Source organism: Streptomyces sp. NPDC000880 (genome assembly GCF_053599675.1).
Window position 1 is genome coordinate 1 of sequence record NZ_JBSFMS010000054.1, and the last position, 45,461, is coordinate 45,461.

40 protein-coding genes, 1 tRNA gene and 2 pseudogenes are annotated in these 45,461 nt (G+C 68.9%); 24 read left to right on the forward strand and 19 right to left on the reverse strand.

Annotation, left to right across the window (positions count from 1 at the left end; translation table 11 throughout):
- Positions 1-45 precede the first annotated feature (45 nt).
- On the forward strand, positions 46-849 hold the full coding sequence (locus tag ACWDO5_RS19155; protein WP_450531507.1) for an aminoglycoside phosphotransferase: 804 nt from the start codon (positions 46-48) through the stop codon (positions 847-849).
- A gap of 373 nt (positions 850-1,222) precedes the next feature.
- On the opposite strand, the pseudogene ACWDO5_RS19160 reads toward ACWDO5_RS19155, so the two are convergent.
- Both ACWDO5_RS19160 and ssd read right to left on the reverse strand, forming a co-directional pair.
- Positions 1,223-1,846: pseudogene (locus ACWDO5_RS19160) on the reverse strand (ATPase, T2SS/T4P/T4SS family); the annotation flags it as partial.
- Positions 1,798-2,898: a septum site-determining protein Ssd gene (ssd, locus tag ACWDO5_RS19165; protein WP_450531508.1), complete on the reverse strand. Its 1,101-nt coding sequence runs from the start codon at positions 2,896-2,898 to the stop codon at positions 1,798-1,800. The gene ssd and the pseudogene ACWDO5_RS19160, both read right to left, overlap by 49 nt.
- A gap of 479 nt (positions 2,899-3,377) precedes the next feature.
- Between ssd and ACWDO5_RS19170 the strand changes: the two genes are divergently transcribed.
- Complete coding sequence (locus ACWDO5_RS19170) at positions 3,378-4,232, forward strand: HAD family hydrolase (protein WP_450531509.1); 855 nt, start codon at positions 3,378-3,380, stop codon at positions 4,230-4,232.
- A gap of 351 nt (positions 4,233-4,583) precedes the next feature.
- On the opposite strand, the gene ACWDO5_RS19175 is transcribed toward ACWDO5_RS19170, so the two are convergent.
- A complete protein-coding gene (locus tag ACWDO5_RS19175) occupies positions 4,584-5,414 on the reverse strand; it encodes an oxidoreductase (protein ID WP_450531510.1) in 831 nt (276 codons plus the stop codon).
- 102 nt (positions 5,415-5,516) lie between these two features.
- On the opposite strand from ACWDO5_RS19175, the gene ACWDO5_RS19180 reads away from it, so the two are divergent.
- Complete coding sequence (locus ACWDO5_RS19180; RefSeq protein ID WP_450531511.1) at positions 5,517-6,503, forward strand: ATP-binding protein; 987 nt, start codon at positions 5,517-5,519, stop codon at positions 6,501-6,503.
- 29 nt (positions 6,504-6,532) lie between these two features.
- Here ACWDO5_RS19180 and ACWDO5_RS19185 read toward each other — a convergent pair whose 3' ends face one another.
- Positions 6,533-7,789 carry a hypothetical protein gene (locus tag ACWDO5_RS19185; RefSeq protein ID WP_450531512.1) on the reverse strand — a complete coding sequence of 419 codons (1,257 nt, stop codon included), beginning with the start codon at positions 7,787-7,789 and terminating at the stop codon, positions 6,533-6,535.
- 285 nt (positions 7,790-8,074) lie between these two features.
- Here ACWDO5_RS19185 and ACWDO5_RS19190 point away from each other — a divergent pair, with 285 nt between their 5' ends.
- The 6 genes from ACWDO5_RS19190 to ACWDO5_RS19215 all read left to right on the forward strand — a co-directional run bounded on the left by ACWDO5_RS19190 (position 8,075) and on the right by ACWDO5_RS19215 (position 16,159).
- A complete protein-coding gene (locus ACWDO5_RS19190; protein ID WP_450531513.1) occupies positions 8,075-10,531 on the forward strand; it encodes a SulP family inorganic anion transporter in 2,457 nt (818 codons plus the stop codon).
- 204 nt (positions 10,532-10,735) lie between these two features.
- Positions 10,736-12,691, forward strand: a complete 1,956-nt coding sequence (acs, locus tag ACWDO5_RS19195) for an acetate--CoA ligase (protein ID WP_450531514.1) — start codon at positions 10,736-10,738, stop codon at positions 12,689-12,691.
- A 214-nt stretch (positions 12,692-12,905) separates the two neighbouring features.
- On the forward strand, positions 12,906-14,303 hold the full coding sequence (nhaA, locus tag ACWDO5_RS19200) for a Na+/H+ antiporter NhaA (protein WP_450531515.1): 1,398 nt from the start codon (positions 12,906-12,908) through the stop codon (positions 14,301-14,303).
- A 39-nt stretch (positions 14,304-14,342) separates the two neighbouring features.
- Complete coding sequence (locus ACWDO5_RS19205) at positions 14,343-14,792, forward strand: phage holin family protein (protein WP_450531516.1); 450 nt, start codon at positions 14,343-14,345, stop codon at positions 14,790-14,792.
- Positions 14,793-14,909: 117 nt separating this feature from the next.
- The gene (locus ACWDO5_RS19210) at positions 14,910-15,839 is read left to right on the forward strand and encodes an alpha/beta fold hydrolase (protein ID WP_450531517.1); all 930 of its coding nucleotides are present in this window, start codon (positions 14,910-14,912) and stop codon (positions 15,837-15,839) included.
- 131 nt (positions 15,840-15,970) lie between these two features.
- A complete protein-coding gene (locus ACWDO5_RS19215) occupies positions 15,971-16,159 on the forward strand; it encodes a hypothetical protein (protein ID WP_450531518.1) in 189 nt (62 codons plus the stop codon).
- 16 nt (positions 16,160-16,175) lie between these two features.
- Here the strand turns inward: ACWDO5_RS19215 and ACWDO5_RS19220 are convergent, their stop codons facing one another.
- The 3 genes from ACWDO5_RS19220 to nth form a co-directional block, all read right to left on the reverse strand.
- Positions 16,176-17,375 carry a MarP family serine protease gene (locus ACWDO5_RS19220; RefSeq protein ID WP_450531519.1) on the reverse strand — a complete coding sequence of 400 codons (1,200 nt, stop codon included), beginning with the start codon at positions 17,373-17,375 and terminating at the stop codon, positions 16,176-16,178.
- 117 nt (positions 17,376-17,492) lie between these two features.
- A complete protein-coding gene (locus tag ACWDO5_RS19225; RefSeq protein WP_450531520.1) occupies positions 17,493-18,188 on the reverse strand; it encodes an NUDIX hydrolase in 696 nt (231 codons plus the stop codon).
- Between the two features lie 69 nt (positions 18,189-18,257).
- A complete protein-coding gene (nth, locus tag ACWDO5_RS19230; RefSeq protein ID WP_450531521.1) occupies positions 18,258-19,100 on the reverse strand; it encodes an endonuclease III in 843 nt (280 codons plus the stop codon).
- Positions 19,101-19,371: 271 nt separating this feature from the next.
- On the opposite strand from nth, the gene ACWDO5_RS19235 reads away from it, so the two are divergent.
- Entirely contained in the window at positions 19,372-20,046 is a 675-nt protein-coding gene (locus ACWDO5_RS19235; RefSeq protein ID WP_450531522.1) for a Crp/Fnr family transcriptional regulator, read from the forward strand.
- A 325-nt stretch (positions 20,047-20,371) separates the two neighbouring features.
- On the opposite strand, the gene ACWDO5_RS19240 is transcribed toward ACWDO5_RS19235, so the two are convergent.
- From ACWDO5_RS19240 to ACWDO5_RS19265, 6 genes are all read right to left on the reverse strand, one after another.
- Positions 20,372-21,202 (reverse strand): MBL fold metallo-hydrolase, encoded by an 831-nt coding sequence (locus ACWDO5_RS19240; RefSeq protein WP_450531523.1) that lies wholly within the window; start codon positions 21,200-21,202, stop codon positions 20,372-20,374.
- A gap of 40 nt (positions 21,203-21,242) precedes the next feature.
- Positions 21,243-22,124, reverse strand: coding sequence for an NUDIX hydrolase (locus ACWDO5_RS19245; protein WP_450531524.1), 882 nt, complete (start codon positions 22,122-22,124; stop codon positions 21,243-21,245).
- A 66-nt stretch (positions 22,125-22,190) separates the two neighbouring features.
- Positions 22,191-23,429, reverse strand: coding sequence for a PQQ-dependent sugar dehydrogenase (locus ACWDO5_RS19250; RefSeq protein ID WP_450531542.1), 1,239 nt, complete (start codon positions 23,427-23,429; stop codon positions 22,191-22,193).
- Between the two features lie 3 nt (positions 23,430-23,432).
- Positions 23,433-23,936, reverse strand: a complete 504-nt coding sequence (locus ACWDO5_RS19255; protein WP_450531525.1) for a fibronectin type III domain-containing protein — start codon at positions 23,934-23,936, stop codon at positions 23,433-23,435.
- 335 nt (positions 23,937-24,271) lie between these two features.
- Positions 24,272-24,742: a RidA family protein gene (locus ACWDO5_RS19260; protein WP_450531526.1), complete on the reverse strand. Its 471-nt coding sequence runs from the start codon at positions 24,740-24,742 to the stop codon at positions 24,272-24,274.
- Positions 24,739-24,900, reverse strand: coding sequence for a DUF4177 domain-containing protein (locus tag ACWDO5_RS19265; protein WP_003975360.1), 162 nt, complete (start codon positions 24,898-24,900; stop codon positions 24,739-24,741). Before ACWDO5_RS19265 ends, ACWDO5_RS19260 begins: the two co-directional genes overlap by 4 nt.
- Before the next feature lie 96 nt (positions 24,901-24,996).
- Between ACWDO5_RS19265 and ACWDO5_RS19270 the strand changes: the two genes are divergently transcribed.
- Entirely contained in the window at positions 24,997-25,959 is a 963-nt protein-coding gene (locus tag ACWDO5_RS19270; RefSeq protein ID WP_450531527.1) for an ArsA family ATPase, read from the forward strand.
- On the forward strand, positions 25,956-27,227 hold the full coding sequence (locus ACWDO5_RS19275; protein ID WP_450531528.1) for an ArsA family ATPase: 1,272 nt from the start codon (positions 25,956-25,958) through the stop codon (positions 27,225-27,227). Before ACWDO5_RS19270 ends, ACWDO5_RS19275 begins: the two co-directional genes overlap by 4 nt.
- Positions 27,228-27,241: 14 nt before the next feature.
- Here ACWDO5_RS19275 and ACWDO5_RS19280 read toward each other — a convergent pair whose 3' ends face one another.
- Positions 27,242-27,586, reverse strand: a complete 345-nt coding sequence (locus ACWDO5_RS19280; RefSeq protein WP_177149633.1) for a WhiB family transcriptional regulator — start codon at positions 27,584-27,586, stop codon at positions 27,242-27,244.
- 394 nt (positions 27,587-27,980) lie between these two features.
- Between ACWDO5_RS19280 and ACWDO5_RS19285 the strand changes: the two genes are divergently transcribed.
- Positions 27,981-30,209 (forward strand): transglycosylase domain-containing protein, encoded by a 2,229-nt coding sequence (locus tag ACWDO5_RS19285; RefSeq protein WP_450531529.1) that lies wholly within the window; start codon positions 27,981-27,983, stop codon positions 30,207-30,209.
- A 75-nt stretch (positions 30,210-30,284) separates the two neighbouring features.
- Here ACWDO5_RS19285 and ACWDO5_RS19290 read toward each other — a convergent pair whose 3' ends face one another.
- The gene (locus ACWDO5_RS19290) at positions 30,285-30,749 is read right to left on the reverse strand and encodes a GatB/YqeY domain-containing protein (protein WP_450531530.1); all 465 of its coding nucleotides are present in this window, start codon (positions 30,747-30,749) and stop codon (positions 30,285-30,287) included.
- A gap of 179 nt (positions 30,750-30,928) precedes the next feature.
- Here ACWDO5_RS19290 and mptB point away from each other — a divergent pair, with 179 nt between their 5' ends.
- The 6 genes and pseudogenes from mptB to ACWDO5_RS19320 form a co-directional block, all read left to right on the forward strand.
- Positions 30,929-32,377 (forward strand): polyprenol phosphomannose-dependent alpha 1,6 mannosyltransferase MptB, encoded by a 1,449-nt coding sequence (mptB, locus tag ACWDO5_RS19295; RefSeq protein ID WP_450531531.1) that lies wholly within the window; start codon positions 30,929-30,931, stop codon positions 32,375-32,377.
- Positions 32,378-32,456: 79 nt separating this feature from the next.
- Positions 32,457-33,779 carry a glycosyltransferase 87 family protein gene (locus tag ACWDO5_RS19300; RefSeq protein ID WP_450531532.1) on the forward strand — a complete coding sequence of 441 codons (1,323 nt, stop codon included), beginning with the start codon at positions 32,457-32,459 and terminating at the stop codon, positions 33,777-33,779.
- A complete protein-coding gene (locus tag ACWDO5_RS19305) occupies positions 33,674-34,600 on the forward strand; it encodes a metallophosphoesterase (protein ID WP_450531533.1) in 927 nt (308 codons plus the stop codon). The genes ACWDO5_RS19300 and ACWDO5_RS19305 overlap by 106 nt, the downstream gene beginning before the upstream one ends.
- A gap of 123 nt (positions 34,601-34,723) precedes the next feature.
- Positions 34,724-34,797, forward strand: a tRNA-Pro gene (locus tag ACWDO5_RS19310).
- A gap of 625 nt (positions 34,798-35,422) precedes the next feature.
- Positions 35,423-36,991: a restriction endonuclease gene (locus ACWDO5_RS19315; protein WP_450531534.1), complete on the forward strand. Its 1,569-nt coding sequence runs from the start codon at positions 35,423-35,425 to the stop codon at positions 36,989-36,991.
- 201 nt (positions 36,992-37,192) lie between these two features.
- A pseudogene (locus ACWDO5_RS19320) lies at positions 37,193-37,337 on the forward strand (IS5/IS1182 family transposase); the annotation flags it as partial.
- A gap of 90 nt (positions 37,338-37,427) precedes the next feature.
- On the opposite strand, the gene ACWDO5_RS19325 reads toward ACWDO5_RS19320, so the two are convergent.
- On the reverse strand, positions 37,428-37,877 hold the full coding sequence (locus ACWDO5_RS19325; RefSeq protein WP_450531543.1) for a MarR family winged helix-turn-helix transcriptional regulator: 450 nt from the start codon (positions 37,875-37,877) through the stop codon (positions 37,428-37,430).
- Between the two features lie 111 nt (positions 37,878-37,988).
- Between ACWDO5_RS19325 and ACWDO5_RS19330 the strand changes: the two genes are divergently transcribed.
- The 3 genes from ACWDO5_RS19330 to ACWDO5_RS19340 all read left to right on the forward strand — a co-directional run bounded on the left by ACWDO5_RS19330 (position 37,989) and on the right by ACWDO5_RS19340 (position 39,896).
- Complete coding sequence (locus ACWDO5_RS19330; RefSeq protein WP_450531535.1) at positions 37,989-38,339, forward strand: DoxX family protein; 351 nt, start codon at positions 37,989-37,991, stop codon at positions 38,337-38,339.
- A gap of 543 nt (positions 38,340-38,882) precedes the next feature.
- Entirely contained in the window at positions 38,883-39,350 is a 468-nt protein-coding gene (locus ACWDO5_RS19335) for a hypothetical protein (protein WP_450531536.1), read from the forward strand.
- Positions 39,351-39,566: 216 nt separating this feature from the next.
- Positions 39,567-39,896, forward strand: coding sequence for a hypothetical protein (locus ACWDO5_RS19340; protein ID WP_450531537.1), 330 nt, complete (start codon positions 39,567-39,569; stop codon positions 39,894-39,896).
- Here the strand turns inward: ACWDO5_RS19340 and ACWDO5_RS19345 are convergent.
- Both ACWDO5_RS19345 and ACWDO5_RS19350 read right to left on the reverse strand, forming a co-directional pair.
- The gene (locus ACWDO5_RS19345; protein ID WP_450531544.1) at positions 39,866-41,446 is read right to left on the reverse strand and encodes an LLM class flavin-dependent oxidoreductase; all 1,581 of its coding nucleotides are present in this window, start codon (positions 41,444-41,446) and stop codon (positions 39,866-39,868) included. The two genes, ACWDO5_RS19340 and ACWDO5_RS19345, sit on opposite strands and share 31 nt — an antisense overlap.
- 273 nt (positions 41,447-41,719) lie before the next feature.
- Positions 41,720-42,355: an FMN-dependent NADH-azoreductase gene (locus tag ACWDO5_RS19350; RefSeq protein ID WP_450531538.1), complete on the reverse strand. Its 636-nt coding sequence runs from the start codon at positions 42,353-42,355 to the stop codon at positions 41,720-41,722.
- A gap of 123 nt (positions 42,356-42,478) precedes the next feature.
- Between ACWDO5_RS19350 and ACWDO5_RS19355 the strand changes: the two genes are divergently transcribed.
- On the forward strand, positions 42,479-43,096 hold the full coding sequence (locus ACWDO5_RS19355) for a TetR/AcrR family transcriptional regulator (protein ID WP_450531539.1): 618 nt from the start codon (positions 42,479-42,481) through the stop codon (positions 43,094-43,096).
- 451 nt (positions 43,097-43,547) lie between these two features.
- Here the strand turns inward: ACWDO5_RS19355 and ACWDO5_RS19360 are convergent, their stop codons facing one another.
- On the reverse strand, positions 43,548-44,147 hold the full coding sequence (locus tag ACWDO5_RS19360; RefSeq protein ID WP_450531540.1) for a TetR/AcrR family transcriptional regulator: 600 nt from the start codon (positions 44,145-44,147) through the stop codon (positions 43,548-43,550).
- Between the two features lie 453 nt (positions 44,148-44,600).
- On the opposite strand from ACWDO5_RS19360, the gene ACWDO5_RS19365 reads away from it, so the two are divergent.
- Complete coding sequence (locus tag ACWDO5_RS19365) at positions 44,601-45,251, forward strand: peroxiredoxin-like family protein (protein WP_450531541.1); 651 nt, start codon at positions 44,601-44,603, stop codon at positions 45,249-45,251.
- Positions 45,252-45,461 lie beyond the last annotated feature (210 nt).

The following is a 45,461-nucleotide window of genomic DNA, read 5'->3' on the forward strand; positions in this document are numbered from 1 at the left end:
CGCGTAGGGTCGGAGGCGGCCGCCATTCCACCCTAGGAACCCGACATGCCCGTTACCCGCATCCACTGGAGCGACCTCCCCGAAGCCGCGCGCGCAACCGTTGAGGCCCACACCGGCCACATCCTCAGCGCCGAGACGGCCACGGCTGGGGTGAACTCCGGGATCGCCGCCACCCTCCGCACAGCCGAAACCACTGTGTTCGTCAAGGGCGTGCCCGCCGACCACCCGCAGGTGCGCACCCAGCGCCGCGAAGCCGCGATCAACCCCCACCTGCCTGCCGCATCACCCCGGCTGCTGTGGCACGTCCAAGCCGGCGGCTGGGACCTGATCGGCTACCAGCGGCTTACCGGCCGTCACGCCGACTACGCCCCCGGCTCACCGGACCTGCCCCTCGTCGCGCACGCCGTGGCCGAAGTCCAGGCGACCCCATGCCCCGACATCGACCTCAAGCGCGCCGAACAGCGCTGGGCTACCTATGCGGGTCCCGCAGGGGTGGACCAGCTTGCCGGTGACACGCTCCTGCACACCGACCTCGCCCCGCACAACGTGCTGATCACCGGCCGTGCCCACGTCATCGATTGGGCGTGGCCCACCCGCGGCGCCGCATGGATCGATCCGGCAGTGCTGATCCTCCGGCTCATGGAAGCCGGGCACACTCCGGCCGACGCTGACACATGGGCCCGCGCATCCTTTCCCTCCTGGGCGTCCGCCTCGCACGCCTCAGTAACGGCCTTCTGTGAAGCTAACGCCGCTACATGGGACGAGATCGCCCGCAACGACCCGCAGGGCTGGAAGAAGGACATGGCCCGGCACGCCCACGACTGGGTGACCTGGCGCGGCTGCGCCTGAGTGCTGGAGGTGACTCATGGCCGAGTGGATTGACCCGCGGTACGCCGAGCTGGTCGCAGCGTGGAAGCGCGCGCAGACGCCCGTCTCACGCGATCCGCAACCCAGGCCCGTGAGGGGATTCATTCTCCCGCCCAAGGCCTGACGCAACCGGCCCCGGCCCGTCTGCGCGTCCCCCGTCGCGGACAGGCCGGGGCTCTTTCATGCCCAACTCGGCTACGCCGTGGAATCGAAGGCGTAGATCGACACAGACCCCATGATCCAGATGCGCCTACATAACCGCAGGTCAGAGGGGTAGTGCTGGCCAGCAGTAGCCACCATTCCGGCTACCGGGTGTGATCACAACGTAGAGGTGTCATAACCACCCATTGGGGTTCCCCGATCCCGTGCCGCCGCTGATGAGGAACGACAGCCGGGCGTCGATCAGAGCTCGAAGCACCCGGTCCCCGCCCGGCGGCACCGTCCCCGCAGCGACGAGCTCCCCCACCGAGAACGCCCTGGGCCGCACCACCCGCAGCGACAGACACGTCGAGCCGACCGCCACCGGCGGGATCACGGCATGCATCCGCGTCCCGTCCGGCAGCCGGGCGTCCACCCAGGGCCGGGCGTCGTCCAGCCGCCGCTCCGCCACCGCGGCGAGCCGCTGTGCCAGCCTGCGCACCGACGCCGCGTCCGCGAAGGTCACCCCGGTGAGCTCGAGACCGCGACCCCGGTCCACCCACACCCGGTCGGGCGCGGACACCAGGACGTCGGTCACGGACGGATCGGCCAGCAGCGGTTCCAGGGGGCCCGTCCCCACCAGCTCGCACCGCAACTTCTCGGTGCCGCCGAGCACTTCGGCGTCTGAGAGCAGCCGCCCTTGCGCTCGCAGCGCGGCCGCCACCCGGGCCGGCGTGGGCTCGGCCCCGCTCTCCGCGAGCCTCTGTCGTACGGCGTCCAGCAGGCCTGTGCTCATGAGACACCGCCCCCGGTCAGCGCCCGCTCCCAGAAGGCCGTGCAGAACCTGGCCAGCGGCCCGCGCGCACGGCCCGGCGGAGCGCCCCCCTCCTGCGCGGCCAACAGTCCGGCCTCCACAGGCAGTTCGCCCGCAAGGGGCAGTCCCAGGGCGTCCGCCACCCATTGCTCGTCCAGCCCTGCCGCGTACGGCCCGCGCACGACCACGCGCAAGTCCTGGAGCACCATGCCCACCGTCGACGCCACCCTGTTCGCCGCGGCGACCGCCCGTAGCTCGCCCGGCACCACCAGCAGCCCGAGATCGAGCTGGGCCAGCGCCTCCGCAACGCCCTCGTCGACCCGGCGCGGCAGATCCACGACCACCACCCCGCCGCGCCTGCGTGCCGCGGCCAGCACCGAACGCATCGCCTCCGGCGGGATCACCACCGAGTCCCCGCGGTCCCAGCTGAGCACCCGCAGCGCATGCAACTCGGGCAGCGACTCCTCCAGCGCCCCGCCGGCGACCCGCCCCTTGGAAGCGGCGAAATCCGGCCAACGTCTGCCTTCCACTTGCTCTCCGCCGAGCAGCACGTCCAGCCCGCCACCGAGCGGGTCCCCGTCGACCAGCATGGTGCGCCGACCGGCCCGGGCCGCAGAGACCGCCAGCGCGCAGGCCAGCGTCGATGCCCCGGCTCCACCCCTGCCGCCGATCACGCCGACGGTCAGCGCCTGCCGTCCGACGCCCTCGACCACGTCGGCGATCCGGTCGACGAGCCAGCCTTCCGCATCGGGCAGCCGCAGCACGCAGTCGGCTCCGATTTCCACCGCCCGCCGCCAGACATCCGGGTCGTCCTGGTCCCGCCCCACGAGCAGCACACCCCGTCTGCGCGTGGCTCCGCGGCAGCGCGCGGCCGCGTCGTCGCCGACGAGCACCAGCGGCGCGCCCTCCCAGCTTCCGCTTCGCTCCGGCACCGAGTGATGGACGTCCGGTTCGGCTCCCGCCGCGGCGCACAGCCGCAGCAGATCGTCGAGCAGTTCCATATCTTCGGTGACGATCAGAGGCCCGTCCCGCCGCCCTTCGACGACCGGCGGCCGCTGCGATGTGATGGATCCAGCCACGATCTCCACCCCCTACTTACTTCGATCTCGCTTCGTTCCGAGATCTGCGATTCCGGCAGCCCGCGAACTGCGCGGGTGGAATCACCGTGCAGCGCACCGGAAAATCGTGTGGATCTTGCTGAAAAACTGTGGACAACTAGCCACTTGTGAATATCCCGGTCGCTCATACCGGTGACTCCCAGGAGCATCCCTTCCACTACGCACAGTGACAGTGCAGAGTGATGGAAGGCCGACGCCGGCACGGCTCACACGAGAGGAGAACGATCGCAATGGATCGCAGCAGATGGACGAAAACGCGTCCGGACATGCGACGACCCCCGCCGGGGGGGAGAGCGGGGGTCGTCTCTCCGGCCGACTCGGGGGGGGAGGAGCCGGACCGGGTTAGCACGGTCGCGAACGATCCGTGACTTCCATGGTATACCCGAGAGCCTTCTCAGGCAAACCCACACGCCCGAGCGTACGCCGAATGGCGGGCACCTATGCTCAGGCTCGTGGAAAACCACTCCTTGCCGCGCACAGCCGCCTTCTTTGACCTGGACAAGACGGTCATTGCGAAGTCTTCGACGCTGACCTTCAGCAAGTCCTTCTACCAAGGCGGGCTGATCAACCGGCGCGCCGTACTGCGCACTGCCTATGCCCAGTTCGTTTTTCTCGCCGGGGGCGCCGACCACGACCAGATGGAGCGGATGCGCGAGTACCTCTCCGCGCTCTGCAAGGGCTGGAACGTCCAGCAGGTGAAGGAGATCGTCGCCGAGACTCTTCACGACCTGATCGACCCGATCATCTACGACGAGGCCGCGTCCCTCATCGAGGAGCACCACACCGCGGGCCGCGACGTCGTCATCGTCTCCACCTCCGGCGCGGAGGTGGTCGAGCCGATCGGCGAGCTCCTCGGCGCTGACCGGGTGGTGGCCACCCGCATGGTGGTCGGCGACGACGGCTGCTTCACGGGGGAGGTGGAGTACTACGCGTACGGACCGACCAAGGCGGAGGCGATCAAGGAGCTGGCCGCCTCCGAGGGGTATGACCTGGCGCGTTGCTACGCCTACAGCGACTCCGCCACTGACGTCCCGATGCTCGCGTCCGTCGGCCATCCGTACGCCGTGAATCCGGATCGTGCGCTGCGCCGGGAGGCGACGGCGCGGGATTGGCCGATTCTCGTCTTCAATCGGCCGGTCCGGCTCAAGCAGCGGCTGCCCGCTTTCTCCATGCCGCCGCGCCCGGCCCTTGTGGCCGCGGCCGCGGTGGGTGCGGCGGCCGCCACAGCCGGACTGGTCTGGTACACGAGCCGGCGGCGGAGCGCGGCCGCTCAAATCGCTGCGGCGACCGCGTGAACCAATTCGCGCGTATTTGAACCTAAAAGTAAAGAACTGCAGCTAGGGCTTCCGCTTGCCCTCCCGCAGGAGTAGAAATGACTCAACGGCCCGCGAGACCAAGGACATCCGAGAGGATCACCTTTAACGCATGAAGGCCCCACGGACCGAGCATGAAAACTGAGCACCCACGCGACGTCGACCCGTCGATTACGGGCCAGCCGCACCAGGTGACGGGCAGAAGTTCCCGACCTGATGGGCAACATTCGAGGACGCATGGTAACTCGGCGGACGTGCCAGCGGCGGTACCATTCCCGGTACCGCCGCAACCCTGTTCAGGGCCTTTTCCAGGGGCAGTTCAGACGGGGACGCTCAGGCGGCCCCGCGCTGCAGCGCCTCGCACACCGCCGTCGACTCCCTGACTCCGAGCTCCACCGCGCGCCCGCAGTGCGCGATCCAGGCGGCCATGCCCTCCGGCGTCCCCATCAGATACCCCTCGAAGGCCGCGACGTACGCGGCCCGGCCCTGCTCCGCGTGCCCGACCTCCGCCGGGCAGATCGACTTCGGGTCCAGCCCGCTGCCGATCAGCACGATGCGCTCGGCCGCACGGGCGACGAGACCGTTGCACGAGCCGAAGGGGCGCAGCGCCAGCAGCTCGCCGTGGACCACGGCAGCGGTCACCAGGGCCGGCGCGGAGCTGCCCGCGATGATCAGTCCGGCCAGACCGTCCAGCCGGCCGGTCACCTCGCCAGCGTCCGGCAGAGGCGCCTCGATCAGCGGCTCGTCGACCGCCTCACCCGCGAGACGCGGCCGGCCCACCGTGTCGTCGTCGCCTGCGCCGCTCGCCGCAGCCAGATGCAGCCGGGCCAGTACCCGTAGCGGCGACTGCCGCCAGATGGAAAGGAGTTGACCGGCCTCGGCGGTCAGCCGCAGCGCGGCCCCGACCGTGCGCGCCTCGGGTTCGACGCCAAAGTCGGTGCGCCTGCGGACCTCTTCCAGCGCCCAGTCCGCCCCGGACAGCGCGGCGGAACCTCGCGCTCCGCGCAGCGCCGCCTCCGAGGTGACCTCGTTGCTGCGACGCCGCATGACCCGATGGCCGTAGACGCGGTCGACTGCCTTGCGCACGGAGTCCACGGAGTCGGCGACGCCCGGGAGAGAGCCGAGTGTGGCGAGGGGGTCGACCGACGAGGCATTCGTACTCATAGGTGGCGAGGCTACGCGCCCCCGCCGCACGCCCCACCTTGGAGTGGTCTTCCTCACTCGACTCAGTCGCCCTACGCGATCGAGCCGCTACCCTTTGTGAACATGAAGATCGCTTTCGTAGGGAAGGGCGGCAGCGGGAAGACGACGTTGTCCTCGCTCTTCATCCGCCACCTGGCCGCCAATGAAGCACCCGTCGTCGCGGTGGACGCCGACATCAACCAGCATTTGGGGGCCGCGCTCGGTCTCGACGAGACAGAGGCCGCCGCGCTGCCCGCGATGGGCGCGCATCTGTCGCTGATCAAGGACTATCTGCGGGGAACGAACCCCCTGATCGCCTCCGCCGAAACGATGATCAAGACCACTCCCCCGGGGATGGGTTCGCGTCTGCTCCGTGTGTGCGAGGACAACCCGGTCTACGAGGCCTGCGCCCGGACCGTCCGGCTGGACGACGGGGACATCCGGCTGATGGCGACCGGCCCCTTCACCGAGTCGGATCTGGGGGTGTCCTGCTACCACTCCAAAGTCGGCGCGGTGGAGCTCTGCCTCAACCACCTGGTCGACGGCCCCGAGGAGTATGTGGTCGTCGATATGACAGCCGGGTCGGACTCCTTCGCGTCCGGGATGTTCACCCGCTTCGACATGACCTTCCTGGTGGCTGAGCCGACCCGCAAGGGCGTGTCCGTCTACCGCCAGTACAAGGAGTACGCCAGGGACTTCGGCGTCGCGCTGAAGGTCATCGGCAACAAGGTGCAGGGGCAGGACGACGTGGACTTCCTGCACGAGGAGGTGGGGGACGACCTGCTCGTCACCGTCAGGCACTCCGACTGGGTGCGGGGGATGGAGAAGGGCCGGCCGTCGCGCTTCGAGCTCCTGGAGGCGGAGAACCGGATGTCGCTGCAGGCCTTGCAGAACGCCGCGGAGGACTCGTACGCGCACCGCGACTGGGAGCGCTACACACGCCAGATGGTGCACTTCCACCTGAAGAACGCGGAGAGTTGGGGCAACGCGAAGACGGGCGCCGACCTTGCCGCGCAGGTCGACCCCGCCTTCGTGCTGGGCGAGCATTCGGCGGTTCCGCAGCCCGGCTGAGGAAGCGGCTCGGGGAGCGGTGTCGGTCGTCAGTCCCCGACCGCGGGTGAGACTGCCGGGTTGGCCGGCTGGGTGGCGAGGAACGTCGCCCAGCCGCCCTCCGGGGCCTCGCCGACTCCGAGCGTGCGCATCTTCTCCAGGACCTGTGAGTCCTGGGCGTCCAGCCAGTCGGCGAGCTGACGGAAGGACACGCACTTCACGTCGCGCTTCACGCAGACCGTGGCGATTGTCTCCTCGACGGCCCGCATGTATGTGCCGCCGTTCCAGGATTCGAAGTGGTTGCCGATGATCAGTGGGGCTCGGTTGCCCTCGTACGCGCGGTCGAACGCCTGCACCAGGCCGTCGCGCATCTGGTCGCCCCAGTACTCGTACTGGGAGGGGTCACCCTTGGACGTGCCCGACTGGTTGACCATGAAGTTGTAGTCCATGGACAGCGTCTCGAAGGCGCGGCCGGGCACCGGGACCATCTGCAGTGACAGGTCCCACATGCCCAGTTCCTTGTTGGGCCAGACCTGGTCGTTGATACCGCTGGTGTCGTAGCGGAAGCCCAGTTCGCTCGCGGCGCGCACAAAGTTCGGGCGGCCCTCCAGGCAGGGGGTGCGGGCGCCGATGAGTTCCTTCTCGTAGTCGAAAGGCAGCGGCTTCTCGGTCTCCAGGCCCGCGTTCGTCTTCCAATTCTTCACAAAGGACTTGGCCTGGCTGATCTCGCTCATCCACTCGGCGACGGACCAGTTGCCGACCCCGCCGTCGTTGCCGCAGAAGTGGCCGTTGAAGTGGGTGCCCACCTCGTTGCCCTCCTGCCAGGCGCCGCGCAGTTCACGCACGGTGTCCTTGATGCCCTGGGTGTCATTGAAGCCGATGTCGGAGCGCCCGGGAGAGTGCTGGGGCGGGTCGTAGAGGCTCGCCTTCTCCTCGGGGAGCAGATAGACCCCGCTGAGGAAGTAGGTCATCGTCGCGTCGTACTTCTTGGCGACCTTGCGGAAGTGGGAGAAGAGCTTCTGGCTGTCCTCACCGGCCCCGTCCCAGGAGAAGACCACGAACTGCGGCGGCGGCTGACCGAGCTTCAGGCGCTCCGGCTCGAGCAGCCCCGGTTGGACTCCGGTGAGCGCGGTGGATCCGTCGCCGATGAGACGTACCGCGCTCTCGGGAGCCGCGGCGCCCATGTTCGGCCCGGGGGCGCCCTTCCCTGCTGAGCCATGGTCGTCCGATCCGGAGCAGGCGGCGAGTCCCGCGATCAACGCCGTGGCGACTGCGCCGCGGGCGATCCTCCTCGTGGGGACCTTCATCAGCCACCCTCTTTCTATGCATATACGCCTGTACGACGCATTACCTACGGCGCCGTCAAGCTCGCATCGCGGTGGTGAGGGGGGAGGCGCGACGAGCCGCATTCAAATCATTAATCACCAGCACGGGTGAAAGAATGCACCATTTGCCCCGAAAATCCCGCCTCAGTCTTTACCCTGCATTACTATCCATTTACTGAGAGTTGAGAATCCCGCCGCTGCACGCCGTGACCCACGGCCGCGTCCCCCCCATTCCGCGACCGCGCTGCCCCGGAGGAGACGGGAACCATGTCTGCCTGCGTCCCCACCCGCACCGACGACCCATCTCGCAAGTCCCGCAAAACCCGAAAGTCCCGAAAGAACGGCAAGTCGCGGAAGAACGGCAAGCCCGGCACGCCGCAGAAGGAGGGCACCGCCGGCACGTCCCGCGACATCCGTCCGTCTCGCACGTTTCTCGCCTCGTGCTTCCAACGCCCGCACAGCCCGCCATCGCCCGGCGGCGGCCGCCGCCCCTTCCGCATCGCGGGCGCCGACCTGTCCGCCTCGATCTCCGTCTTCCTGATCGCGCTGCCGCTCTCCCTCGGCATCGCACTAGCCACCGGCGCACCACTCCAGGCCGGGCTGGTGGCCGCTGCCGTCGGCGGCATCGTCGCCGGGCGGCTCGGCGGGTCCCAGCTGCAGGTCAGCGGTCCCGCGGCCGGGCTCACCGTCGTCACCGCCGATCTGATTCAGCAGTACGGCTGGCGCATCACCTGCGCCATCACCGTCCTCGCCGGACTCGCCCAGCTCGGGCTGGCCGCCCTGCGGGTGGCCCGCTCGGCTCTCGCTGTCAGCCCGGCGATCGTGCACGGAATGCTGGCGGGCATCGGCGTCATGATCGCCCTGGCACAACTCCATATCGTGCTCGGCGGCACCCCGCAGAGCTCCGCCGTCGACAACGTCCGCGCTCTGCCCGCCCAGTTGGCCGAGCTCCACCCGGCCGCACTCTCGGCCAGCGTCCTGACCGTTGCCGTACTGCTGCTGTGGCCACGGATTCCCGGGCGCGCCGGTCAGCTCGTACGAAAGATCCCGGCCGCCCTCGCCGCGGTGGCGGGTGCGACCGCCTTCGCCGCGTTTGCCGGGCTGAGCCTGCCGCGCGTCGACCTGCCGTCCTGGAGCAGCCACGCCCTGCCCCAACTGCCGGAAGGGCCGATGCTCGGCATCCTCGCCGCCGTCCTCATCATCACCCTGGTCGGCAGCGTGGAGTCACTCCTGTCGGCGGTCGCCGTCGACAAACTGGTGGCTGCCCGCAAGGAGCCGGACGTTCGCATTCCGCGTGCCCGGCTCGACCGGGAGCTGGCCGGGCAGGGGGCGGCGAATGTCGTCTCCGGCGCGCTCGGCGGGCTGCCCATTACGGGGGTCGCCGTCCGTAGCGCCGCCAATGTGTCCGCAGGCGGGGTGAGCCGTAATGCCACGATGCTGCACGGGCTGTGGATCGCGGTCGCCGCACTGTTGCTGGTACCCGTGCTCGATCTGATCCCGCTGGCCGCCCTGGCGGCGCTGGTGATGGTCGTGGGCGTCCAGATGGTCAGCATCACGCACCTGCGCAGCGTGAAGCGGAACCGGGAGATGCTGGTGTATGCGGTGACGCTGGCCGCCGTCGTCATCACCGGCGTACTGGAAGGCGTGGTGATCGGGGTCGCGGTGGCGGTCTCGGTCGCGCTGCACCGGCTGACCAGGACGCGGATCACCGCGGACGAGCAGGAGGGGATCCACCGGGTGCGGGCGCGCGGCCAGTTGACCTTCCTTGCCGTGCCGCGGCTGAGCCGGACGCTGGGGCAGGTGCCCCATGGAGCCGACTGTGTCGTGGAGTTGGACGGTTCGTTCATGGACCACGCCGCGTACGAGGCGCTGCACGACTGGCAGACCTCGCATGTCGCGCAGGGCGGGACAGTGGAGTTCACCGGCCGGTCCGGGGGCCGGATAAGCGAGCCCACCACGGAGACGCACTGCTCCTGCCGCCCCTGGACGCCCTGGCGCAACCACCACTGCCACGCGAGCCCCCGCCACGCCACCACACATCAACTGGCCAGCGGGCTCAGTTCCTTCCAGCGCAATACGGCCCCGCTGGTCCGCGACGAGCTGGCTCGGCTGGCGCGGGAAGGACAGCGGCCCTCCCAGCTCTTCCTCACCTGCGCCGACTCCCGCCTGGTCACCAGCATGATCACGGCCAGCGGTCCGGGCGATCTGTTCACCGTACGGAACGTAGGGAATCTCGTGCCGCTGCCCGGCGCGGAGAGCGGCGACGACTCGGTGGCGGCCGCGATCGAGTACGCCGTCGAGGTACTGAAGGTGACCTCGATCACCATCTGCGGACACTCCGGCTGCGGCGCGATGCAGGCCCTGCTGAGCAGTCCGCCCGGAGACGCCCAGACTCCGCTGTGGCGGTGGCTGCGGCACGGAACGCCGAGCCTGGAGCGGATGAGGAACCGGCACCGATCCTGGGCAAGGATCTCCGGCCGGATGCCCAGCGACGCTGTGGAGCAGCTGTGCCTGACCAATGTGGTGCAGCAACTGGAGCATCTGCGCGCCCATGAGGCGGTGGCGAGGCAGCTCGCCGAAGGCACGCTGGCGCTGCACGGCATGTACTTCCATGTCGGCGAGGCCCAGGCGTATCTGCTCGCGAGCAGCGACGAGCACGAGATCGACGAGGTCTTCGACCGGGTTGCTCCCGCACCCTCGGCGCTGGAGAAGTCGCGCGCCTGAACCGCACACCGGTACTGTCCGTGAGAACGTATGGCCCCTCTTTTCCCACCGCCCGGGGAGGAGGGGCCACTCATGGATTCACCCCTGGATTCACGAACAGGTCTAAACCAATTTCCGGAAGGCTCTTGTCACCAGGCCATCTGGCTGATGAGCTATGCCCTGGGACACATAGGTACATAGGACGCCCTGGGAAAGGGAGATGTCGTGAGCAACGAAAGCCTGGCCAACCTGCTCAAGGAAGAGCGGCGGTTCACGCCGCCGGCCGAGCTGGCCGCGAACGCCAACGTGACGGCGGAGGCGTACGAGCAGGCCGAGGCGGACAGGCTTGGCTTCTGGGCCGAGCAGGCGAGGCGGCTCAGCTGGGCCACCGAGCCGACCGAGACCCTCGACTGGACCAACCCGCCCTTCGCAAAGTGGTTCGCGGACGGCAAGCTGAACGTCGCGTACAACTGCGTGGACCGCCATGTCGAAGCGGGTAACGGCGACCGCGTCGCCATCCACTTCGAGGGCGAGCCGGGTGACAGCCGCGCTCTCACCTACGCGGAGCTCAAGGACGAGGTCTCCCGGGCGGCCAACGCTCTGACCGAGCTGGGAGTCGTGAAGGGCGACCGGGTCGCTGTCTACCTCCCGATGATCCCCGAGGCCGTCGTGGCGATGCTGGCCTGCGCCCGTATCGGCGCCGCGCACTCGGTGGTCTTCGGCGGCTTCTCCGCCGACGCGCTCGCCACCCGTATCGAGGACGCCGACGCCAAGGTCGTCATCACCGCCGACGGCGGCTACCGACGCGGCAAGCCCGCCGCCCTCAAGCCCGCCGTGGACGACGCCGTCGACCGCGTGGACCGCGTCCGGCATGTGCTTGTCGTACGCCGCACCGGCCAGGACGTGGCGTGGACCGAGGGCCGCGATGTGTGGTGGCACGACATCGTCAGCCGCCAGTCCGCCGAGCACACCCCGGAGCCCTTCGAGGCGGAGCACCCGCTCTTCATCCTCTACACCTCCGGCACCACCGGTAAGCCGAAGGGCATCCTGCACACCTCCGGCGGCTATCTCACTCAGGTGGCCTACACCCACCACGCCGTCTTCGACCTCAAGCCGGGGTCGGACGTCTTCTGGTGCACCGCCGACATCGGCTGGGTGACCGGCCACTCGTACATCGTGTACGGGCCGCTCGCCAACGGCGCGACGCAGGTGATGTACGAGGGCACGCCCGACACCCCCCACCAGGGCCGCTTCTGGGAGATCGTGCAGAAGTACGGCGTCACGATCCTCTACACGGCGCCGACCGCGATCCGTACGTTCATGAAGTGGGGAGACGATATCCCCGCCAAGTTCGATCTGAGCAGCCTGCGCGTCCTGGGGTCGGTCGGTGAGCCGATCAACCCGGAGGCCTGGATGTGGTACCGGGAGCACATCGGCGCCGGCAAGGCGCCGATCGTGGACACCTGGTGGCAGACCGAGACCGGCGCGATGATGATCTCGCCGCTGCCCGGCGTCACCGAGACCAAGCCCGGCTCGGCGCAGCGCGCGCTGCCCGGCATCTCGGCGACCGTCGTCGACGACGAGGCGAACGAGGTTCCGAATGGGGGCGGCGGCTATCTCGTCCTCACTGAGCCGTGGCCGTCGATGCTGCGCACCATCTGGGGCGACGACCAGCGATTCCTCGACACGTACTGGTCGCGCTTCGAGGGCAAGTACTTCGCGGGCGACGGCGCCAAGAAGGACGACGACGGCGACATCTGGCTGCTCGGACGGGTCGACGACGTGATGCTGGTGTCCGGCCACAACATCTCGACGACCGAGGTGGAGTCGGCGCTGGTCTCGCACCCGAAGGTCGCCGAGGCGGCGGTCGTGGGCGCGACGGACGAGACGACCGGCCAGGCGATCGTGGCCTTCGTGATCCTGCGCGGTACGGCGAGCGAGGACGAGAACCTCGTGAGCGACCTGCGTAATCACGTGGGCGCGACGCTCGGCCCGATCGCGAAGCCAAAGCGGATCCTGCCGGTTGCGGAGCTGCCCAAGACCCGTTCCGGCAAGATCATGCGCCGGCTGCTGCGCGATGTTGCGGAGAACCGCCAGCTGGGCGATGTCACCACGCTCACCGACTCGTCCGTGATGGACCTGATCCAGTCGAGGCTGCCCACCGCCGGCAGCGAGGACTGACCAGGAAAGATCCACCCAAAGCAGCACTGAAGGGCACTTGGCAATGACACGCCGGGTGCCCTTCTTGCACCTAAAGTGACACTCACCGGATACGTCCTTGCGCGCTTGGGTAAGCTGATGAATGCGTTAACGACGCGACAAGAAGACCTAGGTGCGCCGGGAAGTCTGGTCGGCATGTGCTCTGTCCTGCCTACCCGACCGGAGGTCCCCCGACGTGGCCGCGCCGACCCCCACCGACCGTAAGTTCCTCGGACGCCTACCTCTGCCCGAGCGGACGTTCGTGGCGGACGCGCTGCGTGCCGAGACCATTGGCGGCGTAGTCCTCCTCGCTGCCGCGGTCGCCGCTCTGATCTGGGCGAACACCCCGCTGGGAGACAGCTACGAATCCGTACGCAACTTCCGCATAGGCCCCTCCGCCCTCGGCCTGGACCTCTCGATCCAGCACTGGGCCGCCGACGGACTGCTCGCCGTTTTCTTCTTCGTCGCCGGCATCGAGCTGAAGCGTGAGCTGGTGGCCGGCGAACTGCGCGACCCCAAGGCCGCCGCCCTCCCCGTGATCGCCGCGATCTGCGGCATGGCGATGCCCGCGCTCGTCTACGTCCTGGTCGCCACCACCGGCGGCGGATCCGCCGCGGGCTGGGCCGTCCCGACCGCCACCGACATCGCCTTCGCCCTCGCCGTCCTCGCCGTCATCGGCACCTCGCTGCCGTCCGCGCTGCGGGCGTTCCTGCTGACCCTCGCCGTCGTCGACGACCTCTTCGCGATCCTGATCATCGCGGTCTTCTTCACCAGCGACCTGAACTTCGCGGCGCTCGGCGGGGCCGTGATCGGCCTCGGCGCCTTCTGGCTGCTGCTGCGCAAGGGCATCCGCGGCTGGTACGTGTACGTGCCGCTGGCCCTGGTCATCTGGGGGCTGATGTACAACAGCGGCGTGCACGCCACCATCGCCGGTGTCGCGATGGGCCTGATGCTCCGCTGCACCAAGCACAAGGAGGAGGAGCACTCCCCCGGGGAGCGCGTCGAGCACCTCGTACGGCCGCTGTCGGCAGGACTCGCCGTACCGCTGTTCGCGCTCTTCTCCGCGGGTGTCTCGGTCTCCGGCAACTCGCTCACCGACGTCTTCTCCAAGCCCGAGACCCTCGGTGTCGTCCTCGGCCTGGTGGTCGGCAAGGCCGTCGGGGTCTTCGGCGGCACCTGGCTCGCGGCGCGCTTCACCCGCGCCGAGCTCAATGACGATCTGGCCTGGCCTGACGTCTTCGCCGTCGCCGCGCTCGCCGGCATCGGCTTCACCGTCTCGCTGCTCATCGGCGAACTGGCCTTCTCCGGCGACGCGGTGCTGACCGCCGAGGTCAAGGCCGCGGTCCTGATGGGCTCGCTGATCGCGGCCGTTCTCGCCGGAATCCTGCTCAAGCTGCGCGACCGCAAGTACCGCGCGCTCACTGAGGAGGAGGAGCGCGACGACGACCAGGACGGCATCCCTGACGTCTACGAGCAGGACAAACCGGAGTACCACCTGCGGATGGCGGCGATCTACGAGGAGAAGGCCGCGGAGCACCGGCGCAAGGCCGAACTGGCGGGGGCGTCGCGCGACGGGGGCGACAGTCCGGCATGATCTGACGACGGATCCGTTGATGAGGAGAGGGAGTCAGCGATGAGCGACCCCGGCAACAGCGCGGCGAACGCTGTCGGCGCCGAGCGCAGTCTCGGCCAGTTGGTCGCCTCGGCGACCGCCGAGATGTCCGCACTCGTGCACGACGAGATCGCCCTGGCCAAGGCGGAGCTGCGGCAGGACGTCAAGCGAGGCGCGATCGGCGGAGCGGCCATCAGCATCGCGGGAGTGTTCGCGCTCTTCTCGCTGCCGGTGCTGAGCTTCGCGGCGGCGTACGGAATTCACAATCTGGGGCTCGGTCTGGCCTGGTCGTTCCTGATCGTGGGCGCGGCCTTGCTGCTGCTTGCGGGGCTGCTGGCGCTGCTCGCCGTCGCCAAGTTCAAGAAGGTCAAGCCGCCGGAGAGGTCCATCGCTTCGGCCAAACAGACGGCGGCCGTACTGCAGGGCGTCAAGCCGCACACCCGGCCGGCGCAGGACAAGGTCCCGGTCTGAGAGCCGCGGTCGCGGAGCCGGTGAGCACCGGCGCAGCGGGCCGCGGGGCCCGCCCGTCGCCCTGTAGGGGGCGGGCTTGGCGTCCGTGGGGTGCTCAGTTGTGGCACGCTCGTCTGCATGACGGCCCCTGATACCGGTACTGGAAGCCCCGTACGCATCGATGGTCCCTGGACACATCGCGACGTGGCGGCCAATGGTGCGCGCTTCCATATCGCCGAGATGGGCGATGGGCCGCTTGTGTTGCTGCTCCATGGCTTTCCGCAGTTCTGGTGGACGTGGCGGCATCAGCTGACCGCGCTCGCCGACGCCGGGTTCCGGGCAGTGGCGATGGATCTGCGGGGCGTGGGCGGCAGCGACCGTACGCCGCGGGGTTACGACCCCGCGAACCTCGCGCTCGACATCACCGGTGTGGTGCGCTCGCTCGGCGAACCGGACGCGGCGCTGGTCGGGCACGACCTGGGCGGCTATCTGGCGTGGACCGCGGCGGTGATGCGGCCCAAGCTGGTGCGCCGGCTCGCGGTCTCCTCGATGCCGCATCCGCGCCGGTGGCGTTCGGCGATGCTCTCCGACTTCTCGCAGAGCCGTGCCGGGTCGTACATCTGGGGTTTCCAGCGGCCGTGGCTGCCAGAGCGTCAGCTGGTGGCGGACGACGCGGCCTTGGTGGGCAGGCTGATCCAGGACTGGTCCGGGCCGCAGCTGCCGGACGAGGACGCGGTCGACGTCTACCGGCGGGCGATGTGCATCCCGTCAACGGCGCACTGCTCGATCGAGCCGTACCGGTGGATGGTGCGGTCGATGGCCCGGCCGGACGGGATCCAGTTCAACCGCCGGATGAAGCGGCCGGTGCGGGTTCCGACGCTGCATCTGCACGGCTCGCTGGACCTGGCGATGCGGACGCGCAGCGCGGCGGGGTCGGGCCAGTATGTGGAAGCGCCCTACCGCTGGCGGCTGTTCGACGGCCTTGGTCACTTCCCTCATGAGGAGGACCCTGTGGCGTTCTCCACCGAGCTCATCAGCTGGCTGAAGGACCCCGAGCCCGACCGGTAGTCCCTGCTACGGCCCCGCCGCCCCACGCCCCCGAGAACGCTTGTACGACTGGCGGCCAAATGCCCAGCGCATAGGCCAATTGGCCGCTCCTGACGCGATTACCGACCATGAGGCACGGGAAACGTCGGGGTATGGGCTGGACGCACGACTACGGTGACGCAGCACGCAACCGCCGCTCGGCCAGTGGGCCGATCACCCACAAGAGGGGTGGCCCTCAAAGCGAGGGCCATGAGCATCCGGGGCAAGGGATCGGCATTCCCCGCATCCTGAGGCGCCGGGCCCGCTGGTTCTCGGCGCGACTGCGGCATGCCCGAAGCTGACGCCTGCCCGCTCCCGCTACAGCGCGCATCCCTGGGTGTCGACCTGCTGGTTGGCGTTCAGGCCGACTGCGATGTCGTCGCGGATCTCGTCGACCGTCAGGGCGTAGCCGGTCTCCGGGTCGTCCAGTGACCTGGCGAAGATGACGCCGTACACCCTGCCGTCGGGCGTGAGCAGCGGACCGCCGGAGTTGCCCTGACGGACCGTGGCGAAGAGTGAGTAGATGTCGCGCTGCACGGTGCCGCGGCGGTAGATGTCGGGGCCGTTGGCGTTGATCCGGCCGCGGACGCGGGCCGAGCGCACGTCGTACGAGCCGTTCTCCGGGAAGCCCGCGACGATCGCGCTGTTGCCGCTGCGCGCGTCGGAGTCGGAGAACTGGAGCGGCCGCGCCCTGAGGTCGGGTACGTCCAGTACGGCGATGTCGCGCTGCCAGTCGTAGAGCACGACCTTCGCGTCGTACAGCCTGCCCTCGCCGCCCAGCTGCACGGTCGGCTCGTCCACGCCTCCGACGACATGCGCGTTGGTCATGACCCGGCGGTCGGAGAAGACGAAGCCGGTGCCTTCGAGGACCTTGCCGCAGCTCTGCGCGGTGCCGACGACCTTGACGATGGACTGCTTGGCGCGGGCGGCCACCGGGCTGCCCGCGAGCGCCGGGTCCGGGGCCTGGACCTCGGTGATGGGCTCGTTGGCGAACGGGCTGAAGACCTGCGGGAAGCCGTTCTGGGCAAGGACGGAGGAGAAGTCCGCGAACCAGGTGCTCGCCTGACTGGGCATCACCCGGGAGACGCCGAGCAGCACCTTGGAGTTACGGACCTCCTTGCCGAGTGTGGGCAGCGAGGTCCCGGCGAGCGCGGAGCCGATCAGCCAGGCGACCAGCAGCATCGCGACCACGTTGACCAGCGCGCCACCGGTGGCGTCCAGGGCGCGGGCGGGCGACCAGGTGATGTGCCGGCGCAGTCTGTTGCCGAGGTGGGTGGTGAAGGCCTGGCCGACCGAGGCACAGACGATCACGAGTACGACGGCGACGACCGCGGCCGTGGTGGACACCTCGGAGTCGTTCGTCAGTTGACCCCAGATGACGGGCAGCAGATAGATCGCCACAAGTCCGCCGCCGAGGAAACCGATCACCGACAGGATGCCGACGACGAAGCCCTGGCGATAGCCGACGATCGCAAACCACACGGCGGCGACCAGCAACAGGATGTCCAGCACGTTCACCGTCAGTAGCCTCGCAGATTCGTCGCCGGGTGCTCCGACCGGCTGGGGTTCCTGGCCGCCCGCTGCCGAGCCATCTTCAATGCCGCGCCCCCGAGGGCGCGGCACGGGGTCAGCCTGTCATGAGCGCCAGTCCAGCGGGACCTGCTTGGCGCGGTCCCATGGTCGTTCCCATCCGGCGAAATGCAGAATTCGGTCGATCACACCGGCGGTGAAACCCCAGACCAGAGCCCCCCCGACCATAAACGCCGGTCCTGTATGGCCGCTTGGGTGCATGGCCGTCGCACGGTTGGCCGGGTCCGTGAGATCCACCACGGGCACGGTGAAGACCCGCGCGGTCTCCGCGGGATCGACCGCTCCGACCGGGCTCGGGGTGCGCCACCATCCCAGTACGGGCGTGACGACGAAACTGCTCACCGGAATATAAAGCTTGGGCAGCACGCCGAAGATCTGGACGCCCGCCGGGTCGAGGCCGGTCTCCTCCTGGGCCTCGCGCAGCGCGGCGCGCAGCGGCCCTGTGGTGGCCGGGTCGCCGTCCTCGGGGTCGAGCGCGCCGCCGGGGAAGGAGGGCTGCCCGGCGTGCGAGCGGAGGCTGCCGGCGCGCTCCATGAGCAGCAGCTCGGGGCCCTCGGCGCCCTCGCCGAGCAGGATCAGGACGGCGGACTGCCGGCCGCGGCCGCTCTCGGGCGGCAGGAAGCGGCTGAGCTGCTGGGGCTTGACGGTGTCCGCGGCGCGCACGACGGGGTCGAGCCATGCGGGCAGGCCGTCGGTCGTGACGGCCACATCGCGGTCGTACGTTTCTCCTTCAGCGCGCATCAGGGCACCCCCTCATTCACAACGCCTTGGGGCGCTTGGATCGTTCCGTGAGTCGTACGACGTGTGATGTCACCCGGTCGCTCCCAGAGCCGGAGCCGGCTTGCCCGGGTAATCCGGGGGCGGGTTCAGGCGCTGGCCCGGCTGGCCGCCCATCTCGTACTTGAGCAGCTTCTTGGCCTTCACAGGGTCCGTCTCACCCTCTCCGTACGAAGGGCAGAGGTGCGCGATCGGGCAGGCGCCGCAGGCAGGTTTGCGGGAGTGGCAGATCCGGCGGCCGTGGAAGATCACCCGGTGCGAGAGCATCGTCCACTCGCTCTTGGGGAAGATCGCGGCGATCTCGGCCTCGACCTTGACCGGGTCCTCCTGCTCGGTCAGCTTCCAGCGGCGCACGAGGCGCTGGAAGTGGGTGTCGACGGTGAGGCCGGGCACTCCGAACGCATTGCCGAGGACCACGAACGCCGTCTTGCGGCCCACTCCGGGCAGCTTCACCAGGTCGTCGAGGCGACCGGGGACCTTGCCGCCGAAGTCGTCCCGGATGGCGGTCGCGAGTCCCATGATCGCCTTGGTCTTGGCGCGAAAGAAGCCGGTCGGGCGGATGAGCTCCTCGACCTCTTCCGGATTCGCGGCGGCGAGGTCCTCGGGCGTGGGGTACTTCGCGAAGAGCGCGGGTGTGGTCTGGTTCACCCTCAGGTCGGTCGTCTGGGCGGACAGGACCGTGGCGACCAGCAGCTCGAAGGGATTTCGGAAGTCGAGCTCCGGATGGGCGTACGGGTAGACCTCGGCCAGCTCTCTGTTGATCCGGCGGGCTCGGCGGACCATCGCCAGCCGAGTTTCCGGTTTGGGGTGTTTTGTGGCTTTCTTGGGGCTAGGCGAGGACTGTTCGCCCACAGCGGAATTCTGTTTTCCGGACACTCTCCAAGCCCCCTTGGCCTGCGCTCTCACCGGCAAATTGGACACCCGGTCAGCCTACGGGCCACCACTGACATCCGCCCCGGTCCCTGGTAATCGGGGCCCAATCGGGCCCCTGCCGTACGAACAGGCGCTCCCGTGCGTCAAACTTGTTGTGACTGATCGCACGAATTTTTACTGCCGGGGGTCCGAGGGTTGTCCTCCGGACCAGAACAGCGCGGTCCGGCATCATGGGGGCCACGGTCCCCTGAGCAGGTCGACAAGGAGAGAACTCGTGGACGACGTTCTGCGGCGCGCCCCGCTCTTCGCGGCGCTCGATGACGAGCAGGCCGCGGAGCTCCGCGCCTCGATGAGTGAAGTGACGCTCGCCCGCGGCGAAGCTCTCTTCCACGAGGGCGACCCCGGCGACCGTCTGTACGTGGTCACCGATGGCAAGGTCAAGCTCCACCGCACGTCCCCCGACGGCCGCGAGAACATGCTCGCCGTCCTCGGCCCGGGCGAGCTGATCGGTGAGCTGTCCCTCTTCGATCCGGGGCCGCGCACCGCCACCGCCAGCGCGCTGACCGAGGTCAAGCTCCTCGGCCTGGGCCACGGCGACCTCCAGCCCTGGCTGAACGCACGCCCCGAGGTGGCCACCGCGCTACTGCGCGCGGTCGCCCGCCGGCTGCGCAAGACCAACGACCAGATGTCCGACCTGGTCTTCTCCGACGTGCCGGGCCGCGTGGCCCGCGCGCTCCTCGACCTGTCGCGCCGCTTCGGCGTGCAGTCGGAGGAGGGCATTCACGTCGTCCACGACCTCACTCAGGAGGAGCTGGCCCAGCTGGTCGGCGCCTCCCGCGAGACGGTGAACAAGGCGCTGGCCGACTTCGCGCAGCGCGGCTGGCTGCGACTGGAGGCGCGGGCCGTGATCCTGCTGGACGTGGAGCGACTCGCCAAGCGTTCACGCTGACCCGCGATGATGCCCGCTGATGCGCGATGACTCGCGCTGATGCCTGCTGAGCATCTGGCGTACGCAGCAGAAAGGGCCACCCCGGTCGACCGGGGTGGCCTTTCGCGTGCGTACGGGCAAGTACGTCAGCTCTTCGAGCCGTCGACGATCAGTGGGTTTCCGCTGCCGCCGCCGCATGGCACCGCGTACACCGGGTACTTCGCCGCGGCCCCCTTGAAGGCGTCCATGCACTGGTTGGTGAGCACCTCGTCGGTGAGCGACTCGTTCAGGATCTTGTTGGCCCTCCGCCTCGATCCTGCGGCGGCTGGGGGCCCGGCGTGCGGTTTCAGATCAGGCCGTGCTCGCGCAGATACTCCAGCTGCGCCCGCACCGACAGCTCGGCCGCCGGCCACAGCGACCTGTCCACGTCCGAGTACACGTGCGCGACCACGTCCGCCGGGGTGACATGGCCGGCCTCGACCGCCGTCTCCACCTGGGCGAGCCGGTTCGCCCGGTGCGCCAGATAGAACTCGACCGCGCCCTGCGCGTCGTCGAGTACGGGCCCGTGGCCCGGCAGCACCGTGCGCACCCCGTCGTCGACCGTCAGCGAGCGCAGCCTGCGCAGCGAGTCTAGGTAGTCGCCGAGCCGCCCGTCCGGGTGCGCGACCATCGTCGTACCCCGCCCCAGGATCGTGTCGCCGGTCAGCACAGCCCGGTCGGCAGGGAGATGGAAGCAGAGCGAGTCGGCGGTGTGGCCGGCGGCGGGGATCACGCGCATCTCCAGCCCGCCGACACGGATCACATCGCCCGCCGCGAGCCCCTCGTCGCCGAGCCGCAGCGCCGGATCGAGAGCGCGGACCTGCGTACGCGTCAGCTCGGCGAAGCGCGAGGCGCCCTCGGCGTGGTCCGCGTGGCCGTGAGTGAGGAGGGTCAGGGCGACCCGCTTGCCCGCCTTCTCGGCGGCGGCGATGACGGCCTGAAGGTGTATGTCGTCGAGGGGCCCGGGGTCGATGACGACGGCGAGCTCCGAGTCCGGCTCGGAGACGATCCAGGTGTTGGTGCCGTCGAGAGTCATCGCGGAGGCGTTGGGCGCGAGGACATTGACCGCGCGTGCGGTGGCGGGCCCCGAGAGCACTCCACCACGGGGCTGCCCGGGCAGGGCTGCGGCGTCGGTCATCGCACACCTCCGGTGTGGCGGCGGGACGCGACGGCCTGCCTCATCGCTCGCCATCCGCCGCGATGCCGCCCGTCGGCACGTGCTTCGTGAATTCGTCGTGGCCCGGCCAGCTCAACACCAGCTCCCCGCCCTCCAGCCGCGCCTTCGCCAGTACGGCGGTGAGGTCCTGCTCCCCCGCCGCCGCCAGCGCCTGGGCCGCCGTCTCGTACAGCTGCAGCCCACGCAGCGTCGAGACCGTCGGCGGCATCATCAGCAGATTGCCCTTGTCGTAGCCGGCCGCCGCGTCCGCCGGGCGGATCCAGACCGTGCGGTCTGCCTCCGTCGACGCGTTCCGCGTCCGCTGTCCCTCCGGCAGCGCGGCCACGAAGAACCACGTGTCGTAGCGGCGCGGCTCGAACTCCGGGGTGATCCAGCGCGCCCACGCGCCCAGCAGGTCCGAGCGCAGCACCAGGCCCCGCCGGTCGAGGAAGTCCGCGAAGGAGATGTCCCGGTCGACGAGCGCCTTGCGGTCGGCCTCCCAGTCGTCGCCCGTCGTGTCGCCGACGACCGTGTCGGGCGTGAGGCCCGCGAGCAGGACGCCCGCTTCCTCGTACGTCTCCCTGACCGCCGCGCACACAATGGCCTGGGCCTCGGCCGGACCGGTGCCCAGCCGGGCCGCCCAGTCGTCCAGCGAGGGGCCCGCCCACCGCACCAGATGGTCGTCGTCGCGCGGGTCCACGCCGCCGCCCGGATATGCGTACGCGCCTCCGGCGAAAGCCATGGAGGCGGCTCGGCGCAGCATGTGGACGGCAGGGCCGTCCGGCGTGTCGCGCAGCAGCATCACGGTCGCGGCCCGCTTGGGCGGCACGGCGGTGAGCTCACCGCTCGCGAGCGCACGAATCCGGTCCGGCCACTCCGGTGGGTACCACTGACCATTGGACATGGACGGATGCTATGCGCATCCGTCGGGATGTTCGAGGGGCGGCAACACCGCCCCTCGAACCATCGGTCACGTACCGGCGTTGGAGTTGCCGTGCAGCTTCACATTCGCGGTGCTCGCGTTCTTGATCGCCGTTTCGATCTGGGCCATGGACGAGCCCGAGGTGAGCCCCGGCACAGTCGCCGGGTCCGCCGCGTACAGCGTGAAGGTGTACGGGTGTGTGGCGCCGCCCGGGCAGGGTCCGAAGAACTTCTGCGAGTTGGCCCCGCTGCCCATCGCCTTCTGTTTCGCGCCGTCCTGGCCCGGGACATTGAAGCCCGACCCGAGCCCCTCCGGCAGGGAGAGGTTCGCCGCCGGGATGTCCCAGATCGCCCAGTGCAGCTTGTTGCCGCCCGAGTAGACGATGTCGATCAAGAGGATCCGGTCATTGCCGTTCGTACCGTCCTTGTCGGTCGACGTGGTGAGCCAGATGTCGCCGTCGTGGTCGACCTCGACCGTGCGCAGCCGGTCGTACGTCCCCTGGAAGTACGTCCTCTGCTCGACCAGGTTGCTGCTGGAGTCGATGCGCAGCCGGTAAACGCGCTCGCCCCGCGTCGTCGCGACGAAGACATGGTCGTTGATGATTGTCAGGCCGCTGGGTGAAGCCGAGGCGGTCGACCAGGTCTTCTTCGGCGCGATGTAGCCGGAGCAGTCACCGGCAGTGCCCTCGCAGTTGGGCCAGCCGTAGTTGCCGCCCTTCTGGATGAGGTTGACCTCGTCCACGTTGCTGTTGCCGAACTCCGCCTGCCACAGCAGGCCCTTGGAGTCGAAGTCGAGCCCCTGCGGGTTGCGGTGACCGAGCGACCAGACAGCGTTGCCGAACGGGTTGTCCGAGGGGATGGAGCCGTCCTGGTTGATGCGGAGGATCTTGCCGTTGAGCGAGTTCTTGTCCTGCGCCCGGCTGCTGCTCTGAGCGTCACCCATAGATGCGTACAGCTTGCCGTCGGGGCCGAAGCGCAGCCGTCCGCCGTTGTGGAAGCGGCTCTTCTCCATGCCGTCGAGCAGGACCGTGTAGCCGCTCAGGGCGTTGTTCTCCAGCTTCATCCGCGCGAGGCGGTTGCCGTCCGAGGAGGTGTGCAGGAAGTACAGATAGTGGTCGGTGTTGAAGTTCGGGCTGATCTCGATGCCCATCAGGCCGCCCTCGCCGCCCGTGGTCTGGGAGTTGGGCACTTTGCCGAGGAGGGTCTTGTGACCCGCCTTGCTGAGCTTGTAGACGTTGAAGGTGTTCCGCTCGGCGTAGACGCCGGTGCCGTCGGGCAGGAACCCCAGTCCTCAGCCGACGTCCACGCCGCCGGCGAGGGTCGAGACATTGCCGGGGTCCGGGACACCGCCCGGCTGGTTTCCGCCGGCGGTGACGGTGATCTCCGGGCTGAAGTCGGACCTGTTGCCCTTCAGGTCGAAGGCCCTGACCTTGAACTTGTACGCGGTGTTGGCCTTCAGGCCCGCGATGGTCGTCGAGGTGGAGTCTGCGGTTCCGGCGGCTGCGCCGTCGCGGTGGATCTCGTAACCGGTGACCCTCACATTGTCCGTGGAGGCGTTCCAGGCGAGGTCGACACTGGTCGCGGTCCTGCCCGTGGAGCGCAGGTTGCCCGGTACGCTCGGCGGCTCGCTGTCCGGCGGAGCGGGCAGCGTGGCGATGGTGACCGCGTTGCTCGCGGCTGAGACATTGGCTGCCGCGTCACGGGCGAAGACGGTCCAGTCGTACGAGGTCTCCGCGCTGAGGTTCCCTGCCTTTGCGGGGGCGGGCTGGGCGTTGCCCAGGGTCGGTAAGACCACGGTCAACGCTGCGGTGGCCGCAGCCACGAGAACGCCGATCGCTCTGCGCGACCGACGGGGGATTGGTGCCACGGTTCCCTCCCACTTTCGTTGGGGGAAGGGAGATGGGGACGTACGGCGAGCAGATGGTTAGGAAACGTTCCTAACCATAGACAGATCACACCCATCGACGCGTCCACGTCAAGAGAGACGCAGGGGGATCGCCACAGACGAACAAAGCCCCGCCCCCGCCGGAGAATCGGCAGGCACGGGGCCATTTGCAGGCTGACCGGCGGTTCAGTCCTGGGTCAGTCCGGGTTCAGTCCTGGGGTGCAGTCCCGAGTGCAGTCCTGCGTTCAGTCCTGGACGAGCTCCACCTGGATCTCGACCTCGACCGGAGCGTCCAGCGGCAGCACCGCGACGCCCACCGCGCTGCGCGCGTGCACACCCTTGTCGCCGAACACCGCGCCCAACAGCTCGCTCGCGCCGTTGATCACGCCGGGCTGGCCGGTGAAGTCCGCGGCCGACGCGACGAAGCCGACGACCTTCACGACCCGCGCGATCCGGTCGAGATCTCCGACGACCGACTTCACGGCGGCCAGCGCGTTCAGCGCACAGGTGCGGGCGAGCTCCTTGGCCTCCTCCGGGGTGACCTCGCCGCCGACCTTGCCGATGACCGGAAGCTTGCCCTCCACCATCGGGAGCTGGCCCGAGGTGTAGACGTACGCACCCGAGACCACAGCCGGCTGGTACGCGGCCAGCGGCGGCACAACCTCCGGCAGCGTCAGCCCGAGCTCGGCGAGCTTCGCGTCGACGGCACCGCTCATGCCTGCTTCTCCCGCTTCAAGTACGCCACGAGCTGCTCGGGGTTGTTCGGCCCGGGAACGACCTGGACGAGCTCCCAGCCGTCCTCGCCCCAGGTGTCCAGAATCTGCTTGGTCGCGTGCACGAGAAGGGGCACGGTCGCGTATTCCCACTTGGTCATGGAGCCGACTGTAGCCGCACCGAAGGGCAGCCTCGTGACGCAGCCCGCAGACAGCCTCGTGCGTAGGCGGCGGCCCGACTGGTTAGGCTCGAATACGTGAGCAGGTTCCAGGTCGTCAGCGGCAAGGGTGGTACCGGTAAAACGACGGTGGCCGCCGCCCTCGCGCTCGCCCTCGCAACCGAGGGAAAGCGGACTCTCCTCGTCGAGGTCGAGGGGAGACAGGGCATCGCGCAGCTCTTCGAGACCGAAGCGCTTCCGTACGAGGAGCGGAAGATCGCCGTCTCGTCGGGCGGCGGCGAGGTGTTCGCGCTGGCCATCGACGCCGAGCGCGCGCTCCTCGACTACCTCCAGATGTTCTACAAGCTGGGCAGCGCCGGCCGTGCTCTCAAGAAGCTCGGCGCGATCGACTTCGCGACGACCGTCGCGCCCGGTGTCCGGGACGTGCTGCTGACCGGCAAGGCCTGCGAAGCCGTGCGCCGCAAGACGAAGCAGGGGACATTCGCGTACGACTACGTGGTGATGGACGCCCCGCCCACCGGCCGGATCACCCGCTTCCTGAACGTGAACGACGAGGTGGCGGGCCTGGCCAAGTTCGGCCCGATACACAATCAGGCCCAGGCCGTGATGCGTGTCCTCAAGTCCCCCCAGACGGCCGTCCATATGGTGACGCTGCTCGAGGAGATGCCGGTACAGGAGACCGCGGACGGCGTCGCCGAGCTGCGCGCCGCCGACCTCCCCGTCGGCAAGGTGATCGTGAACATGGTGCGCCCGCACATCCTCGATGAGGATGCGGTGCGCAGTGCGGCGGGCGACCGGCGCACGGACATCGCCAAGGCGCTCACGACGGCGGGCGTCAGCGGCTCGGCAAAGCTCGTCACACCGCTCCTGGAGCAGGCCGCCGACCACGCCGAGCGTGTCGAGCTGGAGCGCGAGCAGCGCGCGGCACTGTCCGGCCTCGACCTGCCTGCGTACGAACTCCCCCTGCTGAGCGAGGGAGTCGACCTGGCGGGGCTCTACCAACTGGCGAAGGAACTGCGAAAGCAAGGGACCGGCTCATGACCCTGGAGGCGCCCGCCGCTCTCGAGATCGACCCGCTGATCGACGACCCCGCCACCCGCATCATCGTGTGCTGCGGCGCGGGCGGCGTCGGCAAGACGACAACCGCTGCGGCTCTTGGCGTACGGGCTGCTGAACGCGGCCGCAAGGTCGTCGTCCTCACCATCGACCCGGCCCGCAGGCTCGCCCAGTCCATGGGCATCGACTCCCTCGACAACACCCCGCGCCGGGTCAAGGGCATCGAGGGCGACGGCGAACTGCACGCCATGATGCTCGACATGAAGCGGACCTTCGACGAGATCGTCGAGGCGCACGCGGACGCCGATCGGGCCCGCGCGATACTGGAGAACCCCTTCTACCAGTCCCTGTCGGCCGGTTTCGCAGGCACGCAGGAGTACATGGCGATGGAGAAGCTGGGCCAGCTGCGCGCCCGCGACGAGTGGGACCTGATCGTCGTCGACACCCCGCCGTCGCGCTCCGCGCTGGACTTCCTGGACGCGCCCAAGCGCCTCGGGTCGTTCCTGGACGGGAAGTTCATCAAGCTGCTGATGGCCCCGGCGAAGATGGGCGGCCGGGCGGGGATGAAGTTCCTCAATGTCGGCATGTCGATGATGACCGGCACGCTGGGCAAACTGCTCGGCGGTCAACTCCTGCGCGACGTACAGACCTTCGTGGCCGCGATGGACACCATGTTCGGCGGCTTCCGCACCCGGGCCGACGCCACCTACCGGCTGCTGCAGGCACCCGGCACGGCGTTCCTGGTGGTCGCGGCGCCGGAGCGGGACGCGCTGCGGGAGGCGGCGTACTTCGTGGAGCGGCTGGCGGCGGAGGAGATGCCGCTGGCCGGCCTGGTCCTCAACCGGGTCCATGGCAGCGGCGCCGCCCGGCTGTCGGCCGAGCGGGCACTTGCCGCCGCAGAAAATCTTGACGAAGGCCGCATTGTGGATCAGAGGCCCGGGAAGGCTGGTGTGCGTGACGCCACGGCCGTCTCTCCCGAATCCCCGCCCGTGGATCACACCGATGCCATGGATCACACCGCCTCGGATCACACCACACAACAGCTGACGGCGGGTCTGCTGCGCCTGCACGCCGAACGAATGCAGGTGCTCGCGCGTGAACAGCGAACGCGCGACCGCTTCACCGCGCTCCACCCAGAAGTGGCGGTGGCCCAAGTGCCCGCGCTGCCCGGCGACGTACACGACCTCGCCGGCCTGCGGGCCATCGGTGATCGGCTCGCGACCGGTGGTCATACCCCGGCCGGAGCTGCGTAGAACAACAGCAGCGGCTAGCCCACCGCTGCGTACGTCTCATATGTCTCGTCGTCGTCGAGGCCCACGGGCAGGATGCCCGCGCTGCGCTCGTACTCCGTGCGCGCGGTCTCGAGCAGTCTGCGCCAGGAGGTGACCGTGGGACGCCTGCGCAGCAATGCACGCCGCTCCCGCTCGGTCATACCCCCCCATACGCCGAACTCGACGCGATTGTCGAGCGCATCGGCAAGGCACTCGGTCCGCACCGGGCAACCGGTGCACACCGCCTTGGCCCTGTTCTGCGCTGCCCCTTGTACGAACAGTTCATCCGGATCGGTAGTGCGGCAGGCTGCCTGCGCACTCCAGTCGGTTACCCAGCCCATACCGGCGCCGTCCTCTCCCGAATCGAGGCTCCCCCACGGCGACAGCGGCATATTCACCGCTGCCAGTTGAGGACGTTACGGAAGGTGGGCACAGCGCAACACCCCCTTCGGGCCCAATCTTGAATGGCCCGAACGGACTATGCGTACGCGGCAGATCACCCGGGGGAGTGAGCTGAGGGCATACCCGACTGTCCCGACAAAGCGGGGCAGTTCAGTTGAGTCACAACGGACGTCGAACGACGCATGAGGCGGATTCGGACAGGGGCCCGCCAGATTCGGGTACAGCGGGGGTTGTTGAAGGCCTTGATGCGAAACCGCACAGCTGTGACAGTTGAGAGCAGCTTAGGCCAAGGCCTATACGCGTGTCCGGCGAATGAGAACGTAGGCTGAGCCCATGCCAAAGAAGCGCTCGGGCGGAGGTCTGACCGGGACCCAGCAGGCCGCCAAGTTCCTCGGTGTCAGCGTGCTCTCCGGAGCGGTGCTGGCAGGCATCGCCCTGCCCGCCGCCGGTGCGCTGGGACTCGCGGCCAGGGGAACGGTCAAGGGATTCGACGAGATCCCCGCCAACCTCAAGACGCCCCCGCTGAGCCAGCGCACCACGATCCTGGACTCGAAGGGCGGGCAGATCGCCACTGTCTACTCCCGCGACCGCACCGTGGTTCCGCTCAAGGACGTCTCCCCGTACATGCAGAAGGCGATCGTCGCGATCGAGGACTCGCGCTTCTACGAGCACGGCGCGATCGACCTCAAGGGCGTCCTGCGCGCGCTGAACCGCAACGCCCAGACGGGTGGCGTCTCCCAGGGCGCCTCCACCCTCACCCAGCAGTATGTGAAGAACGTCTTCGTCGAGGAGGCCGGCGACAACCCCGACAAGGTCGCCCAGGCCACCCAGCAGACGCTCGGCCGCAAGATCCAGGAACTCAAGTTCGCGATCCAGGTCGAGGAAGAGCTGGGCAAGAAGAAGATCCTCGAGAACTACCTCAACATCACCTTCTTCGGGCAGCAGGCGTACGGCATCGAGGCGGCGTCCGAGCGCTACTTCTCCAAGTCGGCCAAGGACCTGAAGCTGGAGGAGGCGGCGATGCTCGCGGGCATCGTCCAGTCCCCCAGCCGCTACGACCCGGTCAATGACACACAGGAAGCGACCAAGCGCCGCAACATCGTGCTGCAGCGCATGGCCGAAGTCCGCGACATCACGCAGGCGGAAGCCGACCGGGCGAAGGCGACCCCGATCGAGCTGAAGGTCAGCAAGCCGAAGAACGGCTGCATCACGGCGGTCAACGGCGCGGGCTTCTTCTGCGACTACGTACGCGAGGTGTTCCTCTCCGACCCGATCTTCGGAAAGACCAAGGAGGCCCGGGCCAAGGTCTGGAACCAGGGCGGTCTGACGATCAAGACGACGCTGGACCCGCAGGCACAGCAGTCGGCGCAGGAATCGATCAAGAAACACGTCTACCAGACGGACAATGTCGCCACCGCGATAACGATGGTCCAGCCCGGCACCGGCAAGATCATGGCGATGGGCCAGTCCAGGCCGTACGGCTTCGGCAAGACCGAGACCCAGATAAACTATTCGGTCAACCAGGGCATGGGCGGCTCGAACTACGGCTTCCCGGTCGGCTCGACCTTCAAGCCCTTCGTCGCGTCAGCGGCCCTGGAGCAGGGCAAGCCGCCGACGCAGGTGTATCCGGCGCCCTTCCAGATGCCCTACCCGTCGTCGATCCCGACCTGCAGCGGGAAGCCTTGGGTCAACATCGGCAACCAGCGCCTGCAGAACGAGAACAAGGCCGAGGTCGGTCCGTACGCCCTCAAGGAAGCGATGGCGAAGTCGGTCAACACCTACTTCGTGCAGATGATCGGCGAGATCGGTCTGTGCCCGGTCATGGAAATGACCCAGAAGCTCGGTGTGGTGCAGGGCAACGGCAAGGAGCTTCCCGAGGAGCCCTCCCCGCTCACTCTGGGCTCCACCGGCATCTCGCCGCTGACCATGGCCAACGCGTACGCGACCTTCGCCAACCGCGGCACGTACTGCACCCCGACCGCCATCGAGTCCATCAGCACGGCCGACGGCAAGAGCCTCGAGGTGCCGAGTTCCACCTGCGGCAAGGCCATGAGCGAGCGGACGGCCGACACCATAAACACGCTGCTGCGCGGAGTGGTCGACTCCGGTACGGGTCAGCAGGCCGGTCTCCAGAGCCGTGACAACGCGGGCAAGACCGGTACGACGGACGCCCGGAGGAACGCCTGGTTCGTCGGCTACACCCCGAACCTGTCCGGGGCCGTCTGGGTCGGCAGCCCCAGCCAGCAGGTACAGATGGTGAACATCACCATCGGCGGTCAGTACCACGCCAAGGTGTTCGGCGGGCAAGTCCCCGGACCGATCTGGAAGGACGCGATGACCGGGGCCCTGGCCGGGCAGCCCGCTCCTGCGTTCAACGGCGTCGTGATACCGGACGCCCCGAAGAAGAACGACAAGGGAAAGCCGGGCGCCAAGCCCGGCGACAACCGCGGTCAGGGCAACGGCGGGCAGCAACCGTGGCCCGGGATCTCGATCCCGCCGGACCTGATCGGCGGCGGGAACAACCGCGGTCAGGGAAACGGCGGCGGCGGCAACCGGCCGTAGGGCGGGCCGCGCGCGGAGGATCACGATGAGGGGGACCCGGCCGGTGGCCGGGTCCCCCTCATCTCGTAACCTCCGTCAGCCCGCGAGGAGCTGCTTCACCGCGGCGGCCACCCGGCCGCCCTCGGCGCGCCCCGCCACCTTCGGGTTCACGATCTTCATGACGGCGCCCATGGCGCGCGGGCCCTCGGCGCCCGCGGCCTTCGCCTCCTCGACGGCCTGCGCGACGATCGCGCCGAGCTCGTCGTCGCTCAGCTGCTGCGGCAGATACGCGTCGAGCAGCACGCCCTCCGCCTGCTCTCGCTCGGCCTGCTCGGGGCGGCCACCCTGGGCGAAGGCCTCCGCGGCCTCGCGACGCTTCTTCGCCTCCTTGGCGATCACCTTCTGCACCTCGTCGTCGGAGAGCTCGCGGGCCGTCTTGCCCGAGACCTCCTCCTTGGTGATCGCGGCGAGGGTCAGCCGGAGCGTGGAGGAGCGCAGTTCGTCGCGCGCCCTGATCGCCTCGGTGAGGTCTTCCTGCAGCTTGGACTTGAGCGTGGTCATGGGGCCAAGTGTGGCAGGTGCGGCGATTTCCTTGCGCGCGCATTTCCCCGGGAGAGCCGTGGAAGGGCATGCTCCGCGTACGGCTGACCATACGTTCGTAATAGGGCGGACACATTGCGCTCGCCTGATGGAGATGCCGGCGTCGCCTTTAGGACACCGCCCGTTGACAGTCTGCCCAGATGCTGGCCGTCCCCGTCCCCCTCGACACCCGCCGCTGCCAACTCCTGGGGCTGCTGGGCTCGGCAGCGCTCGCCGCGGGCGGCGTGACCGCGGGTGCGCTGCCCGTACGGGATGCGCTCGCCCCCGAGTCCGGCCGGGCCGCGCTCGGTCTGGTCGCCGCGTACTTCGGACTCGTACTGCTGGTCGCTGCCTGGGCGCTGCTCGGGCGGGCGGTGCGCGGTCCCGAGCCGCCGGGCCTCCGCACCCTGCTGCTCACGCTCGTGCTGTGGGCCGCGCCGCTGCTGCTGGCGCCGCCGTTGTTCAGCCGGGACGTGTACAGCTATCTCGCGCAGGGGGCAATGGTCGACGCGCAGATCGATGTGTACGCCAACGGGCCCTCCCGGCTGGGCGGTCCGCTGAACGCCGAGGTGGCGCCGCTGTGGCAGCACACCCCGGCTCCGTACGGACCGCTCTTCCTCGCCTGCGCGACCGCGATAACCGACGTCTCCCGTACCGAGGTGTTCACCGGAGTGCTCGGCATGCGGCTGGTCGCGCTGCTCGGGGTTGCCGTGATGGTCCTCTGTCTGCCCAGGCTGGCCCGGCACTGCGGGGCTGACCCGGCCACCGCGCTCTGGCTCGGGGCACTCAACCCGCTGGTGCTACTGCATCTCGTCGGCGGGGCGCACAATGACGCGATCATGCTCGGACTGCTGGGCGCGGGGCTGGTGGCGGCGCTGGGCCGGTGGCCGATCCTGGCCGTTGTACTGGTCACTCTCGCCACCCTGGTGAAGGCCCCGGCCGCGCTGGGGCTGCTGGTCATCGCCCTGCTCTGGGGCCGGCAGCTCGCGGGCCGTACCCCTCGGTTGAAGGCCCCGCGCGTGAAGGCCGCGCTGGCCGTGCTCGGAGTCTGCGCAGCGACGACGGCGGTAACAACGGCCGTTACGGGTACCGGATACGGATGGATAGGCGCCCTCGACACCCCGGTCTCGCCGCAGAACTGGTCGATCACCTCGTCACTCGGCCGGATGACGAGCGCACTGCTGGAGAGCGCGGGCAGCGGCCTGGCCCAATTCGCTGCCCCTGCCTGGCACTTGGCTGGGCTGGCCGCCACCGCGCTGGCTATACTGATCGCCTGGCGGCGCCATCTGCCGCGCCCGGTGTACGCACTCGGGCTGAGTCTGACCGCGGTGGCCGTCCTCGGACCTGCGATACGGCCCTGGTACATGCTGTGGGGCCTCTTCCTGATTGCCGCAGCCGGGCCCGACCGACCGGTGCGCCGGGCGATCGCCGCGGCGAGCGCCGTACTGGCCCTGGCCGTACTGCCCAGTGGCTTCGCACCGGAGGGGCCGCAGGTGGCGCTGGCGACCTTCGGCGGAATCCTCGCGGTGCTCGCACTGTGGTGCACGCACCGCATCGCGGAACGGGCCTCGTCCCGCGCCGGGGCCGAACCGCTGGGGAGCGCCGCGTGAAATCTGGAGTGTCGCGTGAATCTGGAGCGCCGCATGAAGGAGAGTCCCGTATGAGGGGGTGCCCCGCATGAAGGGGAGCATGACCTTGCCGACGAGCCCGCGCGGGCGGCTCCTCCTGGTAATGGGTCTCGCGGCGGCCGTCGGGCTCTTCCTCGCGACGGTTCCGCTCCACCGGGGCTGGTTCGACCTCGGCGTCTACTACGGAGCCGTCGACAGCTGGAAGCACGGCGGGAGGATCTACGACTATCTGGTGCCCGGGACGCACTACGGCTTCACCTATCCACCGTTCGCCGCCCTGTGCATGCTTCCGATGACCCTGGTCGACTGGCACAGTGCCATCGCGATCAGCACGCTGCTCAATCTCGCGGCGGCGGGCGCGATCCTGTACTGGACGGTCGACGCCGCCGTCCGCAGGCAAGGCTGGTGCCGGTGGTTCGCCTTCGCCGTGGCGGGCTGTCTCTTCCTCCTGCTGGAGCCGGTCCGCGACACCTTCAGCTTCGGCCAGGTCAATCTGCTGCTGCTGGCGCTCGTACTCGCCGACGCCAGGCTGCTGTCCACGGGCCGCGAGCGGTTCGCGGGCCTCGGCATCGGCCTCGCCGCCGCGATCAAGCTCACCCCCGCCATCTTCATCTGCTATCTGCTTCTCACCCGGCGCTGGCGTGCCGCCGCCACGGCCTCGGGCGTCGCGATCACCGCGACGCTGCTGGCTCTGTGGCTGGCGCCCGGCGCGTCCCGCGTCTACTGGACCGAGGCGATGTGGAACACGGACCGCGTCGGCTCGCTCGCGTATGTCTCCAACCAGTCCTGGCAGGGCGTCCTGGCCCGACTCACGGAACCCGGCGCTCCCAGCCGCCTGGTGTGGGCGGTCGGCGTGATCGTGCTCCTGTGCGTCTGGGCGTGGCGGGCGCGGCGCGCGGCCGCCGCGGGCGACGAGATGGCGGGCTTCGCGCTGACCGGCCTCACTGCCTGTCTCATCAGCCCGGTCACCTGGGTGCACCACCTGGTCTGGTTGTTCCCGGCCCTAGCCGTACTCATCGACGCGGGCCTGCGCCACGGGAAGGACGACCCGAGGCGACGGCGGCTGCTGAGGTGGGCCGTGGCGATCTATGTGGTGCTGTGCAGCAGCGTCGTATGGCTGTGGAGCTGGGATGCCACTGGTGTCGACGGCTTCCTCGGCAGCAATACGTACGTCTGGATCTCGCTCGGCCTGCTGCTCGCGCTCCCGCTGCGGGAAGGCGCGCCCGCGGTGGCCTCCCAGCCCCTCCCCCAGCCTGCGGGGTCTGCAACGATGGGCGCATGCGCGCACGCTACGGAGTACCCCTGGGAATCACGGCAGTCGGCGCGGCCGGCCTCGCCTACGCCGCCGGCTTCGAGGCCCGCTCCTTCCGCCTCCGACGGCTGACAGTTCCGGTGCTGCCGCGGGGGATGCGGCCGCTGCGAGTACTCCAGGTCTCCGACATCCACATGGTGAGCGGCCAGCGCAAGAAGCGCGCCTGGCTCCAGTCGCTCGCGGGCCTGCGCCCGGACTTCGTGGTCAACACCGGCGACAACCTGTCCGACCCGGAGGCCGTGCCGGAGGTCCTGGACGCGCTCGGCCCGCTGCTCGAATACCCCGGCGTGTACGTCTTCGGCTCCAACGACTACTACGGCCCCCAGCTCCGTAACCCCGCCCGCTATCTCTTCGAGAAGGCCCAGGGCCGGCACGGCCTGAATGGCAACGCCCCGGCCGTCGGCGTGATCCACAACCCGTGGGAGGGGCTGCGCGACGCCTTCGACGCGGCGGGCTGGGTGGGCCTGAACAACGCCCGCGGCCACCTGAAGCTGGACGGCTACGAACTCGCCTTCACCGGCCTCGACGACCCCCACATCAAGCGCGACCGCTACGACCGCGTGGCAGGCGGCCCACAAACGGGCGCCGACCTGTCACTGGCCGTCGTCCACGCCCCGTATCTGCGGACGCTCGACGCCTTCACGGCGGACGGCTACCCCCTGATCCTGGCGGGCCACACCCACGGCGGCCAGCTGTGCATCCCCTTCTACGGGGCGCTGGTCACAAACTGCGACCTGGACACGGCCCGCGTGAAGGGACTGTCCACCCACCGGTCCGGCGGAAACGTCTCGTACCTGCACGTCTCGGCGGGCTGCGGCACGAACCGCTACACCCCGGTGCGGTTCGCGTGCCCGCCGGAGGCGACGCTGCTGACGCTGACGGCGCGGGACTGAGGGCGGGGCGGGACTGGGGGGATGGGGCGCTTGGGAGGGCGCCGGATGGGGCGCGGAAACCGGATTTCGCCTGCGGGCGCGGGTGGGCTAAAGTAATCGATGTCGCCGCGACGCTGGTGACATCGGGGTGTAGCGCAGCTTGGCAGCGCGCTTCGTTCGGGACGAAGAGGTCGTGGGTTCAAATCCCGCCACCCCGACAGCTGAAAAACCAGGTCAGGGGCCTGATCCGCATAGCGGGTCGGGCCCCTGAGTGGTTCCGGGGGCCATTTGGGAGCCGACTTCGAAACCCGGCTCCCCGGCGGCTCCTCAGGTGGATGCGGGAGACCTGAGTTCATGGGCTGGCGCGGGGCTCGCTCTGGGAGCCGCCGCTTTCGCCCGCGCAGGAGGCCCTGGATGACGCGCGCCAGGCTCGGGACGAGGCGGCCACTCCGGTCTTCCGGGCGAGCGATCAGCAGTGGATCTGGGGCGACGTCCAGGAACACTTCGTCACCGCGACCATCACGGTGGAGCAAGGGCGGCCCCTATCCAGCCTCACCCTACGGATCGACGGCCCGACGTCCGCTGGCTGGCACCGAACACTGGCAGCCATGAATCGGAGGGACGCGAGAAGCGCTTCACCTCCGTGGCTCCTGGGAAGCGAATCGACCTCATCGCGCAGATGGAGCACCAGGGGCCCTCGCACGAACTGGAGCTGACCCTGGAGTGTGTCGAGGACGTGGGCACGAGAGGCGTTGGACCGTACGCCGCATCATCACCGCAAGCGAGGCGCCGCAACCGGATCGCGTGCAGCCGGCGTGGAGAGGCCGTCGCTGGGGGACAACAGTGGCGGGCGGGAACGATCCATATGCACAGGAACTCGCGCGGCAGGCCAGGGACCGGGAGAAGGCCCGGAAGGCCGCCGAGGCCGAGGCCAAGCGGAAGGCTCGCGAGAAGAAACTCGCGCACGAAGCGGCCCGCGCCCAGGAAGCTGTCGACCGCACCAGCGTGGCCGAGCACGATGCCGAGCAACTGTCCAAGCTGCTGCGCACAGCTGCACTGGATGGACATCCGCTGACGTTCGATCGGCTGAGGCAGGAATTCGTTGCCTCCCTGTTCGTTCCGCCCAAGGGACGGACGAAAGCTGCGCCCTTACCTCGCTGGGAGGAGTACGAGCCGGAGGTACCCCGAGCGCTGCTCGGCGCTCTCGGTTTTGGACGCCGCGGATACGACGCCGAGGTCGAAACCGCCCGCAAGCGGTTCGACAGAGCCCTGAGGGACCATGCGCGCGACGAGAAGAAACGCGTCGAGAAACTGGAGAAGGCACGCGCCCAACACGAGGAACGCAGCCAGGAAGAGGCCGCCCGGGTCGAGGCGTGGAACACCGATCTCGAACATCGCCGTAACGCCTACCGGGACAGGGACGTCGAGACTGTCGAGTGGTTCGTCGACCAGGTCTTGGCCGCCTCCGTGTACCCGCACGGTTTCCCGAAGACCCATCAGGTCTCGTATCAGGCGGACACCGGTGATCTACTGGTTGAGATCGACCTGCCGCTGGAGGACGTGGTCCCCGCAGCCCGCGACTACCGGTATGTGAAGACGCGCGACGAAATCACGCCCGTTCCGCGCCCTGAGAAAGAGCGCAAGGAGCTGTACGCGTCAGTCCTGGCGCAGACCGCTTTGCGCACGGTGCACGAGCTCCTTGCCTCCGACACCGAAGGCGTGGTCCAGTCCATCGCCCTGAACCGACATGTTGCCACCATCGACCGCGCCACCGGACGTGAAGTCCATCCGTGCCTGATCACGCTCCAGGCGGATCGGGACGAGTTCAGTCAGCTGGTTCTGACACAGGTGGACCCGCGGGCCTGTCTGAAACGGCTGCGGTCACTGATCTCACCGAACCCGTACGAGCTGGAACCAGTGCGCCCGCTGGTCACGTTCGACCTGTCCAAGTTCCGCCTCATGGACAGCCTGGACGTCGTGGCGGGCCTGGACAGCCGGCCGGTACTGATGGACCTGACACCCACGGAGTTCGAGCACCTCATCCGGCAACTGTTCGAGGCCATCGGCCTGGACAGCGTGAACACCCAGCCGTCGAAGGACGAGGGCGTGGACGCGGTCGCGATGAACACCGCCCCCATCATGAAGGGGCTGTGCATCATCCAGGCCAAACGGACCAAGAACGTGGTGCCGTTCGAGACCGTCTCCGCACTCGCCGGCGTCGTGGAACACAAGCGGGCAGCCAAAGGCATCCTGGTGACGACCTCCTGGTTCGGCCGGGCCGGCGAGGCGTTCGCCAACGAGCACGGGCGGCTCGAACTCCTCGACGGAGCCAACCTGGTGCACCTGTTCAAGGAGCACATGAACCTTGACGTCATTCCCGGTGCGGTACCGCCGAAGCGGCGCCCTCGGTAGATGGCGTGCCCTGGGACCAGGGCACGCCACTTTTAGACCATCCCCGCGTCCGGCCTCATGTTGCATTTCAGCAGCGGTTGACGGTCGGGGACCATGCGGATGTTCACGACATTTGGCGGCAGGCACTTCTGATGGCGCGGTGTCAGAGCCCGAGACCCGGTTCGCTCCCTAACCTCGATCTTGCATGACGGTCCGTCGGCCGATCGGGCACGGTATGCCCGCAGGAACGAAGTTGAGCGGACCATCAACGCGCTCAAGGTCTCCCGCGCCGTGGCGACTCGCTACGACAAGAGAGCGTCCGTTTTCCACGGGCACGGTCACCCTCGCTGCGATCCGGCTCTCGTTGACGTCCCCTCGGGCACTCCGGCTTTCCGGAGGGTCAGGGCGATCGGACGTCCTCCGCTGTGCTGGCGAAGTGCCGTGGAGCGGCGCCGCTTCAGGGTACGTCGTCGGCGGCGGCGTCGCAGGTGTCGTCGCCCGCGGTGTCCTTGATGCGGATGAGCAACTTGTGCAGCACGTCGATCTCGTTCGCGTCCAGGGCGGCGAACAGTTCGGCCTCGACGGACGCGATGCTGGCGTAGACGTCCGTCACGAGCTGCGTTCCGCGCGGTGAGATCTCCACGATGTGCCGGCGGCGGTCGACGGGGTCGCGGCGCCGCTCGGCCAGCCCGGCGTTTTCCAGGTCGTTGAGCATCGCGACCAGCACGCTCGGATCCACACCGAGGGTCTGCACCAGGGCTTGCTGGCCGGTCGCTCCCTGGTCGGCCAGCACCATGAGCACGTGCGCGTGGTTGTTCTTGAGGCCGTGCGCCCGCAGCGCCTCTCGTATGCGCATGCCGGCGATCCGGCCCGCGAAAGCCAGTGCCAGTCCGGGCCGCTCGTCCATCACGGAACAGATGCTACCAGACACCAAACAATTAAATATCCGAGATACTTGAGGAACTTAAACTATCTGCTAGCCTCAACGGTGAATCGTTGTTGATCACCTGGAGTACACATGTCTCTCGCCTACGGCATCGCCGGGATAGTGCTGGCCCTGATGCTGCTGACCTCGGCGTACACCAAGCTCACCCGCAATCAGCAGGTCGTCGACGGCCTCACCGGCCTCGGCGTGCCACTGGGCATGTTCCCGTTCCTGGCCTGCTGCGAGATCGCCGGTGCGGTCGGCTTGGTGATCGGCATCTGGTGGGCGCCACTGGGCATCGCGGCCGCCATCGGCCTGGTGCTCTACTTCGTCGGCGCGGTCGGCACCCACCTGCGCAAGAGCGATTACAAGGGCATGCCCAGCCCTGCCGTATTGCTTCTTGCCTCGACTGCCGTGCTGGTCCTGCGCATTCTCTCGGCCTGAGCCGGCGAACCGCAGACACCGCTGTCCCCACCCATCGTGTTGACCACCACCACACACCCGTCAAAGGAGGGGCGAGGGCCTTCTCCTCATCGAGGTACAGGACGGCTCGGTCAACCCACCGATCCTGCACCACGGTTCGGCAGACAGCGCCGAGAGCGGGCGCGGCCTGGGCCTGTCGCCAGCCCCGCCATCACCCAGGCCCGTTGCCTCCCGCTGACCCATGCATCCGCCGTCGCCGGAAGGGACAAAGCATGACCGTAGAGACCGTGTCCACGGCGGCCGGCGCCAGCACGACCGGTGATCCTTCTGCGTCGAGCGCGTCCGGGCCGCCGCGCGTCATTGTTGCCCTGCACGATGGCTTCTACGGAGCCAGTTCCGGCACCGGCTTCAGCAACCGGGCCTTTCTGACAGCCCTGAGGTAAGTTACTGCCGCCCGGTCAACTCGTCGTGCTTCCGGCTCACGTACCTGAGGGCGACCCTCACCGGGACCATCGGTGGAACGCCCAGACGAGGAAGACGCTGCACGCCGCCGGGGCCAGGGTCGTGCCCATTCCCAATGGCCACGCGCTCACCGACTCCGTACGCGGCTGCGAAACCCTCTGCCGGCTGGTCGCCCAGGTGGCAGCCCAGTCAGGCCGCTGCCTGCTGATCGGCCTCGATGTGCCTTTCCTGGGCCTGGCTCCACATGTGCCTGATGAGATGGACCTTCTTCTGGTCCCACGCTCCACCGCCGTCCTGGCCTGTCCCGAGGACCGGGCCAGGAGCCGCTGGGAGCGGGCGGGGTTGAGGTCAGCTGCCGCCAAGGGCAGCAGGATCGCGGCGATCTCCCACCACATGCGGCGGCATCTACGCCAGGTCTACGGCGTTCCCGCACGAGCGCTCCTCGACCTGACCAACGGGTTGTTGCTGGAGGAGGAGACTGCCCAGCCGTCGGCCCAACTGCCACTGCCCGCACGCGCGAGGGCCGGATTTCTCCTCGCCATGGGCCGCGCTGTAGGCGTCTGCCTGTGACGCGGTGCTGGTGGAGGCCAGCACCAGGCACGTGCAGCGGCGAAGCGGAGCCGCCCACTGTGGTCGAGCGCAACACCGCCAGTCGGCCTGAGGTCTTCTCCGCGTCGAGCAGGACCCTCATCACGCTGCCGTTGAGCCACTCCAATTGTTGGTAATCTGCGTCCTGGGCGTTCTCAGGTCGCCGCCCGGCTGTCGCTCGTCGTCGAGCGGGACGCTATGTGCGTTGCCACGATCGATCCGTGGAGGCTTCTGCTCACCGACGGGATCTCCGAAGGGCTTCCGGCAGACGGCTTCGCCCTTGCCGCCTACAACGAGTATCTGGTCGCTGACGTGCACAAGTTGGCGACCTTGGCTCGGTCCCGGTGCGTCGTGGGCATCCTGGGCGAGAGCACGGGCGGGGACCTGAGGGTCAGTCACCGCTTCCGGCCGGTTCTGAGCACTGTCGACGCACGGCACGAGATACGCGGCGCCTTCGTCGTCGACGGCCAGTGCTGGGGCGAGGGACACCGACCGCTTCAGCTCCTGACGGGCACCTGGTCGGGGTAGAACCCGAGCCGCGCCAGCGGCTCCAACAGCTCCTGTTCCTCGTACGCGAGGTGCGAGAGGAGGGCGTCGGTCAGGTAATCGATCGCACCTTGGATGGCGTCGTAGTTCTCCGGTCCTGTCATGTGCTGGACGAGAGCCCGGTCGACCTCCTGGACCGCGTCATGAATAACCAGGTGCTCCTCGGTCAACCGGTCGATCACCGGTTTGAGCTGCGGTTCGCGGCGCGCCAGGTGCGGAAACACGGAGGCGTCTTCGACGCCGTGATGCTGCGTCACGGCGTTGCAGTGGCGGGCGCAGAACGCGCCCAGCGTCCAGTCGTTCTGGCGCAGCACCATCTCGTTGAGCGCCGCTCTGGCGCCCTCGGCCCGCATCGCCCCGTCGCGTACCTGCCGCACGATGTCCCGTAGGTCCGACAGCTCGCCCCGGAGCATGTCGTGCACATTGATCAGCTGCTTCGAGGCGCGGCGTCCCTGGTCTGTGTAGCTCACCTCCGGGCCCGAGCGGTCCCGCCGCGGCCGCGTCGAATCGTCCCAGGGGGCCCGGTCGCTGAGGCGGATCACTTCGTCCGGCGTCGGCGTCGCCCCCAACCGCTCGTCCTCGGTCTCGCCGGGTGCCGCTGCCGCCTTTGCCGGCGCGCTGATGCCGACCGCGGCCGCTCCGACCGGTGCAGGCGGAGCGCCCGGCCCGCGCAGCCGCGCCTCCTCGACAGCCTCTCGGACGCGGGGCGCAACCTCGGAAGCGAAGTCCTCCATCGAGCGTGGATCGTTTACGGTCACGATGAAGGTCCCGACCCCGTCTTCCAGCGCGAGCCTGGCGAGCTCCGCGGCCGTCTCGCGCGCGGGCGCGTCGACTGCTCCCAGGTTCAGGAGCCGCCGGATCGCGTGGGGTTCGCGCCCGGCTCCGGCAGCCGCCGCGTCGATCACGGCGTTGCCGACGGCGAGGTCGCCGGGTTTGAGCCCGGCGGTGGTGGGCCACCACCCGTCCGCGAGCCGGCCGACCAGCCTCAGCATCCGGGGCTTGAACGCGCCGACCCAGATGCTGATGTCGTGCACCGGCGCCGGCCCGCGGAAGGCGCCTGCCAGCCGGTAGTGCTTGCCCTCGAACCGCACGCCGCCCTGCTCACCGGCGTCCCACAGCTCGCGGATCACGTGGATGCCTTCCTCGAGAGCCTCCACACTGTCGCCCGGATCGAGGCGCCGGCCGCCCATCGCCTCGATCGCGTCCCAGGCGATGCCCGCACCGATGCCGAGCTCGGCGCGTCCGTGGCTCAGAATGTCGAGGCTCGCGGCAGCCTGCGCCAACACAGCCGGTGGCCGCAGCGGCAGGCTCAGCACGTTGGCCGACAGTCGCACGCGACCGGTCCGCGCGGCCACGAAGGACATCAGGGTCCAGGCGTCCAGAGAGCGTGGCGAGTAGGGATGGTCCGTGAAGGAGACGAGGTCGTACCCCACCTCTTCGGCGAGCGCCGACAGGGCTACCACCTGGTCCGCGGAACGGGCGGCCGGCTCGACGAAGACGCCGAACTCGAGGTCGTGCCCGTAATCACCCATGCCAGCCACTTCGCTTCCCTTTCATGGACGGACTCTCGACGACTCTGCGGCAGGCGTCGTGATCACGTTGATCGCCGCACAGGTGCCGATCCTGCTCCGAATGGAGCACCGGCCCGCGGGCGGGCACCCGGCGCTGCATGACGGTGGCGTTGTCCACGGCAGCACTTTCCTTCTCGTCCTTCTCGGAAGACCAAAGCGGGGAAAGCAGATCCAGGACCCCGAGTTCCGCCCGGGTGGGGGCGAGTCCCGGTAGATGAATCCGATCTTCATCAGTCATTTGGCGGCCAGGGTGCGGCCGGCGTGGCGGGCTGCGTCCAGGGCCTCGGTGTGCCGTTGGGCGGCCAGGTCCTTGAGGCCTGCCATGGCGGGGTTGGTGGCGGCGAAGGTGAGTTCGCGTTCGATGACGGTGAGGTCGCCCTGAAACAGGTCGCCGAGGATGCGCCGGAGGTAGGGGGTGGAGTGGTCCCAGCCCTCGCGGGGGGTGCCAGGTCCGTAGCCGCCCCCGCGGACGGTGACCAGCACGGTGGGCTTGTCCTTCAGCAGGCCGTCGGAAGCCGGTCCGGCTCCGGCCACGACGAGGTCCACCCAGGTCTTGAAGTGCTGGGAGACGCCGAAGTTGTAGAGCGGCACCGCCAGCAGGACGGCATCCGCGTCGGTCAGCTCCGACGCGAGATCGGCGGCCAGGGCGAGGGCGTCGAGGTGGGCCGGGGTGCGCTCGCCTTCGGGCGTGAAGCGGGCGGCGGTCGCGATTATCCAGGCATCGGCCGGCAGCGGATCGGTGCCCAGGTGGCGGCGGACGACCGGCTCACCGGCGCGGGCGGCGGACCATTCGGCTTCCAGCACGTCGGCGATCTCGGCGCTGGTCGAGGTGGCGGGCAAGATGCTGGCGTCCAGACGGAACAGGCTCATCAGTGTCTCCAAGTCAGTGCGTTGCGGCCCGGGGAGGGCCCCGTGGCGTGTCGGCGGTGTCGCCGCACGCCAGCATAAACGGACTATACCCCGCTTGCTATTACTGCCGGTAGAGTGAGTCCTGTGGATCGACCCGTCTTGCCCTTGGTGGGAGCGCCGCGCGTCGAGCGTGCCGACGCCGTACGCAACCGGCTGCATCTACTGGCCACGGCCCGCGAGATGCTCGCCGAGCAGGGCGCGGACAAACTGACCATGGACGGGTTGGCCGAACGGGCGGGCCTGGGCAAGGGGACGGTGTTCCGTCGGTTCGGCACCCGCGCGGGGATCTTCGAGGCGCTGATGGAAGACGAGGAGCGGGCCTTCCAGAAGCAGGTGCTGTCCGGGCCGCCGCCGCTGGGCCCGGGCGCTGAGCCGCTGGACCGCCTGATCGCCTACGGCCGGGCCCGAATCGCCTTCATGATCGAACACCGCGAGATCACCCGCGCCGGGCTGGACGGCAGACAACCCGTACCAACCGGATCAAAGACGGCCCTCTCCCGGATGCACATCCGCATGCTGCTGGGGCAGATCCACCTCGGCGCCGCCGACCTCGACGTCCTGGCCGTCCAGCTCTCCGCCGCCCTGGACGGCCCCCTCCTGCTCTACCTGTCGGCGTCCGACCTCACCGAAGCCGCCCTCCAGACCGAGGAGCGGACCGCACAGGGCTGGCAGGACCTCGTACAGCGCGTCTGCCGACCTTGATCAACAAGTCCGAACGACCCGACCCCCCAGCCTTCGCGTTTCATTCCGGGTCGGCTGATCCGCGGTGATCTTCGCGGGGGTGCTGTCTGCTGCGTTCGGGCGGATGCGCATGACGAGGACCCGGCGCGCGGCCGGCGACCGTACCGCGGCTGCTGGAGCGGGCCACCGAGGACCAGGTAGACGCGGTAGTCATCAGCCACGGACATCCCGGGCGCAGGGCGGCAACCATTGCGAAGTCGCGCCCGTCGCGGATCCGCCGCGCGGCGTCGTTCAGGTGACTCACATGCCCTGTGCCCCTGCTGCGTTCGTGCTCAACGTCGTGGTGACGGTGGTCCTCAACTTCGCTCTCCGGGCGTTCAAGGCCCCGGACGGCGACCACCAGTTGAGGGATCGGCCACCAAACACCCCGGCCCGGCACTTCTGCGCCGGGCCGGTCTTCATACATCGCATGTCAAGCAGCCGCTCGGTCGCCGATCGAGTCCAGAGCAGCGGTCACCGTCCCTTCAAGAGCCGCGGCGTCGGCCCCGGCGCGGGAACGCAGGTTCACGCCATAAGCCAGCAAGGCGAGCAGATCAGCCGCGGCGTCCGGGGCGGAAACCGGAGCAAGCTGCCCCAATTCCTCCGCCGTGACAAGAGCCGCGTACAGCGCATCCCGCAGCCCCTGGTGATGCTGGTCAAGGATGGCGCGGACCTCGGTGTCGCTGTTCTCGGCCCCGGCATGCGCGTTGGAGACCATGCACCCCCAGCCCGCGTACTCCCCCGAGCACCGCGCCTTGATCAGCCCGTCGAAGAACTCGGAGATGGCCGGCAGTCCCCGCTCGTCCTCCGCGAGGCGGCGGAACATCGGCCTCGAGCCCTGCTCCAGGTAGCGGCGCAGCGCGGCGAGGTAGAGCTCCCGCTTCCCGCCGAACGTGGCATACAGGCTGGAGCGGTTGAGGCCCGTCGCGGTCACGACGTCCTGGATCCCGGTCGAGGCCACGCCCTGCCGCCAGAACAGCCGCACCACGGTCTCCAGGGTGGCGTCCGGATCGAAGTGCTTGATGTCCGGCATGTTTCACCCCGCCATCTTGAAATAAGGATTCCAAGATACTCCCCGGCCACCGCCCCGCAAAGGAACTGACGAGCACTTCGCGAGGTACGACGCCCACCTGCACAGTGGCGTCCGGATTCGTCCACGTTCCGCCGGACCGCCACCAGGCGCCGCGATCCTGCCCCATGAATCGCATACCAGCCATGTGACCGCTGCCTACGGGTCCCAAGCGTCCCCACTACTCCGCTTCCCCGCCCGCCGCGCAGTCCGCCTCGCCGCTTTCATCCGGACCCTCGCCCTGGCGGATCACCTCCCTCCACGAGCCTCTGACCGATCGACACCTCCGCACGGCTGGCGCGGGGTCACGCATGCCATTATCTTGAAACGATCGTTTCAGGATATGATGTCGGCACTGGTCGCAAGTCCGACTCGCGTCCGACCCCGCCCCCGTCACCAGCCAGGAGGACGAGCGCCATGACCACCCTCAACACCGAACTGCGCACTTTCTACGAAGCCCGCCAGCAGCAGATCCCCGCCGAGATCCGGGAGATCATGCAGCGGGCCGGCCAGCAACTCGCCGACTCCGGCCAGGCCGACCGCGCCTTGACCGTCGGCGCACAGGCCCCCCGCTTCAGCCTGCCCTCGGCGACCGGGCAGACCCTGGCCCTGGACGACCTGCTCGCCGACGGCCCGGTCGTCCTGACCTTCTACCGCGGTGCCTGGTGCCCGTACTGCAACATCGCCCTCCGCTCCCTCCAGCAGCACCACGACGCCATCACCGCCCGCGGCGCCCGCCTGATGGCCGTCTCCCCGCAGATCCCCGACGAGTCCCTCTCGCTCACCGAGAAGCACGAACTTGCCTTCGATGTACTCAGCGACATCGGCTCCGACACCGCCAAGCAGTACGGCCTCGCCTTCGACCTCCCCGACGACCTCGCCGCCATCTACGACAAGCTCGGCTTCGACCTCCAGCGCGTCAACGGCGGCCATCCCCGCACACTCCCGCTCCCCGCCAGCTACGTCATCGACCGCGATGACACCATCCGCTGGGCCTTCGTCCACACCGACTACACCACCCGCGCCGAACCGGCCGACATCCTCGCCGCCCTCGACGCACTTGACTGAACTCCAGACTGAACGCCCGTCAGGCTCGGGCCAGTTCAGCCGCGCCGAACGAGTCGTCCAAGCGGGCGCCAGATGCTCACGCTCGTGAACGTGGCCTGGTAGACGTCGGCGCGGGAGTGTCATGAATTAGGTGTGTACCTCCCCGTAGGAGTCACCTGATGAGTACGACAACGGATCACCTGATCGAGGCCGCTGACGGTGTGTCGCTTG

What these genes read in the sequence shown, in the direction of transcription:
- ACWDO5_RS19345 (WP_450531544.1), bottom strand. Translation starts at nt 41,446, where the DNA reads ATGGGTGATTACGGGCACGACCTCGAGTTCGGCGTCTTCGTCGAGCCG.
- ACWDO5_RS19245 (WP_450531524.1), bottom strand. Translation starts at nt 22,124, where the DNA reads ATGTCCAATGGTCAGTGGTACCCACCGGAGTGGCCGGACCGGATTCGT.
- ACWDO5_RS19280 (WP_177149633.1), bottom strand. Translation starts at nt 27,586, where the DNA reads ATGGGCTGGGTAACCGACTGGAGTGCGCAGGCAGCCTGCCGCACTACC.
- ACWDO5_RS19210 (WP_450531517.1), top strand. Translation starts at nt 14,910, where the DNA reads ATGACGGCCCCTGATACCGGTACTGGAAGCCCCGTACGCATCGATGGT.
- ACWDO5_RS19285 (WP_450531529.1), top strand. Translation starts at nt 27,981, where the DNA reads ATGCCAAAGAAGCGCTCGGGCGGAGGTCTGACCGGGACCCAGCAGGCC.
- ACWDO5_RS19330 (WP_450531535.1), top strand. Translation starts at nt 37,989, where the DNA reads ATGTCTCTCGCCTACGGCATCGCCGGGATAGTGCTGGCCCTGATGCTG.
- ACWDO5_RS19155 (WP_450531507.1), top strand. Translation starts at nt 46, where the DNA reads ATGCCCGTTACCCGCATCCACTGGAGCGACCTCCCCGAAGCCGCGCGC.
- ACWDO5_RS19215 (WP_450531518.1), top strand. Translation starts at nt 15,971, where the DNA reads ATGGGCTGGACGCACGACTACGGTGACGCAGCACGCAACCGCCGCTCG.
- ACWDO5_RS19225 (WP_450531520.1), bottom strand. Translation starts at nt 18,188, where the DNA reads ATGCGCGCTGAAGGAGAAACGTACGACCGCGATGTGGCCGTCACGACC.
- ACWDO5_RS19260 (WP_450531526.1), bottom strand. Translation starts at nt 24,742, where the DNA reads ATGAGCGGTGCCGTCGACGCGAAGCTCGCCGAGCTCGGGCTGACGCTG.
- ACWDO5_RS19305 (WP_450531533.1), top strand. Translation starts at nt 33,674, where the DNA reads ATGCGCGCACGCTACGGAGTACCCCTGGGAATCACGGCAGTCGGCGCG.
- ACWDO5_RS19265 (WP_003975360.1), bottom strand. Translation starts at nt 24,900, where the DNA reads ATGACCAAGTGGGAATACGCGACCGTGCCCCTTCTCGTGCACGCGACC.
- ACWDO5_RS19365 (WP_450531541.1), top strand. Translation starts at nt 44,601, where the DNA reads ATGACCACCCTCAACACCGAACTGCGCACTTTCTACGAAGCCCGCCAG.
- ACWDO5_RS19205 (WP_450531516.1), top strand. Translation starts at nt 14,343, where the DNA reads ATGAGCGACCCCGGCAACAGCGCGGCGAACGCTGTCGGCGCCGAGCGC.
- mptB (WP_450531531.1), top strand. Translation starts at nt 30,929, where the DNA reads ATGCTGGCCGTCCCCGTCCCCCTCGACACCCGCCGCTGCCAACTCCTG.
- ACWDO5_RS19360 (WP_450531540.1), bottom strand. Translation starts at nt 44,147, where the DNA reads ATGCCGGACATCAAGCACTTCGATCCGGACGCCACCCTGGAGACCGTG.
- ACWDO5_RS19170 (WP_450531509.1), top strand. Translation starts at nt 3,378, where the DNA reads ATGCTCAGGCTCGTGGAAAACCACTCCTTGCCGCGCACAGCCGCCTTC.
- ACWDO5_RS19175 (WP_450531510.1), bottom strand. Translation starts at nt 5,414, where the DNA reads ATGAGTACGAATGCCTCGTCGGTCGACCCCCTCGCCACACTCGGCTCT.
- ACWDO5_RS19340 (WP_450531537.1), top strand. Translation starts at nt 39,567, where the DNA reads ATGTGCGTTGCCACGATCGATCCGTGGAGGCTTCTGCTCACCGACGGG.
- ACWDO5_RS19180 (WP_450531511.1), top strand. Translation starts at nt 5,517, where the DNA reads ATGAAGATCGCTTTCGTAGGGAAGGGCGGCAGCGGGAAGACGACGTTG.
- ACWDO5_RS19190 (WP_450531513.1), top strand. Translation starts at nt 8,075, where the DNA reads ATGTCTGCCTGCGTCCCCACCCGCACCGACGACCCATCTCGCAAGTCC.
- ACWDO5_RS19350 (WP_450531538.1), bottom strand. Translation starts at nt 42,355, where the DNA reads ATGAGCCTGTTCCGTCTGGACGCCAGCATCTTGCCCGCCACCTCGACC.
- ACWDO5_RS19240 (WP_450531523.1), bottom strand. Translation starts at nt 21,202, where the DNA reads ATGACCGACGCCGCAGCCCTGCCCGGGCAGCCCCGTGGTGGAGTGCTC.
- ACWDO5_RS19300 (WP_450531532.1), top strand. Translation starts at nt 32,457, where the DNA reads ATGACCTTGCCGACGAGCCCGCGCGGGCGGCTCCTCCTGGTAATGGGT.
- ACWDO5_RS19325 (WP_450531543.1), bottom strand. Translation starts at nt 37,877, where the DNA reads ATGGACGAGCGGCCCGGACTGGCACTGGCTTTCGCGGGCCGGATCGCC.
- ACWDO5_RS19185 (WP_450531512.1), bottom strand. Translation starts at nt 7,789, where the DNA reads ATGAAGGTCCCCACGAGGAGGATCGCCCGCGGCGCAGTCGCCACGGCG.
- ACWDO5_RS19275 (WP_450531528.1), top strand. Translation starts at nt 25,956, where the DNA reads ATGACCCTGGAGGCGCCCGCCGCTCTCGAGATCGACCCGCTGATCGAC.
- ACWDO5_RS19290 (WP_450531530.1), bottom strand. Translation starts at nt 30,749, where the DNA reads ATGACCACGCTCAAGTCCAAGCTGCAGGAAGACCTCACCGAGGCGATC.